Origin of the sequence: Paenibacillus sp. FA6 (assembly GCF_051550225.1) — a bacterium.
In the GTDB taxonomy this organism is placed as follows: Bacteria; Bacillota; Bacilli; order Paenibacillales; family Paenibacillaceae; genus Paenibacillus_AQ.
This window is the reverse complement of record NZ_CP188820.1, coordinates 3,690,968-3,748,638: the sequence shown is the minus strand read 5'-3', so window position 1 is coordinate 3,748,638 and position 57,671 is coordinate 3,690,968. Positions and strand designations below refer to the sequence as shown.

The 57,671-nt window shown below is 41.0% G+C and carries 49 protein-coding genes, 5 tRNA genes and 1 pseudogene (2 of these 55 running past the window's edge); 43 read left to right on the top strand and 12 right to left on the bottom strand.

Annotation, left to right across the window (positions count from 1 at the left end; all coding sequences use genetic code 11):
- The 6 genes from ACP8HI_RS17530 to ACP8HI_RS17505 all read left to right on the top strand — a co-directional run.
- On the top strand, positions 1 to 761 hold the final stretch of the coding sequence (locus tag ACP8HI_RS17530) for a response regulator transcription factor (protein ID WP_438347474.1). 802 nt of this gene lie to the left of the window's left edge; the window shows 761 of its 1,563 coding nt (coding positions 803–1,563); its start codon lies off the left edge, out of view; its stop codon occupies positions 759 to 761.
- Positions 762 to 788: 27 nt separating this feature from the next.
- Positions 789 to 2,627 carry a sensor histidine kinase gene (locus tag ACP8HI_RS17525; protein ID WP_438347473.1) on the top strand — a complete coding sequence of 613 codons (1,839 nt, stop codon included), beginning with the start codon at positions 789 to 791 and terminating at the stop codon, positions 2,625 to 2,627.
- A gap of 4 nt (positions 2,628 to 2,631) precedes the next feature.
- Positions 2,632 to 4,146, top strand: coding sequence for a response regulator (locus ACP8HI_RS17520; RefSeq protein ID WP_438347472.1), 1,515 nt, complete (start codon positions 2,632 to 2,634; stop codon positions 4,144 to 4,146).
- Between the two features lie 130 nt (positions 4,147 to 4,276).
- On the top strand, positions 4,277 to 5,983 hold the full coding sequence (locus tag ACP8HI_RS17515; RefSeq protein WP_438347471.1) for an ABC transporter substrate-binding protein: 1,707 nt from the start codon (positions 4,277 to 4,279) through the stop codon (positions 5,981 to 5,983).
- Between the two features lie 84 nt (positions 5,984 to 6,067).
- Positions 6,068 to 7,048, top strand: a complete 981-nt coding sequence (locus tag ACP8HI_RS17510; RefSeq protein WP_438347470.1) for an ABC transporter permease — start codon at positions 6,068 to 6,070, stop codon at positions 7,046 to 7,048.
- Positions 7,049 to 7,131: 83 nt separating this feature from the next.
- The gene (locus tag ACP8HI_RS17505; RefSeq protein ID WP_438351881.1) at positions 7,132 to 7,974 is read left to right on the top strand and encodes a carbohydrate ABC transporter permease; all 843 of its coding nucleotides are present in this window, start codon (positions 7,132 to 7,134) and stop codon (positions 7,972 to 7,974) included.
- 117 nt (positions 7,975 to 8,091) lie between these two features.
- On the opposite strand, the gene ACP8HI_RS17500 is transcribed toward ACP8HI_RS17505, so the two are convergent.
- Entirely contained in the window at positions 8,092 to 8,445 is a 354-nt protein-coding gene (locus ACP8HI_RS17500) for a winged helix-turn-helix transcriptional regulator (protein ID WP_438347469.1), read from the bottom strand.
- A gap of 179 nt (positions 8,446 to 8,624) precedes the next feature.
- Between ACP8HI_RS17500 and ACP8HI_RS17495 the strand changes: the two genes are divergently transcribed.
- From ACP8HI_RS17495 to ACP8HI_RS17455, 9 genes are all read left to right on the top strand, one after another.
- The gene (locus ACP8HI_RS17495) at positions 8,625 to 9,680 is read left to right on the top strand and encodes an LLM class flavin-dependent oxidoreductase (RefSeq protein ID WP_438351880.1); all 1,056 of its coding nucleotides are present in this window, start codon (positions 8,625 to 8,627) and stop codon (positions 9,678 to 9,680) included.
- An 18-nt stretch (positions 9,681 to 9,698) separates the two neighbouring features.
- Positions 9,699 to 10,265 (top strand): NADPH-dependent FMN reductase, encoded by a 567-nt coding sequence (locus tag ACP8HI_RS17490; protein WP_438347468.1) that lies wholly within the window; start codon positions 9,699 to 9,701, stop codon positions 10,263 to 10,265.
- 173 nt (positions 10,266 to 10,438) lie between these two features.
- A complete protein-coding gene (locus tag ACP8HI_RS17485) occupies positions 10,439 to 11,308 on the top strand; it encodes an NAD-dependent epimerase/dehydratase family protein (protein WP_438347467.1) in 870 nt (289 codons plus the stop codon).
- A 137-nt stretch (positions 11,309 to 11,445) separates the two neighbouring features.
- Positions 11,446 to 11,610, top strand: a complete 165-nt coding sequence (locus tag ACP8HI_RS17480; RefSeq protein WP_438347466.1) for a hypothetical protein — start codon at positions 11,446 to 11,448, stop codon at positions 11,608 to 11,610.
- 117 nt (positions 11,611 to 11,727) lie between these two features.
- A complete protein-coding gene (locus ACP8HI_RS17475) occupies positions 11,728 to 11,883 on the top strand; it encodes a hypothetical protein (protein ID WP_438347465.1) in 156 nt (51 codons plus the stop codon).
- Between the two features lie 106 nt (positions 11,884 to 11,989).
- Positions 11,990 to 12,094, top strand: a complete 105-nt coding sequence (locus ACP8HI_RS17470) for a YjcZ family sporulation protein (RefSeq protein ID WP_438347464.1) — start codon at positions 11,990 to 11,992, stop codon at positions 12,092 to 12,094.
- A 177-nt stretch (positions 12,095 to 12,271) separates the two neighbouring features.
- On the top strand, positions 12,272 to 12,829 hold the full coding sequence (locus ACP8HI_RS17465) for a GNAT family N-acetyltransferase (RefSeq protein ID WP_438347463.1): 558 nt from the start codon (positions 12,272 to 12,274) through the stop codon (positions 12,827 to 12,829).
- Between the two features lie 152 nt (positions 12,830 to 12,981).
- Positions 12,982 to 13,899: a prenyltransferase gene (locus ACP8HI_RS17460; RefSeq protein ID WP_438347462.1), complete on the top strand. Its 918-nt coding sequence runs from the start codon at positions 12,982 to 12,984 to the stop codon at positions 13,897 to 13,899.
- 44 nt (positions 13,900 to 13,943) lie between these two features.
- Positions 13,944 to 14,708: a DUF6081 family protein gene (locus ACP8HI_RS17455; protein WP_438347461.1), complete on the top strand. Its 765-nt coding sequence runs from the start codon at positions 13,944 to 13,946 to the stop codon at positions 14,706 to 14,708.
- 133 nt (positions 14,709 to 14,841) lie between these two features.
- On the opposite strand, the gene ACP8HI_RS17450 is transcribed toward ACP8HI_RS17455, so the two are convergent.
- Both ACP8HI_RS17450 and ACP8HI_RS17445 read right to left on the bottom strand, forming a co-directional pair.
- A complete protein-coding gene (locus tag ACP8HI_RS17450; RefSeq protein ID WP_438347460.1) occupies positions 14,842 to 16,266 on the bottom strand; it encodes a helix-turn-helix domain-containing protein in 1,425 nt (474 codons plus the stop codon).
- Positions 16,267 to 16,373: 107 nt separating this feature from the next.
- Entirely contained in the window at positions 16,374 to 17,711 is a 1,338-nt protein-coding gene (locus tag ACP8HI_RS17445) for a glycosyl hydrolase (RefSeq protein WP_438351879.1), read from the bottom strand.
- 381 nt (positions 17,712 to 18,092) lie between these two features.
- Here ACP8HI_RS17445 and ACP8HI_RS17440 point away from each other — a divergent pair, with 381 nt between their 5' ends.
- From ACP8HI_RS17440 to ACP8HI_RS17425, 4 genes are all read left to right on the top strand, one after another.
- Entirely contained in the window at positions 18,093 to 18,791 is a 699-nt protein-coding gene (locus ACP8HI_RS17440; RefSeq protein WP_438347459.1) for a response regulator transcription factor, read from the top strand.
- A gap of 1 nt (position 18,792) precedes the next feature.
- Positions 18,793 to 19,728, top strand: a complete 936-nt coding sequence (locus tag ACP8HI_RS17435; protein ID WP_438347458.1) for a sensor histidine kinase — start codon at positions 18,793 to 18,795, stop codon at positions 19,726 to 19,728.
- Positions 19,729 to 19,827: 99 nt separating this feature from the next.
- On the top strand, positions 19,828 to 20,751 hold the full coding sequence (locus ACP8HI_RS17430) for an ATP-binding cassette domain-containing protein (RefSeq protein WP_438347457.1): 924 nt from the start codon (positions 19,828 to 19,830) through the stop codon (positions 20,749 to 20,751).
- Positions 20,741 to 21,436, top strand: a complete 696-nt coding sequence (locus ACP8HI_RS17425) for an ABC transporter permease (protein WP_438347456.1) — start codon at positions 20,741 to 20,743, stop codon at positions 21,434 to 21,436. Before ACP8HI_RS17430 ends, ACP8HI_RS17425 begins: the two co-directional genes overlap by 11 nt.
- A gap of 72 nt (positions 21,437 to 21,508) precedes the next feature.
- Here ACP8HI_RS17425 and ACP8HI_RS17420 read toward each other — a convergent pair whose 3' ends face one another.
- Together ACP8HI_RS17420 and ACP8HI_RS17415 are read right to left on the bottom strand one after the other, a co-directional pair.
- Complete coding sequence (locus tag ACP8HI_RS17420) at positions 21,509 to 21,739, bottom strand: hypothetical protein (protein WP_438347455.1); 231 nt, start codon at positions 21,737 to 21,739, stop codon at positions 21,509 to 21,511.
- Positions 21,740 to 21,774: 35 nt separating this feature from the next.
- Complete coding sequence (locus tag ACP8HI_RS17415; protein ID WP_438347454.1) at positions 21,775 to 24,018, bottom strand: alpha/beta hydrolase family protein; 2,244 nt, start codon at positions 24,016 to 24,018, stop codon at positions 21,775 to 21,777.
- A gap of 221 nt (positions 24,019 to 24,239) precedes the next feature.
- On the opposite strand from ACP8HI_RS17415, the gene ACP8HI_RS17410 reads away from it, so the two are divergent.
- The 7 genes from ACP8HI_RS17410 to ACP8HI_RS17380 all read left to right on the top strand — a co-directional run bounded on the left by ACP8HI_RS17410 (position 24,240) and on the right by ACP8HI_RS17380 (position 38,829).
- A complete protein-coding gene (locus tag ACP8HI_RS17410; protein WP_438347453.1) occupies positions 24,240 to 30,383 on the top strand; it encodes an S-layer homology domain-containing protein in 6,144 nt (2,047 codons plus the stop codon).
- 306 nt (positions 30,384 to 30,689) lie between these two features.
- Complete coding sequence (locus ACP8HI_RS17405) at positions 30,690 to 31,781, top strand: LolA family protein (RefSeq protein WP_438347452.1); 1,092 nt, start codon at positions 30,690 to 30,692, stop codon at positions 31,779 to 31,781.
- 159 nt (positions 31,782 to 31,940) lie between these two features.
- Positions 31,941 to 33,125 (top strand): alanine racemase, encoded by a 1,185-nt coding sequence (gene alr / locus ACP8HI_RS17400; protein ID WP_438351878.1) that lies wholly within the window; start codon positions 31,941 to 31,943, stop codon positions 33,123 to 33,125.
- A gap of 226 nt (positions 33,126 to 33,351) precedes the next feature.
- On the top strand, positions 33,352 to 33,633 hold the full coding sequence (locus ACP8HI_RS17395) for a CopG family ribbon-helix-helix protein (RefSeq protein ID WP_438347451.1): 282 nt from the start codon (positions 33,352 to 33,354) through the stop codon (positions 33,631 to 33,633).
- Positions 33,634 to 33,636: 3 nt separating this feature from the next.
- Complete coding sequence (locus ACP8HI_RS17390; protein ID WP_438347450.1) at positions 33,637 to 33,987, top strand: type II toxin-antitoxin system PemK/MazF family toxin; 351 nt, start codon at positions 33,637 to 33,639, stop codon at positions 33,985 to 33,987.
- A gap of 206 nt (positions 33,988 to 34,193) precedes the next feature.
- Positions 34,194 to 36,383 (top strand): alpha-galactosidase, encoded by a 2,190-nt coding sequence (locus ACP8HI_RS17385; RefSeq protein WP_438347449.1) that lies wholly within the window; start codon positions 34,194 to 34,196, stop codon positions 36,381 to 36,383.
- Positions 36,384 to 36,657: 274 nt separating this feature from the next.
- Positions 36,658 to 38,829, top strand: a complete 2,172-nt coding sequence (locus ACP8HI_RS17380; protein WP_438351877.1) for a Tex family protein — start codon at positions 36,658 to 36,660, stop codon at positions 38,827 to 38,829.
- An 85-nt stretch (positions 38,830 to 38,914) separates the two neighbouring features.
- Here ACP8HI_RS17380 and cmpA read toward each other — a convergent pair whose 3' ends face one another.
- Positions 38,915 to 39,046: a cortex morphogenetic protein CmpA gene (gene cmpA / locus ACP8HI_RS17375; protein WP_438347448.1), complete on the bottom strand. Its 132-nt coding sequence runs from the start codon at positions 39,044 to 39,046 to the stop codon at positions 38,915 to 38,917.
- Positions 39,047 to 39,167: 121 nt separating this feature from the next.
- On the bottom strand, positions 39,168 to 39,518 hold the full coding sequence (locus tag ACP8HI_RS17370; RefSeq protein WP_438347447.1) for a hydrolase/acyltransferase: 351 nt from the start codon (positions 39,516 to 39,518) through the stop codon (positions 39,168 to 39,170).
- A gap of 203 nt (positions 39,519 to 39,721) precedes the next feature.
- On the opposite strand from ACP8HI_RS17370, the gene ACP8HI_RS17365 reads away from it, so the two are divergent.
- The 4 genes from ACP8HI_RS17365 to ACP8HI_RS17350 all read left to right on the top strand — a co-directional run bounded on the left by ACP8HI_RS17365 (position 39,722) and on the right by ACP8HI_RS17350 (position 41,127).
- Positions 39,722 to 40,192, top strand: coding sequence for a SprT family protein (locus tag ACP8HI_RS17365; RefSeq protein WP_438351876.1), 471 nt, complete (start codon positions 39,722 to 39,724; stop codon positions 40,190 to 40,192).
- Between the two features lie 50 nt (positions 40,193 to 40,242).
- Positions 40,243 to 40,318 (top strand) — tRNA-Asn (locus tag ACP8HI_RS17360).
- 9 nt (positions 40,319 to 40,327) lie between these two features.
- A tRNA-Ser gene (locus ACP8HI_RS17355) sits at positions 40,328 to 40,419 on the top strand.
- 186 nt (positions 40,420 to 40,605) lie between these two features.
- Entirely contained in the window at positions 40,606 to 41,127 is a 522-nt protein-coding gene (locus tag ACP8HI_RS17350) for a hypothetical protein (RefSeq protein WP_438347446.1), read from the top strand.
- A 159-nt stretch (positions 41,128 to 41,286) separates the two neighbouring features.
- On the opposite strand, the pseudogene ACP8HI_RS17345 reads toward ACP8HI_RS17350, so the two are convergent.
- Positions 41,287 to 41,532: pseudogene (locus ACP8HI_RS17345) on the bottom strand (transposase); the annotation flags it as partial.
- Between the two features lie 56 nt (positions 41,533 to 41,588).
- Between ACP8HI_RS17345 and ACP8HI_RS17340 the strand changes: the two are divergent.
- The 12 genes from ACP8HI_RS17340 to ACP8HI_RS17285 all read left to right on the top strand — a co-directional run bounded on the left by ACP8HI_RS17340 (position 41,589) and on the right by ACP8HI_RS17285 (position 49,594).
- Positions 41,589 to 41,774, top strand: a complete 186-nt coding sequence (locus tag ACP8HI_RS17340) for a hypothetical protein (protein ID WP_438347445.1) — start codon at positions 41,589 to 41,591, stop codon at positions 41,772 to 41,774.
- 93 nt (positions 41,775 to 41,867) lie between these two features.
- The gene (locus ACP8HI_RS17335) at positions 41,868 to 42,803 is read left to right on the top strand and encodes a sugar-binding transcriptional regulator (protein WP_438347444.1); all 936 of its coding nucleotides are present in this window, start codon (positions 41,868 to 41,870) and stop codon (positions 42,801 to 42,803) included.
- A gap of 250 nt (positions 42,804 to 43,053) precedes the next feature.
- A complete protein-coding gene (deoC, locus tag ACP8HI_RS17330) occupies positions 43,054 to 43,719 on the top strand; it encodes a deoxyribose-phosphate aldolase (RefSeq protein WP_438351875.1) in 666 nt (221 codons plus the stop codon).
- A gap of 57 nt (positions 43,720 to 43,776) precedes the next feature.
- Positions 43,777 to 44,175 carry a cytidine deaminase gene (locus ACP8HI_RS17325; RefSeq protein ID WP_438347443.1) on the top strand — a complete coding sequence of 133 codons (399 nt, stop codon included), beginning with the start codon at positions 43,777 to 43,779 and terminating at the stop codon, positions 44,173 to 44,175.
- A 92-nt stretch (positions 44,176 to 44,267) separates the two neighbouring features.
- Positions 44,268 to 45,449, top strand: coding sequence for a NupC/NupG family nucleoside CNT transporter (locus ACP8HI_RS17320; protein WP_438347442.1), 1,182 nt, complete (start codon positions 44,268 to 44,270; stop codon positions 45,447 to 45,449).
- 38 nt (positions 45,450 to 45,487) lie between these two features.
- Positions 45,488 to 46,672, top strand: a complete 1,185-nt coding sequence (deoB, locus tag ACP8HI_RS17315; protein WP_438347441.1) for a phosphopentomutase — start codon at positions 45,488 to 45,490, stop codon at positions 46,670 to 46,672.
- A 22-nt stretch (positions 46,673 to 46,694) separates the two neighbouring features.
- Positions 46,695 to 47,402, top strand: a complete 708-nt coding sequence (deoD, locus tag ACP8HI_RS17310) for a purine-nucleoside phosphorylase (protein ID WP_438347440.1) — start codon at positions 46,695 to 46,697, stop codon at positions 47,400 to 47,402.
- A 42-nt stretch (positions 47,403 to 47,444) separates the two neighbouring features.
- The gene (locus ACP8HI_RS17305) at positions 47,445 to 48,746 is read left to right on the top strand and encodes a pyrimidine-nucleoside phosphorylase (protein WP_438347439.1); all 1,302 of its coding nucleotides are present in this window, start codon (positions 47,445 to 47,447) and stop codon (positions 48,744 to 48,746) included.
- A 111-nt stretch (positions 48,747 to 48,857) separates the two neighbouring features.
- On the top strand, positions 48,858 to 49,079 hold the full coding sequence (locus tag ACP8HI_RS17300; protein ID WP_438347438.1) for an S-layer homology domain-containing protein: 222 nt from the start codon (positions 48,858 to 48,860) through the stop codon (positions 49,077 to 49,079).
- 208 nt (positions 49,080 to 49,287) lie between these two features.
- Positions 49,288 to 49,362, top strand: a tRNA-Glu gene (locus ACP8HI_RS17295).
- A 56-nt stretch (positions 49,363 to 49,418) separates the two neighbouring features.
- Positions 49,419 to 49,494 (top strand) — tRNA-Lys (locus ACP8HI_RS17290).
- Between the two features lie 18 nt (positions 49,495 to 49,512).
- Positions 49,513 to 49,594: transfer RNA gene (locus tag ACP8HI_RS17285), tRNA-Leu, on the top strand.
- Between the two features lie 693 nt (positions 49,595 to 50,287).
- Here the strand turns inward: ACP8HI_RS17285 and ACP8HI_RS17280 are convergent.
- The 4 genes from ACP8HI_RS17280 to ACP8HI_RS17265 all read right to left on the bottom strand — a co-directional run bounded on the left by ACP8HI_RS17280 (position 50,288) and on the right by ACP8HI_RS17265 (position 57,386).
- Entirely contained in the window at positions 50,288 to 54,679 is a 4,392-nt protein-coding gene (locus tag ACP8HI_RS17280; protein ID WP_438347437.1) for an S-layer homology domain-containing protein, read from the bottom strand.
- A gap of 306 nt (positions 54,680 to 54,985) precedes the next feature.
- A complete protein-coding gene (locus ACP8HI_RS17275) occupies positions 54,986 to 56,185 on the bottom strand; it encodes an MFS transporter (RefSeq protein ID WP_438347436.1) in 1,200 nt (399 codons plus the stop codon).
- A 14-nt stretch (positions 56,186 to 56,199) separates the two neighbouring features.
- Positions 56,200 to 56,655, bottom strand: a complete 456-nt coding sequence (locus tag ACP8HI_RS17270; protein ID WP_438347435.1) for a MarR family winged helix-turn-helix transcriptional regulator — start codon at positions 56,653 to 56,655, stop codon at positions 56,200 to 56,202.
- Positions 56,656 to 56,759: 104 nt separating this feature from the next.
- The gene (locus ACP8HI_RS17265; RefSeq protein ID WP_438347434.1) at positions 56,760 to 57,386 is read right to left on the bottom strand and encodes a PAS domain-containing protein; all 627 of its coding nucleotides are present in this window, start codon (positions 57,384 to 57,386) and stop codon (positions 56,760 to 56,762) included.
- Positions 57,387 to 57,557: 171 nt separating this feature from the next.
- On the opposite strand from ACP8HI_RS17265, the gene ACP8HI_RS17260 reads away from it, so the two are divergent.
- Positions 57,558 to 57,671, top strand: partial view of a helix-turn-helix domain-containing protein gene (locus ACP8HI_RS17260; RefSeq protein WP_438347433.1) — the beginning only. Its footprint extends 249 nt past the window's final position; 114 of the gene's 363 nt are visible here — the first part of the coding sequence; its start codon is at positions 57,558 to 57,560; the stop codon falls past the right edge of the window.

Below are 57,671 nucleotides of genomic sequence, written 5' to 3'. Positions count from 1 at the left end.
TAAGTGAGTTGCATGAATTATACAAACAGGCTTTACACGCTAGGGTGTTTAGAATTTCGATGAGCAAGGCAGGAGTATTCTTCTTTGTACCTCAAATCAAAAGCACGTTATTTAGCGATACACTGAATAAACATATCGAAATTCTAATTGATTTAGTGAAGCGTGGATTTATTGGCGAACTTACAGGGCAGATCAGCTTGATCTTTGTAGAGTTCAGCAAGATGAGGGTAGATTACCAGGATATTTTGAACTATATCATGATGATCAGATCGCAGTTGATTGACACGATGTTGCAATGGAATGATGGCGTGGATATTCCTGTCGGTGTGTCTTCGATTCATGTGGAAGGACCCGTTCATATTACGGAACTGAGAAGATATCTTGTGGATATGTGTATCGCAACAGTTTCTAAGCTACAGGAATTAAAGAAGGAGAAATTCGGCTCAGATCCGTTGTACGAACTCATAGAATATGTGAAGGAGAATTATAATCAGAAACTAAAGCTTCAAGACCTAGCCGATCAGTTCAACATGAATCCAGTTTACCTTGGTCAATATTTCAAGAAGAATAAGGGAATGACCTTCAATGTCTATATCCATCATTTAAGAATTGAAGAGGCGAAGAAGTTATTGCGCAGGACGGATCTGAAGATAGAATATATCGCGAAGAAAGTTGGCTACTCCGATACGGAATATTTTGTAGAAAAATTTAAAGGGCTAACGGATTGCATCCCTTCTATTTATAAGAAGAATAATTCATGAGCGCAAGTATCTCAGGGGGTAGATCGGGTGGCGAATCAGTCTATTAAGGGATTTAATAATATCATTAATGATATTCCATTGAAGTATAAATTTCTATTGATTTACTTACTATGCGTACTTATTCCGATTATAGCGATCAATCTATTCTTTAATAATCAAGTATCCCAGAATATTCGAATCCGTGAACAAGAGAACATTGCAATCTCAATGAACCGGGCAACGGTGGAAGTGACAAGGACGATCGAAGAGTTGGTCGGACTAAGTTACACGATATCTACTGATCGAGCATTGTACGAGGCGATGGATCGGACTTATGAGAGTCCCCTGGAATTTTATCAGGCTAATGACACTATCTTACGGAACAAACTGAAAGTACATCTGCCGGTCCACCCTAATCTACTGGAATTGGGCATTTATACGAATAACGATACAATTGCAAGTGGCGGAGAGTATTTCTATTTAGATAAACAGCTGAGAGAAACATCGTGGTACAAGAAGCTTCAATCCTCTACGGATCAAGTGATGGTATACGCCTATACCAATCAAGCATCACTATTCCCGAATAAACCTGCCAGACGCATTAGTATTATATATAGACTAGATTATTTCTTGGAACTTCGAACGTATGATAAATATTTAAAGATAGATCTTAGTATGGATAAAATGAACGATATCCTGAATAGTGAGCGAGATTATCTGGAGTTTCGATTGGTAGATAATAACGACCGTATCGTGATGAGCAGTCGACAAATGGATAGTACAGGCTCCCCTGAGATGCAGCCACTAATGGATGATCTAGGTGATGAGACTGTTCACTTCGAAAGAGCCTTAGGAAGTGCTAATTATATGAGAGGATGGAAATTAATAGGGATATCAAATCACAATGAAGTTTCAGATGGGGTTACACAATCACAAAGATTTACGATTGCTTTAATGATTGTTAGCACATTCATACCTACTGTATTAATCGTTATTATATTAAGATCCTATCATTACCGGATGAATAGGCTGTCTAGGCAGATGAAAAAGGTAAGAAGTGGACGATTTGATCCGCTTCTTCTAACGGAAGGAAAGGATGAGATCGGTGGATTGATCCAAAGTTATAATCTGATGACTGGCATGATCAATTCGCTTATTAATGATGTATATAAATTAGAGATTCAGAAGAAGGATTTAGAGCTTGAACGGGTTCGTGCGGAGTTGAATTTCTTACAGAGCCAGTTGAACCCACACTTTCTGTTTAATACTTTAAATGCCATGCTGGTAGTCAGTACGAAGAACGAATATACCCAGATTACGGACATTATTAAGAATCTATCTTTGATTTTACGTCGATTGTTAAGTTGGACAGATGATCTTGTAACACTGCAAGAAGAAGTGCATTTCACTGAAATGTATTTGCAAATCGAGAAGTTTCGCTTTAGGGAGCGATTCGATTACACGTTGACTATTGATGAGTCTGTATTACTCTACACAATACCTAAGATGAGCATCCAACCACTAGTAGAGAATGCATGTAAGCATGGATTTCAGGCGACTAGGGGGATTCGTAACATTCATATTACTGCTCAAGTTACGGAAGGGAAACTTGTCGTATCTGTAGGGGATAACGGAATGGGAATGGATGAGAATAGAATACAAGAGATCATTGAATCCACCCGAGCAACTGATTATTCTGGTACACATGTTGGAATCCGGAATGTGTATAAAAGGCTTGAACTGTACTACGATGGATACGTAGATTTTCGGATAGAGAGCCGGTTGGGTCGGGGTACTCAGGTGGAATTCTCCATTCCATTAAGCCATATTCAAAGAGCGGGTTCAGATATAGATAGAAATATAAACTCTTCTCAAGAGGGAAGGTGATCTCGTGTATAGAGTATTATTAGTCGATGATGAACCTCTCGGCATCGAAGCCCTGATGATCATGATCGATTGGGCTAGCTTAGGGTTTGAGATCTGCGGAGTCTGTGAGAACGGGATAGAAGCGCTGCAAGCGATCGAGGATTATGCTCCTGATATTATCGTTACGGATATTGAAATGCCTATCATGAATGGTCTCGATCTGATTGAGCAGAGCAAGCTCCAAGGTAAACAGGATATTATATTTATAGTCCTTAGCGGATATAGCCAATTCGAATATACGAGGCGGGCACTTGCATATGGTGTCCATCATTATTTGCTGAAGCCTATCATGGATACAGAAGCAACGGAGTTACTAACTGGAGTGTATGACATATTGGAACGTCGGCAGGATCAATCCGACATCGCGAAGTTCGCACAACGAACTCAGTTAGAACGAAACTTAACTGACCTTGTAAACGGTGATATTGATGAAAGGGATGATCATAAGTTTAATGAGCTTGCCCTGCTATCTGGTCATGCGAGCCGTTGGTTTTGCATTCGTTTTCTAGTTGAGGTAACTGCATGTATGGGTCTACGTGAGGCTGTGAAGCGTTGTATAGAAGGTCAGGAGCAGATCATTATGATTGATTCTGATACATACTCCTTCGGGATCATATACGGTCTTCAGGCTTCAGAAGATATTAGACAGGTGATGGATTCTCTACTTCTATCCATTCAGGAACAAACTGGAGTCAGATTCAGTATGTCTATCGGACGATTGACCGATGATTTGCGAAAGATTGGAGAATCCTATAAGGATGCCTTACAAGCATCGGCCTACCTCTTTTTCATGAAAGGACACCCTATTGTATATTATGAAGATATCATGAATCATGGCATCCGTTATGATCCTTCCATGTTAAGTAAATCGACTAGTATCCTGCATATGTTGGAGTGTGCGAATCCTACACTATTACAAAAAGAGATTGATGAAGTATTCCATGAGTTCCAATCTAATTGGACCTCGCCAGCCATAACTATTATGTTTATACATCATATTGTGTATCAGAGTTTTCTCATTTTACAGGAATTAGGGCAATCCTTCGAAGGGCATGAACAGCTATCGTTACACGATCTACTTAAGCCCACGTATTCTTTACAAGATATGAAGCATTGGCTGATGGAGTATTGTAGAGAATTTCAACAACGATTCAATGATATTCGTGATTATAAAGCAGGGGGTATTTTAGAACAGGCTAAGATATATATAACGGAGAATTACTTGGAACCTATAACGATTAAGGATCTGGCTAACCAATATTACTTGCATCCAGTCTATTTAGGCAAAGCATTTAAGGACAGGTATGGCATAGGCATTCAGGAGTACGTGAACAACTTACGGATTGATGAAGCGGTGAGAATGTTTAAGGAGACGGACCATAAGGCTAGCCAAATTTCCGAGAGAGTTGGGTACGGTAGTTATTCACAATTTCTAAAGTATTTTGAGAGAAGGATGGGACATAAGCCGGGTGATGTCTGATGTACCTATTTCTGCTTGTAAGATTTATATTTGTGGGGGGTAGACCTTTAATTTAAGAATTGTAGACGCGCAGATTTAATTTATAATAATAACTGTAAGCGTTTACAACTTATTTGAAGGGGGTTAGTTAATGGGCGTAACGAGAAAGAAATCGTTAGCGACAGTATTGACTTGTATGATGATATTCAGTGTCGTCATGATGGGCTGTAGTAACAACACGTCGAATACAGAAACGAATACAAAAAACAACACAGAGACCAATACAAAAACTCCAAGTGTGGTCACTGAAGACACTGTTAAGCAAGATCCGATTAAGATCTCTGTGTATAATGGCGCTCCTGGCCAAGTAGCAACTGGGAGTAACAAAATTTATAAGAAAATCCAAGAAGAGCTTGGTGCTACCTTTGAAATGGAATTCCTCGTCGGTGATGGGGAGCAGAAGCTTGGCGTGATGATTGCTGGGGGTGAATACCCGGATTTGATTACAGCAGATACGAAGTTAGTCGCTGCTGGTGCAGTCATTCCCTTAGAAGATTTACTTGAAGAACATGCTCCGAATTTGATGAAGCATTACGGACCTTATCTAAATAGGATGAAAGACTCTAGCGACGGGCATATTTATTGGTTGCCTAACTACGGAGTTTATACTGGAGCATTTAATGAAACGTGGTATGGTGGTCCAGCATTCTGGATTCAGAAGGCTGTTCTCAAGGAATTCGGTTATCCGAAAGTAACTACGCTGGATGAATACTTTGATCTTATTCAACAATACAAAGAAAAATACCCGCAAATTGATGGACAACCGACAATCGGATTCTCAACCCTTGCCTTTGATTGGCGTACATTTGGACTTAAGAACGCACCGCAGCATTTGGCTGGCTATCCGAATGATGGCAACGTGACGGTAGATAACAACGTAGCACAGATCTTCGCGGATAAACAAATCGCGAAAGATTATTACAAGAAGTTAAGCGATGCCAATGCACTAGGAATGATTGATAAAGAAGCGTTTGCTCAGAACTATGATCAATATCTAGCTAAACTATCAAGTGGTCGTGTGCTTGGGATGTTTGATCAGCACTGGAACTTCCAGCCTGCTGAAGACTCTCTTCTTACACAAAAGAGAGATGATCGTACTTATGTAGGTATCCCTCTTGTCTATGATGCTAATGTTACAGATTGGTACCGTGACCGTCCGCCTATTAACCTGAATAATGGTTATGGAATTAGTGTGGATGCTAAGGACCCCGTTCGCATTATCAAATTATTAGATGCATTACTGGATGAGGAATGGCAGAAGACATTGCAATGGGGTATAGAAGGTGAAGATTATCTGGTAGATGCAGAAGGTATGTACTACCGCACTCAAGAAATGCGTGATGAGCAGGTAGATCCTGCATGGAGACTTGCCAATCGTGCACAATATATATTGGAATATATGCCTAAGATCCAAGGTTCGTTCAGTGATGGAAATGCGAATGCCGCTGGTTCGCAAGTTAAGGAATTTACGGATGGCCTGAAACCGTTGGACAAAGAAGTCTTGGATGCATATGGGCATAGTATGTGGACTGAATTCTTCGCACCACCGCCAGAGAATCCTATTCATTACGCGGCATGGCAGATTGACCTTGTCGAAGGTTCAGACGCAAGCGTAGCTGATACGAAGATCAATGATATTTCATTGAAGTTCTTGCCGAAGGTTATTTTATCTAAGCCTGCTGATTTCGATAATGTCTGGAATGAGTACTTAGGCGAACTTGGCAAAGCGAATGTTAAAGCCTATGAAGATCGAGTGAACGAACAGATCAAGTGGCGTGTTGATAATTGGAGTGAGTAAGTAAGAAGTATATTGAAGAGGAAGGTATGATGCGAACTGCTTCATACCTTCCCTTTTTCAAAGGAATGGGAGGGGCGACAGATCATGTCTGAAACTGAATTGCGCGTGTCAAAACATAATAAAGTCCCCAAGAGGAGCCCTAAATTAAATCCTAAGCCAAAGGGATGGAAAGTATTTCGTGATCAGAGACAATTACTTTTCATGTCAGTTCCGGTCATGCTCTACATTATTTTGTTTTCCTACATACCCATTTGGGGCTGGTCTATGGCTTTCCAAGAATTCAAGCCAGCAAAGGCCTTTGCAGATCAGAGTTGGGTAGGTCTTAAGCATTTTCGTTTTCTATTCACAGATGAGACATTTCTTCGTGTACTTCGCAACACGTTGGCCATGAGTTCGATCAATATGATTTTAGGCTTCGTGACAGCTATCGTGTTCGCTATATTACTCAATGAGATTAGATCCAAGTACTTCAAGAAGACCGTACAGACGATTTCATACTTACCACACTTTCTTTCCTGGATTATTGTAACGGGTCTTGTTGCCAATTCATTAGCTATTGAAGATGGAATTGTGAATATCTTACTAATAAAGATTGGGTTTATTGATAATCCAATCATGTGGTTAAATGAAGGGAAGTATTTCTGGGGCATTGTGGGAGCATCTCATGTATGGAAGGAAGTCGGTTGGAACGCAATTATTTATCTGGCTGCGATTACTTCAATAAGTCCGGCACTTTATGAGGCGGCGGATATCGATGGGGCGAATCGCTATCAGAAGATGATGTATATAACGATACCGGGTATTAAATCGATTATTATCATTCTATTAATTATGAACTTGGGATGGATCTTGGAAGCTGGATTTGAGGTTCAATATTTGCTAGGTAATGGCCTTGTCGTAGATTGGTCGGAGACGATTGATATTTTCGTACTGAAATATGGGCTTCGAATAGGTAACTATTCACTTGCAACAGCTGCCGGAATATTTAAGACCATCGTCAGCATCACCCTCATCTTTGCTGCGAATACTATCGCCAAACGTCTTGGCGAAGAGAGATTGATCTGAGGAGGTCTATTACAGTGAAAAGGAAATTAACTCAGTCGGGTCATTGGGAACCGGTTGTATTTCATACTCTGAATACGATATTTATGCTTTCATTAGCGGTTATTACGCTGTATCCATTCTTAAATACACTTGCGGTATCCTTCAATTCTGGAATCGATACGGTTCGTGGTGGTATCTATTTATGGCCAAGATCTTGGACATTGCAAAATTATCGTGCGGTATTTATCACCGGAACTGTGCTGAATGCATTCTGGATTTCAGTAGCAAGGACGGTCATTGCTACGGTCCTTAGTGTTCTGCTAACGTCGATGCTCGCGTACGTACTCAGTCGGACAGACTTTTATTTCCGAAAGTCATTTACAATAATTGTTGTCATGACGATGTATTTCAATGCGGGACTGATTCCCTATTATTTCTTGATTAAAGATTTACACATGCTGAATTCCTTCTATGTATATATCATACCGGGACTTGTTAGCGGATTTAATCTCATCGTCATACGAACTTATATACGAACCCTATCAGAAAGTTTGTTTGAGTCTGCTAAAATTGATGGTGCTGGAGATTTTAGAATATTCCTGCAAATTGTTCTCCCATTGTGTAAACCAGTACTAGCTACAATTGCTCTATTTGTTGCTGTAGGTCAATGGAATTCTTGGTTTGATACGTTCTTATTTGCATCATCCAAGCAGCATTTAAGTACATTACAATATGAATTGATGAAGTTATTGTCATCAACGATGAATTCGAATAGTAATCCTGGGATGACGGCAGGGATGGATCAAGATACAGCGCGAAATATGATTACCCCAATCTCTATTCGTTCAGCGATCACGATTGTAGCTGCACTACCGATATTGGTTGTATACCCATTTATGCAGAAATACTTTGTGGCCGGCCTTCAACTAGGTGGTGTTAAGGAGTAAGATGACTTAAATATACTGTGACAATATCATCATTATTCGATACGAATGCGATTCTTAATGTTGAAGGATTTACCACTACGATGGAAAAAATGATAACGCAACAACAATCCATCTCAGTTATTGTGAGATGGATTGTTGTTGTGCTTTCTCTATTTTATGCAATGTATGCGCAGTTCCCCAATCATGCATGGCGACTAGAATGGGTTCTAAGCCCTTTCCGTATTCAGTAATTGAATACTCTACCTTTGGTGGCACTTGAGCATACACTTTCCGTGTAACAATATCCTCTTCCTCTAATTCGCGCAGCTGGTTCGTTAACATCTTCTGTGTGATTCCTGGTATTCTTCGTTTTAGTCCGCTGAATCTATGTGTGCCATCCTGCAATAGAATTAATAATATAATGGGTTTCCATTTCCCTACTAATATACCTAAAGCATCTTCTACACGGCATAATTCCGGCTGCATGTCCATCGTATTCCACTCCTCAGTATCCTTTTGTATACTATACCACTTTCGTGTACGTACTTATATTAATGTCGCTTAAGACTTATACTAATATTAAATAAAGGAATTTGATAGTTATACAAAAAAGTTACCAGTTGTATCAGCGACGTTGGTATATGCTGATATATAGAAAGGTTGATAGAGAAGTGGATAAATATCGTATTGACCAAAGTAAGGGACTAGAATTTGGGCTATATACACTTGGAGATCATATACCTGATCCGCTTACAGGAGAACGTATTTCTGCAGAGCAGCGCATACATGAAATTATTGATTTAGCTAAGCTAGCGGAGCAAGCGGGCATTGACTTTTTTAGTGTCGGTGAAAGCCATCAGGAATATTTCGCAACGCAGGCACACACGGTTGTGTTAGGAGCCATTGCTCAGGCAACAAGTACAATTAAAATCGCCAGCTCTTCTACAATTATTAGTACATCTGATCCTGTTCGCGTGTACGAGGATTTTGCAACGATTGATTTAATTTCGAGAGGGCGTACTGAGATTATTGCCGGTCGTGCTTCGAGAATAGGGCTTTTTGATTTATTAGGATATAATGTTCGTGATTACGAGGAATTGTTCGAAGAGAAGTTTGATTTATTATTGAAAATAAATGAAGAGGAAGCCGTCAATTGGAGTGGGGAATTCCGCGCCCCATTGAATAACGCCAAGGTTATTCCACGTCCGCGAAACGGCTCATTACCGATTTGGCGTGCAGTTGGGGGGCATCCTGCCAGTGCGATTAAGGCAGGTTATGCGGGAGTTCCAATGTTTCTAGCTACCCTAGGTGGACCGGCTACAAGTTTCAAAACATCTATTGATGCTTATCGTGGAGCTGCCGAGCAGGGCGGTTTTGATTCCAAGTCACTACCAATAGCAACTGCAGGATTCTTCTATGCTGCAGAGACGACACAACAGGCACAAAGCGAGACATATCCCTATATTAATCAAGGAATGCAGCTAATTAACGGACGTGGTTATCCGAAACAGCATTTTGCACAAGGTGCGGATCCGCGCGACGTCATGAATATTGGTAGCCCACAGCAAATTATTGAGAAGATACTCTATCAGTATGAACTATTTGGTCATCAGCGCTATATTGCACAGATGGATTTTGGTGGCGTATCATTTGATAAATTGATAAGAAATATTGAGTTGATCGGAACAGAAATTTTACCGGCGATAAAAAAATATACAGCAAAATAAACGTAGGAGCCATCTAATATGAAAATAGTAGGGTTATCAGGTTCAATTGTTGGTTCAAAGACACGCACCGCTATGAACTATACTTTAGCATCAATCACTGAGAAATATCCTAATGCAAAGGTTACATTAATAGACTTAGCTGACTATGATGTTCAATTTAGTGACGGTCGTAGTTACTTGGAATATGAAGGCGATACAGGATTTGTTACACAAGCGATCATGGAAGCAGATGCTATTATCATTGGAACTCCTATTTTTCAGGCATCTATTCCTGCGACGTTAAAGAACATCTTTGATTTACTACCAGTTAATGCTTTTCGCGATAAAATCGTGAGTATGCTTGTAACAGCAGGATCGCCGAAGCATTACTTAATTGTAGAGCAACACTTAAAACCTATTTTAGCTTATATGAAAGCACAGATTGTTCAAACATATGTATTTATTGAAGAGAAGAACTTCCTTCGCAAAGAAATTGTAAATGATGATGTGTTGTTCCGGATTGAGCGTCTAGTTGAGGATACGGTTGTGTTAACAGAAACGTATAAGAAAATTCGCGAATCCAAAGAAGCAGAATACAACTTTTAAGAATAATGATGATTTGCGTAAATGGAAAACCCAATGCCATGTAGGTGTTGGGTTAAATATGATTCTGATACGCTTATGTTGTTTACAGATTGTTAAACAGTAGGTAGAATGAATGCATGTAAGCGCTACATTATATAAAGTAGCTATGATCTACAAATCTAAGGAGGCTCTTCATGAGTAAACAACGGGTAATCGTCACCGGAGGTAGCGGGTTGGCAGGGAAATGGATATTGAAACATTTTGTAGAACATAATTATGAAGTTATCAATCTAGATATAAAAGCACCTGATGAACAAATATGCCGGACGATCATTACGGATCTAACGGATTTGGGACAAGTTCATAACGCTCTTTCTCAGTATGCCGGTGGACATCGGCAAGAGGTAGCAGGAATCGTACATTTTGCTGCAATTCCACAAGCCTATACGCACACTAATGAAGTGTGTTATCGGAATAATGTGATGAGTGCATACAACATTATGGAAGCGGCGGCTAATTATAATATAGGTAAAGTAGTGGTTGCATCAAGTGAATCTTCCTATGGAATTTGTTTTGCTAGTGAGTTCTTTGAACCGAAGTATTTGCCGATGGATGAAGAGCATCCCCAATTACCGGAAGATAGTTATGGGTTATCCAAAATTGTGAATGAGGTGACGGCAGAGGCGTTCAATCGTCGTACCGGAATGCAGGTGGTTAGCTTCCGTCTGGGTAATATCCTAGTACCTGAACGGTATGCAGATGTGAAGGCACGTTTTGATCAACCTGAGGACAGACTGCGTATTCTATGGAGTTACATCGATGCGAGGGACGTAGCTTCTGCTTGCCGTCTAGCCATTGAGACAGATGGACTCGGAGCGGTTGCCTTGAATCTCGCTGCCGATGATATATCTTCTGATCAACCTACACAGCAGTTAGTTAATCGTTACTTGCCAGGAGTGACTGATATACGTGCGCCACTTGAGGGTAGAGTGACGTTACTATCTAGTGAGAAGGCGAAACAACTATTAGGTTGGCAAGCGAAATATAATATTATGGAACAATAATTAAGGTAAGGACGTATGTTCCCCACCTGGCAAAGGTAGATCATCATTCCAACATACATTTCTTTACCTATTAGCCCTCTCCATAATGAACATCGAACATAAGATAGGGTGTACTCACAAAAAGGGAGGAATTACTCATGGGTGAAGTTGTTGGTGGATATGGTTGCGGTGGTCCTGTTGGTCCGATTGGTCCTGTTGGAAATGTCGCTGGATGTGGGATCGGTGGATTAGGTGGATCGACAGGTGCAATTCTAGTATTGTTTATACTATTGGTCATTATCTCTAAAGCCCTATGGATATAAGGTAAGTAAATAATTTATGAAGGCTCTGCAACAATTGCGGAGCCTTTTTCTGTCTTTTGTGACGAAATCACTTGGGATACGTATAAACCTCTATAACTGACGAAGGGGTGATTTGCGTTGGATAACGGATATTTTGTCGGGTGGGGGACGCTTGCACTAATTAACGCAGGAATTGCACAAGGTAAAAATAGGTCTGGACTCAACTGGTTCTTGCTCTCTTTAGTATGTGGTCCACTCGCAACATTCTTTCTTGTGATTTCGGATAAAAGATAAGAATAAGCGACAAGAGACAAGCGCTTTTTTAATGCCAGATAACCCGCTCCATTACTCGTAAGAAACATAAACTAGATTGTACCTTAAAATTGAGGAGGAATGACTTATGAGTGGAGCTTTTGGTGGTTTCGGGGGCATTGGAACATCAACGAGTGCAATTCTTGTCTTATTTATTTTATTGGTAATTATATCGAAATCGTTCCTCCTATAATCTAGCGCTATGATATGAATAAACTGTAAGAGTAGGATTCGAACAGTCACCTTCCTGAATCATGTTCTCATGATTCAAGGGGGTGATTTTTCATGTTTATCTAGACAGCAACCAGTGGGTTTATGGTATATTAAATTTAAGAAGTTGTCCTAATCTAGTGAATATGGAGGAACATAAATGGAAACTCCCCTAATGAATGAATATGTAAATGAGCGAGTACGAGCATATCAAGCGAATGTAGATGATGAACAGGATATCATGGATATACTCTTGAACATAGCACGATGGTTGCATAGCAAAGGATCTACTCAATGGGCTGGCCTATTGGAAGGGGAAGATAGCCATGATATGATCGGCTCCATTTCACGTGGAGAAGTGTTTATTTTTAAAGAGAATGGTTTATGTGTAGGTACCGTAATTCTAAAGAAGCGGGCTAGCCAATGGGATGAAGAGTTGTGGGGTGAGAATGACGAGCAACTTGATTCGGCTGTATATTTACATAGACTCGCTGTTAACCGTGGTTATGCTGGCAAGGGTCTGGGGGAAGAAATCCTCCGTTGGGTGGAAAGCGACATTCATTTCAAAGGCAAGGATCGAATTCGACTGGACTGTATAGCCAATAATGACATATTGAACAGCTATTATCCCCGGTATGGATATAGCTTTATGGGTGAAGTGAAAGGCTTTAGTAAATACGAGAAATTACTCCCAATGGTTCAGAACCCCTATTCATGACAATAACCGGCGAAATGTGATATTCTTAAAATGAAGAGCTTGAACAACCGTCTGCAATCTCATTTGCAGGCTTTATTTAAATATAAGGGAGTACAAGTTTCAGTTGATACTCTATTCCTTATATTTCGGCAGAGAAGGAGGGGACATAAGGATTGGACAAATTTAGACAGTTTCTGAAGGCATCGCGAGCTTCGATCATTATGGTTATGCTTATTCCTGTTGCGTTAGGTGCATTAGCAGCATTGGTATGGGATGGTGTATTTCATGTTGGACTATTTGTGTTAACACTTATAGGTGCAGCGCTTGCGCATCTATTCTCCAATATGATCAATGATTTATGGGATTATAAGAATGGGGCCGATTCCGTTAACGAAGAAGAGGTCGATGCTATAACTAGCCACTCTGGATATTTGACGAAGGGCATATGGAGTGTGCGGACGTATACGATCGTGACATGGATGTTATTCGGTGTCGCTATTTCTTGTGGAATAATATTAAGTTTCTTTAGTGGTTGGTGGGCATTTGTCCTCGGCCTGCTGGGTGGGGCAATCGCATTTTTCTATGTAGCACCACCTCTGAAGCTTGGATATCGTGGAAAAGGATTGGGCGAAGTTGCTATCCTACTTTCGTTCGGTGTGTTGCCTGTGATGGGTGCTTATTATGTGCAAACAGCCCATATGGATGTTCGCGCGCTTCTATTATCGTTGCCAATCGGACTTCTTACGACGCTTATTCTGTTCAACCATCATTTCTTACATTGGAAATTAGACCTTCAAGCAGGCAAGAAAACGCTAATTGTCGTATGGGGCGAAGCACGAGCGCTCCGATTCTCGAAAGTGCTACTGTATCTTGCGGCGATATCACTCTTCATATGTACGATTGTAGGGATATTACCTTACTATGGACTGATCGCATGTTTAGCATTAATTCCATTATACCGTGTATATGGAAGATTGAAGGAGCACAATAGTTCTCAAGCTTATTTACCTCTAATGGGAGGGTCTTTACAAGCTACTATGCGTTTTGGAGCGGTACTCATCGTGATCATGATTATTGAAGGGTTAATTTAGAGTAGATAGAAATACTTATATATAGAAGGAAAGAGGGATTTGAGATGGAACAACAACGAGTGATTGGTGACTTTCATACTATCTTAGCAGAAGGTGAAGTGTGGAAAATAGGTGGATTCCCACTTCCTGATGGAACGTACTGGGAGTATCGTGAGCCAGATGCGGTTGTGATCGTGCGCAATGGGATTCTTTATGCACGTGCTACGTTAAGTCGGAAGAATGATCATATTCAGATACTGGATAATGCGAAGCATATGTATTATTCTGTAGAACCGGTGGAAGTACCTGAAGCGGGGGAAGTGAGTTTTGAACTACAGATCCGTGCACGCACACAGAATACAGCTCCTGGGGACTTGTATGATGGGTATGTGTCTTTGAATTTGCTAGACTTCACAACGGGTGCAGCGCTTGATTTCTTTGCTGGAAATGATAAGTATGCAAGCGTCTATGGAATTCTTCCTTTTCCAGGCGTTCAGGTACCTCAATCTGATAAGACACGGTACTTCTGCATATTTAAAGAAGATACGAACTTCAAACCAAGAGAATTTAACACCTATAAAATAACGTATAACCGTGCTCAAGATGAAGCAGTCTTCTATGTAAATGGTGTTGAGATCAGACGTGAAAAGAATATTCCAATCAAGTTAAATCAGTTCACGATTGCGCTTGGGATGATGACAGAGAAGGATTTATCGCCTGAAGGCAGTGTATCTGTACATGGACAGACCGTTATTGCTGAATGGTCGCCGATTACGGTTACGACAACAGAAGGGCAGAAGGATTCGAAGAAAGTGGATTTGGGTGAATAAATAAACAATCTATTTGGTGAATAAAAGAGAGCTGCCTGGGAGAAGTCTTTAAAGACTTCTCCCAGGCAGCTCTTGTTTTGTTTATACTCCCATACCGTGAGAGAATAATGATATTACACCAGCGCTTAGAAGACTAACCATCATAAATTGCGTCGCCATACGGACGAAGATTTTCTTCATGTTCCCACACCTCCTTACATATTCCAGAATAAACAAATTGTTGCTCTTGAGTTGCGTGCTGACGGTACACTTCAAATAATGTCATAGAGCTAACCATACCATCTTTACTATTTATAGTGAATGAAAGTCTAAAGCTCTGTAAGACATTTTCTAGACCTTCTCGATGAAGCCCTTTTCTAAAACAGTATAAAGCATATGTTTGGAAAAACACGTGATAACGATAAGTGTAAAAAGGTTCCTTATAGTAATATGAAGTGGATTCATAACTCCAACCCTCTTTGTGATCAATTCGATATTGTGCAATTTGATCTGTAAATATATCGAGATATTCGTCAACTAAAAAGTTAACTCGATTGGCGGATTCAAGTAAAGTAGTCAAACCATATACAATTTCATTAGGCTGTTGTTTGAGGAAATTCACGTATTCTACAACCCTTGTTAGATTTCCTTGTTTAATTTCGATGGATAATAAGTTAGCTTTAGCAAACATATTAAATTGTTCTATTTCCATGGTTCCTGACTCATCTAACCCTTGAAGCCAGTTTATATCAGCATATTTTGGAATCCATTTCTTCGATTCTTCGAACATCCCACGATGCTCATAAGAACCCGCTTTAAACAAATGGCCTTGTCCATAGTAATATACTAGAGGACGAGCAGGATTGAATTCAGGATCTTTCCACTGCTGATGCTTTAGGTAGATTTCTTCAGCTAATTGACTCAGTTCTTTAGCATAATTCTCGACATCATCCCACTTTTGTTTAACTGCAAACAGTTGAGTTAACATCAATAGCCCATCAAGCGCATAGTCATCTGGCAATCGGTGCCGATACGGGATGAATTGCATCGCAATCATGAAGCTCTTATGTCCATCTTGTCTATAGATCTGAAAGAGTCTATAGTAACTAATCGCTAAGCGTTCTGAATGATTTAATTCCTCAGTTTCTATAACTCTTTCATACATGATTGCAGCAGCATCCTGCGAGCCTTGTTCTAATAGGAATTCGGCTGTATCAAATATTTCGGTTGTCTGATCTGAATCTTCAACAAGAGAAGTTAGGACTTTGCGAATACAATCATGACGCTTTAGTTCTGCGCTGCGAATTAGAAAGGGGCGTAGAAGATCCCAATTCGCAGCAGTAGTTCCGAAGCACTCATCTATATATAATTCGTATAAGTGTCCTTCTGAGAGTCCCATACCAGTAGTAATAAGATCTAGCTGTTCTAAGGATATAGGCTTAGGAGAGTTCCTATTTAATATAGCACTTAATATACGTTGATTCATGCCGGCAGCTTCGGAGAACGATTGTCGGTTCATTCCTGATTGTCTTATGTATTCTTCTATTTCTGAACGGATCGTAGTGTTATGTGGCTTCAACTCAAGACCCCCATGATTACTATATTAAGTATATATGAATTATATAGACTTAATATATACTGGTCAATAAGATATATCCGATCAATAGGTAAATATAGTATAATCTGCTATTTAATCCCGTATGTGTGTAGATCGGGTAGCTCGTCAAGTGTGATTACATATGGATGATCATATACCTGCTGGATATGTTCTTTACTGTTCTGCATACCGTCTTTAATGAATTCCCCATTCCACGTACAGAACCAGCTCCAATTCGTCTGATATTCTTGTAGAAGATCAGGATCTGGTATCGGTCCGTTTTCGGTTAAAGCGACTAGCTTACGGTCTTGCACAAGTTCCACAAGATGATCGTAACGATGGTTCATCGGACTATAATCTCCTGCCGATGGGTAAGAATCAACACAGATAATATCGACTACATTATCTCCAGGATACCATTCAGGGGATTCGGAATTCCAAATCCAGATTAGGTTATTGATGTGATGAACGTTGGTTAGTCGGTCATAAAGAAGGCGATATAGCTTCTTTGCAGGTTCGGGACCTTTGGCACCCCACCAGAACCATCCTCCCTCAGCTTCATGTAAGGGTCTCCAAAGGATAGGGATATTGGCATCTTGAAGACGCTTCAACTGTATTGCAATAGCATCGATGTCGCTTAGAATGAGCTTGTATTCCTCAGACTCTGGATTAGCCAATGCTTGTTCAATATCAAATGTCGTACCTTCGGTATAGAAACCCTTATACCAAGGTAGTTCATCTGTATTGATCAGATCCTTAGGTGCATTCCAATGCCATGCGAGTGTCGATATTCCTCCGAGATCATCCCATTGTAGGATGTTCTCAATTTCTTTCGACTTAGACCCATGAGCTACTCGAGTAGGAGAGTATTCGATAAGATCGAATCCGACCACAGCAGGCAGTTTACCATATTCAGCTTTGAGTTCTAGAGCATCTATAAGGTTCTGCTGCCCGGATAATATATTCTTGCCATAGTTATCTAGTAAAAATTGATGTAATGTAAGGGCTTCTACAGAAGCGTTGGGATTAACAAGCGTATTCTTGACTTGGTGCTCTGGTTTAGAAGGAGCCTTTTGGATTTTGACGTAATCAATATCATACCATCCCCAGCCAGTCGATAATGTGAATACATTATCTCCTTCCTCTAATTTAACTCTGCCATACTTCATTTCCGTAAATCCCGTCGTGGGTGCAAATGTTACATCACCAAAAGGTTGGTCGTTTAGTGAAACCGTACTTTGCTTGTCCCCATTGGGCCCGTTATAGCCGATCCACAACTGATACATTCCCTCTACAGGAGCATGAATCTTCATGGATAATGCATCCTCAGGTTGATCGAAGCCAGTGACATATCCGTTGCCAGAGAATGGAGCTGTCTGTTGACTCTTTTCTACCCCATTGAGAATACCATCTTCAGCTTCATAAATATTCCCCCATCATAAGTGTACATGGGTCTAATTATAAGCTTCCAAATGTAACCAGTAAATGGAGAAATCATTCTTTTAGATGGCATAATACTTGGGTAGTGAATTTTAAAGTTATTAATTTCCATAAAATATAATATGATGCTAATATTGCGAAATAAGGAGAGTGGTGGTTTGGAATTTGGGTTCATATATACAGTGACAGTTTTAGTCCCGGTTGGTTTATTAGTAGGACAATATGAAGGACTTGGAATAAGTATGATAGGGATTTATTTTTTTGTTACTTCTTTTTGTGCATTACTCCATTCCCATTTATTATATGATAATGTGTTGGAAGTAAGATACAATCATGAATATAACTCGTGATAGATAGGTGGAGATGAGATGTCAGGAACAATATTACTCGTAGAAGACGAGCCTTCAATAGCTGAAATGGTAGTAAGTTACTTAGAAAAGGAGGGATTCTCCGTTGTCCATGCGAAAGACGGTGAAGAGGCGGTTCGGAGATTCACCCAAGAATCATTTGATTTGATTCTTCTAGATCTGATGCTTCCGAAGCTCAGTGGTATGGATTTCTTAAGAATCATTAGAGAGAAGAGTCTGATCCCGATTCTGATTGTATCTGCTAAAGATGGTGAAGTGGACAAAGCATTAGGGCTTGGTTTCGGGGCGGATGACTATATTGCTAAGCCGTTCTCTATGATAGAACTTTCTGCTAGAGTGAAGGCGGCCCTTCGAAGAGCAAGTTATCACGTGAATGTCCAGGTTGATGATAGAGCCAGCATCGTCGAGATTCATGAGTTAACGATGGATATGGACAACCTAACCATTAGTAAGAATGGGAAAGAAGTAAAGTTAACTTCTAAGGAGCTACAAATACTTAAGCTGTTAATGACTCATCCCAAAAAGGTATTCACCAAAGAACATATCTACCAGTCGGTGTGGGATGAACCCTATTATGGAGATGAGAACATCATTAATGTACATATGAGAAGATTGAGAGAAAAGATTGAGGACAACCCTTCAGAACCTCAGTATATTAAGACCCTGTGGGGAATCGGTTATAGACTAGGGGAGTTTTAGTGTGACGATTCTATGGGTTAGTATCATTCTTGTATTGAGTATAGTCGTGATGGTTCAGTATATATCTGCACAGAGAAGAACAGAAGATCTGAAATATTGCTATAACAAATTAATGTCTATTGTGGAGAATAAGTCTTCAGAGAAGCTCATGAGAGTAACGGATGACGTAAGCATTCAATCCCTATTGACAGCGATGAATTTGTTACTAGATGCTAATCAAGAGTTAACAGCGCATTTTACACGAACTGAAATGGTAATGAGACGGATGCTTGCCAATGTGTCCCACGATCTAAAGACCCCATTAACCGTCGTTCTCGGAACGATCGAGATGATCCTACATGACCCTAACTTAGATAAAGAAGAACAAGAACGGCTATTAAAGATGCTCCATCAAAAGACGCTAGAGATCGTCAAGTTGATTCATGCTTTTTTTGATTTGGCTAAGCTAGAGTCGGACGATCAGGAAATTGTTGTAACGCGTGTGAACATGAATGGGGTGTGTAAGAATAGCATCCTTTCATTCTATGATGTGATCCAATCGAACCATCTTCAGCCCACGATTGAAATACCAGAAGCTCCGATATATGCCTATGCCAATGAAGAAGCCTTGGAACGCATACTGAATAACTTAATGGATAACGCGATCCGATACGGAGCCGATGGTAAGGTCATTGGTATTACGTTAAGAAGTGACGAATCCTATGTATATATGGATGTGTGGGATCAAGGGAAAGGCATTAACGAGCAACATCATGATCTTGTTTTTGAAAGAATGTACACGCTCGAAGACTCAAGGAATAAATCCTTTCAGGGAAGTGGATTGGGTCTCACCATAACGAAAAGATTGGTTGAACAATTAGGTGGAGAGATCCATCTTCACAGTAGACCTTTTAAAAAGACGGTCTTCACCGTACAACTTCCACGAGCTACATATTAGCGTGATGTGTATTCGTAAGAATTTCGTAAGAATTAAGAAAGGGAAAAGAAAAGGTTATGCTCTAATCTATAGATAAGAACATTTGAAGGAGCTAAATAAATGAGTGTTATCGTGAGCACGAGCCATTTAACCAAAGCATTTCAAGGGAATGAAGTCGTATCTGATGTAAGTATGAGCGTTAGTCAAGGACAGATTTATGGATTCCTCGGTCCTAACGGGTCAGGGAAGACGACAGTGATGAAGATGTTACTTAATCTGGTCAAGCCGACGTGGGGTGAGATTGAAATGTTCGGAGAACCCCTAACGCAATCGTCTATCGAGTACCTTAAGCGGATAGGTAGCATTATTGAGTATCCTATCTTTTATGACAAACTGACGGCACTTGAGAATCTGGAGCTACACTGTGCGTATATGGGTTTCTATAATAAGAAGGCGATTAAAGAAGCACTGGAATTAGTCCATTTAACTAACGTGAATCATAAATCTGTCCGAGATTTCTCTCTAGGTATGAAGCAACGGCTTGGTATTGCTAGAGCGATTATTACGAAACCGGAACTATTGATTCTTGACGAACCCATCAATGGCCTGGATCCCAGTGGAATGAAAGATATGAGGAATATATTCAGTATGCTGAGTAAAGAGTATGGCATGACGTTGTTAATCTCAAGTCATTTGCTGGGAGAAGTTGAGATGATAGCAGATACGATCGGCATTATTAAGAATGGAAGGCTGATTAAAGAGATACCGATGGACACGATCAAAGGGCAGAATACCGACTATGTCGAGCTTAAGACCCCTGATTATAAGAAGGCAGCTTTCATTCTGGAGAGTAAGCTTCAACTTAGGAATTTCAAGGTGATGGATAACTCGATTATTCGTATCTACGAGAATGGCATAGCACAATCAGATATATCTAAGACATTAATCCTTAATGATGTTGCTATCGATTCCATCAACAAAAAGACGGCCACGTTAGAGGAATACTTCTTAACTCAAATCGAGGGGGGCGAGAATGTTGGTTAACTTGATGAAGCTTGAGATGAAGAAGAATAAAATGGGATGGTACTTTAAAGGGGTTGTCATTGCGAATCTATTGATGGTTCTGTTCATGTGGCTTATCACATATCTAGAAGAGCTTGATGGGGCTACCGCCTTTATTAACTTGTCAGAAGCGCTATTAGTCATAGGAACATTAGTACGAGTAACATTTGTTGTTTTCTCATCTGTACTTTTTGCAAAATTAATAATAGATGAATATAAGAACAAAACCATATCATTTCTATTTACCTATCCGATCTCACGTAAGAAACTAATTTTATCTAAGATTCTGCTCATTACTGGTTTGACGTTTATCGTCATCTTGATTTCAAATGTGTTCGTAGCGGGTAGTTTTATCACCATGAATCATTACTTTCATTTCGTGGAAGGTAGATTTACTGCGGATATGGTATCTTCTGAGATGATAAATATAGTCGTTCAGGGGCTAGCGGCAACGGGGATGAGCTTAATCTGCTTATATTTTGGAATGAGGAAGAAGTCAGTTCCTGCAACGATTGTATCTTCAACGTTGATTATTGGAATCATTAATTCGAGCACGAATGGATTCTCTGTTAGCTCGATTATCGCGGTTCCATTTATGTTAGCTCTGATCGGTGTAATGATAGCTTATTTCACTTTTAGAAACATTGATAGAGTAGATATTGTATAAGTAGAAAAGAAAGAGGATACCGCGATGGTATCCTCTTGTTTCAAAATATAAGAAAGTATAAGTTTCACTTTGTTATGATGCGCAACCGGCACATTCAACGTAATTATCACCAACCGCTTTAGAGATGCTTAGGAGCTCTCCCATTTCAATGTCTTCTTTAGAAGTAAACTCATAATCATAAGCCGTTTCTAGGGCAAGCTCGGAAGCCTTCTCTTTACTATCGGCAAATACGCTAATTTGTTCTTCATTTCCTGTAGAGATCACCTTATAAGCAAAAGTATAACGCAGTATTTCGTTGTCCACTTAGTTCACCTCCTAATGTAATATCCCCTTGTTATTCAATTCTGATATAGCCCCAAATCACCCAATAATGCTTGACCAGGACCTTCACTAAATTTCAGTGTGATTTTATTTATATTTTCAGGTACGAAGCTAGAGTTGATCTTCTCTACTACCTCAAAGGGTAGTTCAACCGTTTGATATATCCCATTAGATGGAGTGTCGTATTTACCCTTATCGAAATGTTTCTCAAGCCACATACTTTTCGTGAATTGGGGAACGATCATAGGCTGAATAGTCATGAATTCTGATAACGGAAGGGTGACAGATATACCATCACTCGTTTCCAACGCTATTTCGATTTCGGCAATAGGTAGCGTATCGGTCTGAATATCGAGTTCATCGACAGTTTGGTCGGCTATGGAGAAAGAAAGTCCATCTGCTTCTGTGAAATAATCTGTTACGCCATCCTCCTCATCATCCCAACTAAGTGAGAAGGTAGATTCTTGCGAGTCATCATTATTCCAATTCAATAGGATGCCTGTATTCTCCGGTGTTAGAGACTCTTCAGTCCAGTTTAGTCCACCGCTTACTTCCGTTTTTAATTCATCTACAATGGTCGAGCTATTCTTATTCTCATCAAATGCAGCAAGCTCGATAAACTTGCCATCCTCAAATCTATTGAAATAGATGGAGTCTGGCAGCCATTGTAGCCCTGTTCTGTAATCACGAAATAAACTTGTATATTCCTCTCGATCATGCAAAATGGTTTCCAAAAAAGCAGATACATACACTTTAGCAACTTGTCTTTGATCGGAACCTTTCATCAAGTCATTTCTGTTTAGGAATAACCCCTTTGGCAAGCTCGTATCAAGTCCCCCCCATGATGTATTGAACTGGGAGTGATTGGCATTAGGGATATGGAGATAGGTTTTAAATCCTACATCATTCGTTGCGAAGCTAACACGACCATATTGACGTTCGCCGAAATAATCATTCAGATCTCCATCGCGTGCCCCTTGGAGCACCATATAGCTTACATTTCGTAGCTTTGCTTGCATTCCATCGACCTTTGCATCGGTTGGAGCGAGAGCGATCACAGCTTTGATGGAGAAGTTCTTAAGATCCTTGTTGAGATCAGAGTCCGAAAGGAACCAACGGTCCGCATCTGCCGCCATAGCGGCTGCTTGACCTCCTCGAGAGTGGCCGATGAGAGCGATGTTATCGAAGTCGACTTGCTCATAAAAGGGTGATTCAGGCTGTTCCGAGAATGATTGAATCTCCTGGAGATGCTTGAGAAGTAACCAAGTACGTACTTTAATATCATTGTCTGGTATCTTCGACCACACTGAATAGTTTAGAAAATTCTCATCTACAGATATAGCTATGAATCCCCTACTAGCAAGTAACTCTCCAAGATAACCATACCCATCATCAGAGTGATCCTCCATTAAATGATTGCCATGGACCATCAGTACGAGTGGAAAAGGACCCTTGCCAGTCGGCATCCACACTCTTCCGTTTAAAGGAAGTGACTTTTGGTCGAAACCCCAAGATAAGGTGCGTAGCCAAGGCCATTTATCAATATATGAGGAGGCATCTACAGATGATGATTTAAGGTCAGCCAAAGCGCCGTACTCTTCACGGTGTATGTCAGTTCCACTACCATAAGTGAAATGTTGGGTATCAAAGTTACCTAACTCAGCTGGACTGGTAAGTGGAATTGTGGAAATAGCTGTATACGGTATAGGCGATACTCCGACGATATCTGACTTCTCTACAAAGTAGGAACCTATGATGATGAATGGAACAATAGATAGTAGAAAAGTCATGACCCATTTGGTTTGAGTTCTTATATGTTGGCTTGTCACTAGTGCTGTCCAGCATCCTAGAAGAATTCCTAGTAAAGTGATGATAACCGACATCACAATAGATACGATGATGCCACTACCTGGAATCCAAAACATGAAATAAAAAGTGATTAAATTAAATAAGACCCCACCAGTGAATAGACATGGAATACGAAGCCCAATCAACGCAAGAAGAAGTGCGATCAGATTCGCTGAACATACGAGCCCTAGCGTTCCTACTGTAATCATCATAAATATATCGAGCATAGTACCCAATCCAGTGGGCATGCTCAGCGCTGTTAGAGCAAACATATAACAACCTGACGCCCAAACACCACTTTGAGATATCCTCCAAAAGGGTGTATCCAAGGCGTATGTCGCCTTGATTCTTGTTGTCATACGTGAGCGAAATGAAGGTTTCAACGGTATAAATAAACTTGTTTCGAGTTCCATGAGCTCTCCCCATAAGATTCAAATAGAATATTGCATACATATCATTGTAACATGCTCGTATACGATCGGGGTTGTTATTTATGAAAGAAACCTGCCATCGGATAGAACTTAACAATGTTAACTATCCATTTACACTGTCATAATACTTACCGAACATAACTCCCCTACAATATGAAGTAAGTATAATATAAACACATATTTAGAGGGAGATGTTAGTTACATTGAACAGAAGAAGTAAGGTAAGACGTAGTGTATCCATTCTCATGTTAAGTAGCATGATGTTAAGTGCTTGGACACCTGCTGGTTTTGCCGCAGGAACAGACGGAATGAAGCCCATCATGGTGCCTGCTCCAACAAGCTTCGAAATAAAGAATGAAGCATTTACCCCAGCACAAAAGACGCAAGAGGTTGGCCTTCAACAGCTTCAAATCCAGCATTCCCCGGCTAATATCATACCGGAACATCAGGATTTAACGGTTACAGCCGTTATTTATGGCGATATACAGCCGTGGATTGGTCATATACAGTATTCTATTGACGGTAAATTTGAAACTTCAATTCCATTAACGCAGCAAGGAACGCAGGCAGATACCTACACGGCTACAATCCCGGGTGCAGTGATATCTGGTAATGAATTGAAATATACGATCACAGCGCGTGATGAACAATCTAAGCTTATTCAATCTACTACATATTCGATAGTTATTCGGTCTAATCAAGCAAAAGCGACTGTATCGTCGGTTCCATCGCTATTGATAACTGAGATGGTTCCAGATACAAACAATATTTCAGGAGCGGATGCTTACGAGTTCGTTGAAGTCTATAACAATACAGATCAAGATGTGGATTTTAAAGATTATTCCTTTTTCTATAACGGTAAGGATACATGGACGCCTGTAGATAATAAGGATATGATCATTCCAGCTCATAGCCCAGTTGTATTCTGGATCATGAACGGGAGCAACAATCAGCTATTATCAGATGGTTTTAATCAGAACTATGTTGGTTCTGCACTTGTTGAAGGTAAGGATTTGTTCCGCATCAATGGTGGAGCAGGTATGGCGAACGGTAGCCCTAGAAGTTTGGTGATAAAAGACAGTAGCGGGAATACGGTTGTTACTGCAGCGTATGAGGCAGCGCATGTCAAAGTAAATCAAGGGATTTTCTTTAAACATCCAGCCGCTGGAAGTACGAACATGGTAGTCATGAGTCATTCAGGTCAGCAACCGGCAACACCTGGATTGACGGACCCTGAGCAATTGAAGCCAGTTATTATTGATCAAGGCAATACAATAGAGATTACACATACACCAGCTGCATCTGTGGATGTGAATGACCTTGAGGTCGCAGCCCATGTGGTGAATCCCGTTGTGAATCCGGATGGGTCGAAGCCTCCTGTTCTCTTATTATATAAAACTCCAACACAAACGAAATATACATCTGCAACGATGGTAGATCCGAAAGGAACAGGAGACTATACAGCGACGATTCCAGCATCTGTCTTTACAGAAGCTAGTCTTGATTATAGAATCCAAGTTCAGACTACGGAAAAAGCATATTCTACTCAAGTAAACATGCCACCATTCGACTCGACCAGAGCACCAGCGTTGTTAATTACGGAACTTGTACCTAATACGACAAACGTTCCTACGACTTCGTCAGACGCGTTTGAGTTTGTTGAGGTGTACAACAATACCGATCAAACGCTTAATTTCAAGAATTACAAGCTTTATTATCGCTATCCAGACAAAGGTGTAGCCAGCGATGTTGTATGGCCAACCACGAAGGAGAGCTTTGAGATTCCGTCCAAACAATCCGTTGTATTATGGATTAAGAACAGTGTTAACACATCATATACGACAAATGATTTCAACACATTCCATAATACAAATCTAATTGAAGATCAAACGTTATTCGCAGTACCGAGTGATGGAATGGCGAACTCCGGCAGACGTGCGATCGTCATCAAAACGAATACCGGTAAAGAAATATCAGCTGCGTATTATGATGCAGATACCTCATATGAAGGAGGTACGAAAGACGATACGAAGGAAGATAAATCTCTCGTATACGCTTATCCAGTCAATGGAAGCACGGTCATGATCAAGATGAACTCCGGAGTGCAGGCTCCTACACCAGGTTCAGTTACAAACGCCCAAGTCCCGGTTGTACCTGTTCATGTAGAAAAGGACGATGTGCCTCCAACCATTCAGGATCTTACAGGTGTGCAAGAGATTGACCAAGCAAATAGTCTGGAGTTAAAGGCGGATGCTAAAGATAACCGTGCAGTTACGTCTGTAGAAGTCTACGTACGTTCTGACAAACAGGCCAGCTTTGTTAGTTATAACCTGTCAGAGGATTTCAATGATACGATGTATCACTTTAAAGTCTCTTCTGCTGATCTAATCGGAAGATCATACATTGAATATTACTTCGTTGTTTCCGATGGGATGAATGAGACGAAGTCGAACGTTATGAAGGTAAATATTACAGGTGGACCAGACCAGTCACCGCTTCGTCTGAATGTAAAAGACAATGATATGATCAAAGGTATCCATACGATTAAAGGGACAGCACAGGTACCTGGCGCGAATGCACTAAGCCTGAGCATTGATGGTCAGTTTCTTCCAGAGACGGATTTGTACTCTGAACTTGAGAACGATGCTTATTTTGTTTTCGATGCGACCAATGTTGATTATTACTTCAAAAATGCTGTAACGATGGGACCATCTGACCAGGAAGATAAGACCATTCTATATACATTTATGGATCCGATCACTTCCTACACGACACTCTCTTTCCCGATCAGTGCCGATCGTCTTAAGGTTGGTAATGATAATGTGATTTATGTTCGGGCAGGATCCAAGACATCACCATTCGATAATCGTCCAGAAGAGAATAAGGATGATTTCGAGATTAAAAATGTAAGATTACTGCTTGCGGATGGTACTGAAATTTGGGATGTTGCCTATGCTGAGCGGGACAAGCAGATCAAAATGGGAGATTCGGTGGGCAAGTCTGAATCTATCGGTTTCCAATTCGACTTAAAGGCGGATCAGCTTAATGCCAAAGCCTATTCATGGAATACAACGACGGTTGAAGATGGTCCACATCAGATAACGGTGGCGAGTGGAACGAACGAGATCATATCCAATGTCATCGTGGATAATACCGCACCGACGATTAAGCCATCTGTTGAAGAAGGGAAAGAATATCGAGGTGTCATAACACTGGATGCAATCATTCATGATAATTATGCAGGTGTAGACACGTCTGAAGTCAGACTTGACGATCAGATCATCGAACTGCCATTCACCACTTCATCCGGTAAGTTGGCGGGCGGAGCACATAAATTATATATCGAAGCAACGGACAAAGTTGGGAACGTCGCGGAAGTAAACGTGAATTTTACTGTGCCAGATGAGAATCCACTTGAACCTCAGCTAATCAGTCCAACTCATGGACAAAACGATGTTGGTAGTAGCGCTAATCTAACCGTGAAGGTTCAGGATCCGACCAACGATTTATTGGATGTTTTGTTCTACAAAGGATTTAAATATGACGGCAACCGCGCAGAAGGATTTACGGGTTACACCAATGCATCTGTGACTGAACCACCGAAGGAAATGATTCCAGCTGGAGAACAGGCATTTAGCCCAGATGATTACAAGAAGATTAGTGCAGTTGATGGGGAATATCTGGTAAATGACTCTGTGGACAAATTTCCATACCAGCGCTTTGAAGTGAAGTTAGACCCATCCGTGAAAGGAACGGACCGGATAGAAGTCAACTGGAGAGGGAAATCCCTAGAAGGTCGCAAAGTCAGTCTGTATGCATGGAGCCCATCAATGCTCAAATGGATACAGCTTGATCACGTCATTGCGGGTACAGAAGATTTTGAATTACAAGCCGTTGTGAAGGCAGGAGAATATGCAAGCGGACAGATCATTGAAGTGATGGTTCAGGATGAGATTGCCATACAAGCTGCTACCACAGCAACTACGAATAAACCAACACCAGAAACGCAGGATGAGTATGATTTCTCTTTCGTATGGATGTCGGATACGCAATACTACTCTCAGAGCTATCCAAAGATTTATCAGAATATCGTGAGTTGGATTGCTGACCAGAAAGAAAAGATGAATATCAAATATGTCATTCACACAGGTGACGTCGTAGATAAGTCTTATCAGGAGTATCAATGGATAGAAGCTGATAAGAATATGAAGGTCCTTGAGGATGCTCAAATTCCTTACGGCGTTCTAGCAGGTAATCATGATGTGGGTCATCAGGATAATGACTATACGAAGTTTCAGGAGTATTTTGGTGAAGAACGTTTTAAGAACAATTCAACTTTCGCAGGTTCCTACGAGAATAACCGCGGACATTATGATCTAGTGTCCTCCAACGGAAATGATTTCATTATCGTCTATATGGGTTGGGGACTTGGAGACAAAGAAATCGATTGGATGAATGAGATTGTTGCTAAATATCCAGAGCGTAAAGCAATTCTCAGTCTGCATGAATATATGCTCGTATCCAATAATCGGGCACCCATTGCTGATAAAATTTTTGAAAAAGTAGTTAAACCGAATAAGAATGTGTTTGCTACATTGTCAGGACATTATCACGATGCTCAATTAAAAGTGGACGAGCTAGATGATAACGGTGATGGCGTAGCTGATCGTAAAGTATTCCAGATGCTTGCCGATTATCAAGGAGCAGCGGAAGGTGGACTCGGATATATCCGTCTGATGCAGTTCGATATGAAGAACAATAAGCTTCATATGAAGACATACTCGCCGCATTTGGACGACTATAACTTCTATGATCCACTTACCAATCCGAACAAAGACGAGTTTTCGCTAGATCTAGATCTGCAACCGAAGACGAAACGCGTTGCGACTGATTATATTAGTGTGAAGGTCTATACCGATGAATTAATCGGTTCGAATTCGAATGTACAAAGTGGCTCACAGACTACTGTAAACTGGGTGAACCTAAGTGCTAACAGCTACCAGCAGTGGTACACAAAGGTTGAAGATCAGAACAGTGGTAGTACGCTGTCGGATATCTGGGGTTTCTATACCGGGGCTACTAGCGATGAAGAGCATCCGGAAATTCCTGAAGGCGGAGGTAATTCGGGCGGAGAGAACGATTCGTCTGATCTGGGAGCAGGGGTATCACCTATACCCGTGCCGCCAACGATAGGAACTGCTCAATCTGATATCATGCTTACAGTATCTGCAGATGGAACTTATAAAGCAGATCAGGCTGTATTAGATAAAGCTATTACAAGTGCAGTGAATGGTAGAATTGTCATTACGCTGAATAACAAGACCGCTCAAACTATAGCACCAGCAGTCTATCTACCCGCAGCAAGCGTGCAAAAGGCGAAGGATAATAATTTGTCCATCATTATTGTTGCACCTGAATGGACTGTAACGCTGTCTGCGGCTTCATTACCGGGACACTTGAACGACGCTGATCTTCTTGTACTACGGATCGATACGTCCATGAATACCTCTATACAGAGTGCCATTAGCCAGTCTATTGGCAGCAGCAAAGAATATACGTTGTCGGATTTGGTGTACACACTCAGTATGGTTAAGCTCAAAGGACAAACGGAGACAGAAATACATGAATTAACAGGTCCAGTTACGGTTGAAAGAACATGGACTTTAGAACAAAAGAATACGATAGATACCGATTACGCAGGTGTGTATTACTTAAATGGTTTGAAACCCGAATATATGGGTGGCATTTTTAATAGCAATACGGTAACTTTTACGACGAATCATTTCTCGTCATTTGCTGTATTGGAGTACCACAAGCAGTTTGCTGATGTGAATGGAAGCTGGGCGGACGAGTATATCGGTAAGCTCACGGCGAAGCACATCATCAACGGTATAGACGAGAATCACTACGGTCCGAAACTAGATTTGATGAGAGCCGATTTTGTTACTCTGGTCGTACGTGCGCTGGAACTAGATAAGAAGGCGACAGAAGGTTCGTTCTCCGATGTGCCTGCTAATGCTTATTATGCAGACTCCGTAGCACAAGCGGCTAATCTGGGGCTGATCCAAGGGAATGGCGGGAAGTTCCGTCCGAAAGATACAATCAGTCGTGAGGAAGCCGCAATGATACTGATGAAAATGTCAGATTACATGAAATTATCAAGCGGAGGATCTTCTTTCCCAGCATTTGCTGATATGAGGCTTGTGTCTGGTTGGGCTAAAGAGGCTGTATCGCAAGTAAATGAACTCGGACTGATGAATGGAAAAGGAAATCATGAATTTGATCCACAAGGTAGCGTAACCCGCGCAGAAATTGCGAAAATACTCTACGTACTATTGAACAAATAAATGTAATGAATATAGGATCTATATTTCTGCAGAGACGGGTACCTCAAAGTGATACGAAGTATCGCCAGCATCGAAAGCATAAACTTTTTGAAAAGGACGGCGAAGCCGTTTCTACTTGAAATATAAGAAAGTATAAGTTTCAATTGATACTCTATTTCTTATATTTCCGCTGAAACGGGTGCTGTCCTTAAAAAGGATGGCGAAGCCGTTTCTACTTGCTTGTCATGCTAGTCTGCATAATGTGACCAAGTCCCTCATAAACATGTACTAATCAATTCAATACATGTGGATAAAGGGGATGAAGTCATGCGCCGTATATCGTGGGTACTCGCCATGGTGTTATGTATTAGCGTTGTGTTGGCAGGGTGCGGTGGAAAGAAAGATGCCGCGGCTGTAGTCAAAGGTTTGAACAACGTGGTAGATAAGTTGCAAAGTAAGGATGGCTCTTATCAAGGTTCAGGTACGATGACGTTGTACACTGGTGAGAAGCCTCAGCAGTATGAAGTGGAAGTATGGTACCAGAATCCTTCGTATTACCGGATTAGCTTGAAGAATGCTCAGAAGGATATTACGCAAATCGTTCTACGTAATGATGATGGAGTATTCGTACTTACGCCAAGCTTGAACAAAAGTTTCAGGTTCCAAAGTGATTGGCCGGAAAATCAAGGACAGGTATATTTATATCAGACGCTGGTCCGAGGTATTCTCAGTGATAACACGCGACAATTCATAGATGATAAAGACAGTTATGTCTTTGATGTTGAAGCGAATTATCATAGTAAATCCTTAGTGCGGCAAAAGATCTGGTTGAACAAGGATAATTATGCACCGAAGCAAGTACAAGTATCAGATTCCGAAGCCAATGTTGTTGTGGAAGTGAAGTTTAATACATTTGCTTTCAATACGAAGTTTGAGAAAGATTCATTCGATATGAAACGAAATATGACGACGATGGGTGAGTCCTCAGTCCAGACGGTTGCTCAAGTAGATGAGTTTGGTAATGAAATTGTTACAGAATTATCAGATGATACACAGCTTGAGCCTGCAATGAAGGAATTAGGCAGTTTTGGTATCATTGATCCAGACTATGTACCAGAGGGTGTCACGCTTAAAGATACGAATGAGATAGCAGACAGTAAAGACCATGCAGTCTTGTTACGTTATGAGGGTGTGTATCAATTCACATTGATGGAAGCACGTCCGCTTGATCGTGCTGTGTCGCTCACGCCAGGTTCTGTCGTTGATTTAGGATTTACTGTGGGACTGCTGACTGGAGATGAGCAGCAGACATTAACTTGGATGGATAATGGCATTGAGTTCAGAATTACGAGTGCAAATCTTCCAGTTACTGAAATGATGAAAGTTGCAGCGTCTTTAGCTGAAAAAACGGGTAAATAAGTTTTGTAGACGGATTTTCGTTATTGTTGGGGAACTCTCCCTCTACAATGAAGGGAATTCGTCTTTTCTTCTTCAATTGACAGGGACCTTTCTGAACATTACCATTAGATCATACGAACATGAATAATGATTGCTCAAACTTCAGAGAAGGTGACAGTTTTGCAAGTGAACTATCGTGCAACAACAGCGGAAATTAATTTGGATAATCTACGTACAAATTATGAAGCTTTCCGCTCGGTATTACCAGAAGAAATGATGATCTTAGCCTGTGTAAAGGCCAATGCTTATGGACATGGTGCGGTGGGAGTGGCTAAGGAGTTGGAGAAGGTGGGTGTAGATTACCTAAGTGTTGCATTCCTTGATGAAGCTTTAGAGCTTCGCAGAGCGGGTATTACTCTTCCCATTCTGATTCTTGGGTATATCGCTCCGGAAGCTATTCGTGTAGCATGGGAGAATGATATTACGGTAACGCTCTTCTCTCAAGTTGCCCTGGATGCTATCAGTCAATTACCTGAGCTAAGTGTTGCTAAGCCTTTGAGAGTACACATTAAGATCGACACCGGAATGGGTCGACTTGGACTACTTCCGGGGGAAGAAGCCATTGCTTTCATAGAACAGGCTTTCTCAATCCAAGGAATTCAAGTTGAAGGGTTATTTACCCATTACGCGAAGGCAGATGAAGAAGATAAGAGTTATACACTGGAGCAGTACCGACGGTTTCAATCTGTTGCTGACGAGCTAGGGGAAAGGGGCTATGAAATCCCCATTATACATACAGGAAATAGTGCGACTGCGATCGATATGCCACAACTATCTTATAATATGGTGCGTATAGGCATCAGCCTGTATGGACTCTATCCATCAGATGAAGTGAATGATCAGAAGATTGCATTAACCCCAGTACTGACGCTAAAGACGCAAATAGTACATGTTAAGAAGCTCCCTCCTCATTGGGGAATTAGCTATGGCACTAAATACGTGACGGAAGATGATGAAGTCATTGCTACACTTCCGATCGGTTATGCTGATGGATATTCCCGAATGCTGAGTGGCAAGGCAGAAGTACTGATACGCGGACGCCGGATTCCTATCGTCGGAACAATCTGCATGGACCAGTGTATGGTATCGTTACAAACTTTTGCTGAAGAAGCAGAAGAAATCCAAGTGGGCGAAGAGGTTGTGCTCATCGGCCAACAATCTGGCGAATGTATTACAGCAGATGAGTTGGCTTCCAAGATAGGTACCATCCATTATGAAGTGATCTGTATGCTAGCAGCTAGAGTTCCTCGCCATTATGTTCTAGGTGGAGTCCTTCAACACGTAGTCAATCCCTTATTGCGATAGGGAAATTTGCCACCAGTTGTTGTTTATAGGGGTGAAGGAATCTAGGATATCGTCTCACATATAAATTTAGATTGAGAGATGATCTTATATAAATGCGGATTGTAGTTTATAATGGAATGTAGCATACATGATATACGATACGCATATATATTCTTTTGTATAAATTCCCTTGAATAAAGCTATACTGGTGCACAAGTGATGAAGTGTCGTGGGGGTGGAAGAGAAGGTGGCTAATTTGCAGAACACGAAGAGGATCATGATCAGTTTACCAGATCATCTCTTGAAAGAAGTGGATGGAATCGTCGCATTGGAGAATTCCAATCGTAGTGAACTCATTAGGCAGGCCATGAAACTGTATTTGATGGAACGGAAGAAGAGATACATCCGTGAGTCTATGCAACGTGGTTACATGGAAATGGCCAAGATTAACTTGACTATGGCTTGTGAGGCTTTCCACGCAGAGGAAGATGCAGACAGCACTCTGGGTCGCGCAGTAAGCGGGGTGTAAACATTGATTGTAAAACGCGGTGATGTGTTTTTCGCGGACCTTTCACCTGTTGTTGGTTCTGAACAGGGAGGGGTGAGGCCTGTTTTGATCATTCAGAATGATATCGGTAACCGGTTCAGTCCTACGGTCATCGTAGCAGCGATTACCGCGCAGATTCAAAAGGCGAAGCTCCCTACTCATGTGGAGATTGATGCGCTCTCCCATGGATTTGATCGGGATTCCGTCATTCTGCTAGAACAAGTCCGAACGATTGACAAGCAAAGATTAACGGATAAGATTACTCATCTTGATGAGGAAACGATGAAAAAGGTAGACGAAGCTTTGCTCATCAGTTTGAGTCTAATCGATTTTTGAACGTTGATTGTTGAATATACGAACAGCAAACAAGGCGTAGCTCAGGCACGCCTTGTTTGTTGTTGCGAGAATGGCATTTCTATACTACAGTATTATTGACAGTGATAGAATGTTGAGCTAAGTGTTACAGATATATACAATCTGTTAGGTGTAACTATTTTGACCATACTAGCAGCTATTCACATATGAGGAGGATACAAGATACAATGGGCGTATTTATTGATCAAGATAAGCAAATATTTCATCTGCAAACGGTGAGTACAAGTTATGTGTTCCAAGTATTAACTTCGGGACATTTGGCGCATCTTTATTATGGGAAGAAACTACGTACAGGAGATTTAAGCTGGTTACTCGTTAGGAAGGAACGTGCGTCATTTAGTCCGAACCCCGTTCCGGAGGACCGCACGATTTCTTTCGATACACTCCCTCAAGAGTTTCCTGTGTATGGAAGTAGCGACTTCCGGCACCCATTATTACAATGCCGTCTTAGCAATGGTTCAACGGTAACTGAATTTAGATATCGGACACATCGTGTTGAGCAAGGGAAGCCCGGTCTAACTGGACTACCAGCTACATACGTTGAAGAAGAGCATGAAGCACAGACATTAATCGTTGAACTTGAAGATAAGACTTCAGGTCTTCTTATTGAACTACAGTATACAGCATTTGAACAATATGATGTCATTACTCGCTCTATGGTTATTGTGAATGAGAGTAAGGAATCTGTGGAATTGCTACGTGCGCTTAGTGCCAGTGTAGATTTTCCTCATGCAGACTATGAATGGCTACAATTATCGGGTGCGTGGAGTAGAGAAAGGGATATTGTACGCCGTCCATTGGCTAGTGGTATGCAAAGTGTGGAAAGTCGGAGGGGATCTAGTAGTCATCAGCAGAACCCATTTGCAGCGTTATTATCGCCAGGTAGTGATGAAGATCAGGGCGAAGTATTCGGTTTCAGTCTCGTTTATAGTGGTAGTTTTGTTGCACAGGCTGAAGTGGATCAATTTCGGACGACACGTTTTTCAATAGGGATTAATCCTTTTGAGTTTGGTTGGACATTAGAATCGGGACAATCTTTTCAGACACCTGAAGTCGTTATGGTATATTCTGCTGAAGGGCTAGGTGGAATGTCACGTAAGTACCATAACTTGTATCGGGAGCGGCTTGCTCGTGGTAAGTATCGTGATGCAGAGCGACCTATACTTGTGAATAATTGGGAAGCAACTTACTTTCAGTTTAATGCCGATAAAATTGAGGATATCGCCAAGGCAGGTCAGGATCTAGGAATCGAATTATTCGTGCTCGATGATGGTTGGTTCGGTCACCGGGATAGCGATAACTCATCGCTTGGAGATTGGGTTGTAGACAAGAATAAGCTTCCAAATGGTCTTGAAGATTTAGTAAGTAGAGTAACCAACCAAGGAATGCGTTTTGGACTCTGGTTCGAGCCAGAGATGGTATCTCCTGATAGCGATTTATATCGTAATCATCCGGATTGGTGCCTGCATGTACCGGATCGTCGTCGTACAGAAGCAAGACAGCAGCTTGTACTCGACTTCTCACGTCAAGATGTTCAAGATGAAATGGTACAAATGATAAGTAAAATTCTCGAGAGTGCTCCAATAACTTACGTGAAGTGGGACATGAATCGTAATATGACAGAGATAGGATCTGCGTTGTTACCTCCGGAAAGACAGCAGGAGACGGCTCACCGTTATATGCTGGGCTTATATGATGTAATGGAACGTATCACTTCATCTTTTCCAGACATCTTGTTTGAGAGCTGCTCAGGAGGCGGAGGTCGATTCGATCCAGGAATGCTGTATTATATGCCGCAAACGTGGACAAGCGATAATACGGATGCCGTAGCTCGTCTAAGAATCCAATACGGAACAAGTCTTGTATATCCTATCAGTTCCATGGGATCCCATATTTCGGATGTCCCTAACCATCAGGTTGGTCGTATGACACCACTAGAGATGCGTGGTCATGTAGCCATGTCTGGTAATTTCGGTTATGAACTGGATCTAACGAAGTTTACTGATGAAGAGAAAGAAGTCGTCAAGCAACAGATATCACTGTATAAAGAAATTCGTGGATTGGTCCAATTCGGTAACTTCCACCGCTTACTTAGCCCGTTCGAGGGAAATGAGACAGCGTGGATGTTCGTATCGCCAGATGGAAGTGAAGCGGCTATATTCTACTTCCGAGTCTTATCAGAAGCGAACGCGCCTCTGAATCGATTGAAATTGAAGGGCTTGGATCTTGATGCTGATTATCGACTGCACGGAGGAGATGAGATCTTTGGCGGTGATGCGCTCATGTATGCAGGTATTCCTGTAGGAGCACAGCCAGGAGATTATCATAGTGAGTTTTTCCGTTTTGAAAGAATCTAATATTATATATATGTAGCGGATGGCAAGCCAAGTGAGACAGGGCTAAACAATCGCTTATGTGAAAGGATATGTTCAGTTTATAACTGCTGAATATGTCCTTTTTTTTAAAAATATAAGAAAGTATAAACTCCCTTCCGATCCACCATTATTGTGTTTAGGATCGGTTAACTGGAAATATGAGCGAAAGTTTGTGATAATATGATACATACCGTATTTGGAAAGAGGGATACCATTGTCAGAGCATGAGGTTGTTATAGAGACAAATGAAGTAGCGATGAAAGTGGAAGAACAAGAACGTATTGTGAAACAAACCGCTAAAGAACTAGGAATCTTATTGAAGCAAGTTCGTACAACCGTAGGATTACTTGATGAAGGGAATACCATCCCGTTCATTGCGCGTTACCGTAAAGAGATGACGGGTGAACTAGATGAGACTCAACTACGAGATATTGAAGAACGTGTGGGTTACTTGCGGAACTTAGAAGAGCGTAAGCGAGAAGTCATACGAATTATACATGAGCAAGATAAACTAACCGTTGAATTAAAGGCAGCTATTGTACAAGCTAGTAAGCTGCAGGAAGTGGAAGATCTGTATCGTCCATATCGGCAAAAGCGCAAAACTCGGGCTAGTATGGCAAAGGAAAAAGGTTTGGAGCCTTTGGCGATATGGATATGGGATCAGCCCAAGCAAGGGGATCTAGATAAGGAAGCAACGAAATATGTAGATGTAGACAAGGGTGTAGATACGCCTGAGAATGCGATCCAAGGTGCTATGGATATTCTAGCTGAGAATATGGCAGATGAAGCCGTTATCCGTGCGTGGGTACGTCGATATAGTATGGACCATGGATTGTTGGTTTCAGAAGCCAAGGATTCGGAGCAAGAGTCGGTATATGAGAACTATTACAGTTATAAAGAGCTTGCTAAGAAAATGCCTCCACACCGTATACTGGCTATCAATCGTGGTGAAAAAGAGAATGTGCTTAAAGTGGGCCTTGATGTGCCAGCTGAATCCATTCACACATTTATGGGGTCCCAAGTCATTAAAGGTGATTCTTGCGTTAAGAAGATACTGGAATCCGTTATTGAAGATTCGTATAAGCGCCTAATTTCACCTTCTATTGAGCGGGAGATTCGTGCTGAATTGACGGAGAAGGGTGAGAATCAAGCGATATCTATCTTCTCTGGTAACTTACGTAGCTTGCTGTTACAAGCGCCAGTGAAGGGCCGCTGTGTATTGGGCGTAGATCCAGCCTTCCGGACAGGATGTAAGTTGGCAGTGGTAGATGATACTGGCAAGCTACTTGAAGTGGCTGTTACCTACCCAACCCCTCCGCATAATAAGGTGAGGGAAGCGGCAGAGAAATTCCGCGAGTTGATCACGAAGTATAAGATTCAATTGATTGTTGTTGGGAACGGAACTGCTTCTAGAGAGACAGAACAGTTCGTTGCTGAAGTCATTAGTGATCTGAAAGATCAGGAGCTGGCATATCTTATTGTCAATGAAGCGGGTGCTAGTGTGTACTCTGCATCGAAGCTGGCACAAGAAGAATTCCCGGATTTGGATGTTTCTGAACGCAGCGCCGTATCCATTGCTCGCCGTATTCAGGATCCTTTAGCAGAGCTAGTTAAGATTGACCCCAAGGCTATTGGTGTGGGTCAGTACCAACATGATGTTAGTCCGAAACACTTGGAAGAGAGTCTTAAGGCAGTTGTGGAGTCAGCAGTTAACCACGTGGGAGTAGATGTAAACACGGCTTCGCCATCGCTCCTGTCCTACGTAGCTGGCGTAAATGCTACCACGGCTAAGAATATCGTGAAGTATCGAGAAGAGAACGGGAAATTCATTACGCGCAAGCAGTTGCAAAAAGTCCCACGTCTAGGTGCAAAGACATATGAGCAATGTATAGGGTTTATGAGAATTTCAGAAGGGGAGCATATTCTTGATCGTACCCCCATCCATCCAGAATCCTATCCAGTCGTAGATAAATTGTTCGGTGAATTAAATGTGGGATTAGAGAAGCTTGGAAGCCAAGAACTCAGCCAACTATTGGAACAGCAGGATGTTGTGAGCTTAGCGACCAACCTTAATGTTGGTGTACCTACGTTGCGTGACATTATAGAAAGCTTACAACGACCAGGGCGCGATCCTCGTGAGGAGCTTCCCCTTCCTATTTTCCGTACAGATGTATTGAAGATGGAAGACTTAACACCAGGGATGGAGATGCAGGGGACAGTACGTAATGTGATCGACTTCGGAGCTTTTGTGGATATCGGAATTAAGAATGATGGATTAGTACACATCTCACAGCTAAGTAATGGATATGTTAAACATCCTATGGATGTTGTCTCTGTTGGTGATAATGTGACGGTATGGGTACTGAATATAGATGAGAAAAAGGGTCGCGTCGGACTTACGATGAAGAACCCACATAAGGATCAATAATTCGATCTTAGTATATTATAGCCCCAAGCTTCGTTATCCCTTAGGGGTGACGAGGATTGGGGCTACAATGATGATCTAATGAAACTTATGAAGATGTATTACTTTTGTTACCTGGAGAGTTACGGTAGAAAAACCAGCAATCATTGAGTAGTTTTATCTGACGTCGGTCTCTTTTGTTGAAAGCACGCATTAATTGATTGCACAGCCACTGCGGCAAGGGTATCTCCTCCTCGTGCATTCCATATGTATCGTTAGCATATGGAGGAGCAGCCCAGAGTGTGCAGGTCTCATTTAAAAGAGGAAATTCAAAAAGTCATCTTTTGAACTCGCATTTAAGATTACTCCATCTCTTCTTCGTACCATTGTTCTAGTTGCGCTTGAAGAGCACGGATTTCCGTAAGCAGTGAAATGAGAGGATAACTCTTCTCATCAATGCTGGCAAAGGATGTCTCCAATTCGTTGATGTAGTCCAACCCACCTTGAATCTTATATTGTTCTTGCAAAAGATCAAGAGCGTCGCATTCAGCTACAGCTAACGGTAATGTAGGAACATTTGCAGCAGTCAGTTTGGCGATCTCTTTATTAAGACGCAGATTAAGTGCGCTTAGTTGATAAGCATAATCTGTAGGCATTTCCACGAACTGAAGTTCATGTTGTAGTTGTAAAATGACGTATCTCATCTTTGCCATAGTGTGTAGGAATCCCCCTTGATATCTTTATGTAATGGATGAACAAAAGCTGTGATATGACTTTGTTTATTCAATCAGTATACTTGACAGTGTAGCCTATGGTGAAGTTAAAATTCAAGTAGCATGTAGCATCTCTTGATAAGGTGATGGGAACATGCCTAGCATATTTAGGAAGGAATCGTTGGAGAACTATGACAGAAATGATGACCAATGAGGAATTACAGGTATGGGTGGAGGACATCTCAAACCGTTGTTTCGGAATGCCATTCTTACATCAAGCGATGTTCAATGGGCGATTAACGACTACGGGAGGACGATATTTCCTCAAGGGACATAACATAGAGATTAATCCCCATCAACTCGATAACTATGGAAATGAAGAGGTGGAAAGAATCATCAAGCATGAATTATGCCACTATCATCTCCATCTGAGAGGAAGAGGATACCGACATCGTGATCCGGAGTTTAAACAATTGTTACAGCAAGTTGGGGGGAGTAGATTCTGTCAGGCACTTCCTGGAACAAAAGCTAGAAAGACTCTACCGTATCGATATAAGTTGACATGTAGTCAATGTGAAATGGAATATCTCCGTAAGCGAAAGGTGGACCCCAAGCGTTACCGATGTGGGAAATGTAGAGGTGATCTGCGCTTATCTTTGGTGATCTCACCTTGACTGAAGTCATTCAGAATGATATATTAAGTATTGTAATTCTAATTTGTTGTTCCCTGATAGCTCAGTTGGTAGAGCACTCGACTGTTAATCGAGTTGTCACAGGTTCGAGTCCTGTTCGGGGAGCCATTATTTTGTGGAGAGATACCCAAGTGGCTATAAGGGGACCCTCTGCTAAGGGGTTAGACTGCGTAAGCGGTGCGTGGGTTCGAATCCCACTCTCTCCGCCATATTTTTAGCCGATCATATATGAATTGACAAGGGGACCTATCTGGGTTCCCTTTTTTGTTATACTGGAAAGCTTCATCTATCATCTTATGGAAGGAAGATTAAGCGAATTCGCTCTTCCAGCTGTATAAGATTGATAAACGAATGCGTAGATTAGTAGTTAGGTGAAATATCCGAAAGGATGAAAAATGAAAGAAACAATAATTTACTTAGGTACTTGTGTATTAGTACTACTTATTGTGGTATCAATTGTCTATTACAATAATCTTTCTCCTTCAATTAGTTCAAATGATATTCAAATAGAAGGCAAAATTACTCCATACGATGAGAACAGATTTCTTGTAGAACTTGATATAGTGAGACTGAAAGATGAACTAGCTGATCATTACATATATCCAATCGTTGATGGTTCAGGGAATATTAGTTTTATAGAAGATGAAGGATACTATACACCAGGAGCTATAGGCGATTGGTGGGAGTCATATGAAATGTTACACGAAAGTATAACAGAACATTTAGATTTTGATGCGGATATAGTGGGTTTTTCGATTCCTACTCCAAAAGGAGAATATAAGACTAAATTCACAATATATAAAACGGATGTTTTTCGAGATATAAAAGCTTTAGATGTGTACTATGTACATGTTGAGAGAAGATTTGGAAAGGATTTAAACTGGATTATGAAGGTAACAATACAAGTGAATTTGTAAGTCAATTCAGTGAGGTCGGATACTCCATCTTCTAATATGGGACAATATATGAGACTTCATTTTCAAACAGCTGAGGTCAGCTCGTTCATTCACGGATGAAAACATATCTTCCCCCTCCCCAGATTAGGCATCGTAGAAAAAGTATGCTATTGATCGCGTTTACCCATCGCCCGGAGTCAACGTCAATATCTGACACCAAGTTCCTCCACAGGAGGGACAAAGCGAAATATCCGCACCAGTTAATTTGAAAATAAGTTCCTTCGCCGTCAACTTTACTTTGGGTTTAATCGGTGTACGAATCATACGTAAACATTTCAGCAGTTTGGTTTTCCGGTTGGCGTTGCTGAGAAAGCCATAATACCTAATTTTCTGAAACCCAGAAGGTAGCACATGCATCATGAATCTTATGAGAATTCAAAAGGAAAACAGAATTGAAGGTATCTCAATGAAATTTGCGGGACATGAATATTCATGCTTCGGGCCATTCGTCTCTTAATCAGACCGATGTAGGTGAAAATGTTCGGGGGAAGTATCACAGCCAAGGAAGCCTATTCCGATGGACATACCCGCACAACCTAACTGCATCGCGGCTAGACCTATTGGTCCTTAAGATGGTGGGGGGCGTGAAAGACCCAGTTATTAAATAGAAGGTTTAAATGAAATATTAGATATTGCGTAGGGATATATGTATAATAAAAGGTTACATAGTGGGATAAATAAAATAAGTGAGTTGAGTAATAATGGATAGTGAGAAACAACGTTTGAGTATTGAAGCGGCAAGGCTTTATTATCAATCTGATTATAGTCAGCAACAGATTGCTACCGTATTGGGTTTATCTCGACCTACGGTTTCTAGATTATTACAGCATGCGAAGGATCAAGGATATGTGAGAATTGATATTATTGATCCCCGTGAAGACTTGAATATTTTAGCCAGCGAGCTAAAGAAACAATACCAATTAGATACGGTTCAGTTATGTTATTCACCACTCAATGATTATGAAGAAATTAAAAAACATATCAGTAAAAAAGCGGCTGAATTTATTCACGAAATCGTGCAGGATGGCGATATTATTGGTGTGACTTGGGGCACCACCATGCATGCGGTAGCTCTTCATTTGCAATCTAAAACACTAAGAGGCGTGGAAGTGGTCCAATTAAAGGGTGGCGTAAGCCATTCCCAAGTGAATACGTATGCTGCTGAAATCGTGAACTTATTTGCAGATGCATTTCAGACCATTGCGCGTTACTTACCATTACCAGTTATTTTCGATAGTGTCGAGGTGAAAAAAATGGTAGAGGAAGATCGCCATATTGGGCGTATCATTGAATTAGGTAAACAAGCGAATATCGCTGCTTTTACGGTTGGAACTGTACAAGAAGATGCGCTTCTCTTCAGACTTGGTTATTTTAATAAAGAAGAGCAGGAATTGCTTCGGCATACGGGCGCTGGGGATATATGTTCTCGGTTCTTCGATGTGGAAGGAAAAATATGTAGTGAAGTAATCAATAACCGTACGGTAGGAATTGATCTATCCGAATTGAGAAAAAAGGAAAAGTCTATTCTTATTGCGGGAGGGCAGCGTAAAATTGAAGCTATTCAAGCTGCGCTTGCAGGTAAGTACGCGAATATATTAATTACTGATCAATTTACTGCACAAGCTTTGTTAAGATAAAACAGAGCAATGATCTGATTAAGATTAGGTGAGAAAGAGTCTTTAATGCCAATTTCATATTGGCTTTGAAGACTTTTTTTTATATTTTGAGTAAGTTTCGGGTAAGGTATAATATGAGCCATTTTCTGAAGAATAAAGATCGAAAACACACATGAACATAATTTCTTACTTGTGTTTACATTTGTTCACGCACGTGTTATTGTAAACATGTAATTAAGGAATCGTATAAGAGAAGGGTGATGTTGAAATGATTAACTTAGCTAGAATGATCGATCATACGCTTTTACGTGCAGACGCAACTAAAAATGAGATTACAAAATTAACAGAAGAAGCGAAAAAATATGAATTTGCATCCGTATGTGTGAACCCAACATGGGTATCTTACGCGGCTGAACAGTTGGCTAATACCCAAGTGAAGGTGTGTACGGTAATCGGATTTCCGCTTGGGGCAAGCACTAGTGCTACCAAAGCTTTTGAAGCAAAAAATGCCATTGAGAATGGTGCGACAGAGGTTGATATGGTCATTAACATAGGCGCTTTGAAAGACGGCGATCATGATTATGTTGAACAAGATATAAAAGCAGTTGTTGATGCAGCAGCTGGGAAGGCACTTGTAAAAGTAATTATTGAAGCTTGTATCTTAACAGATGAAGAAAAGAAAGTTGCTTGTCAACTATCGGTCAAAGCGGGTACTGACTTTGTTAAAACATCAACAGGATTCTCTACTGGAGGAGCAACTGCGGAAGATGTAGCCCTTATGCGTCAAACCGTTGGTGAAAATATCGGAGTTAAAGCTTCCGGAGCCATTCGCAGTCTCGAAGATATGGAAAAAATGATAGCGGCAGGTGCAACTAGAATCGGTGCTAGTTCAGGCGTGAAAATAATGGAAGGTGAGCAATCAACCTCGTCGTACTAATTATTCTTTTAATTCAGTGTTACCCCATTATGGGGTAACCACAAAGGGGAAATGACTATGAAAGATCAGTTGATTAAAGAAGCCATAGAAGCGCGTAAGCATGCTCATATCCCTTATTCCCATTTTGCAGTTGGAGCTGCTTTATTGACGGGTAACAAGCGGATTTATACAGGATGTAATATTGAGAATGCTTCTTTTGGGTTAACTAATTGCGCAGAACGAACAGCTATTTTTAAAGCAGTCTCAGAAGGAGAACATATTATCGAAGCCATTGCTGTGGTAGCGGATACGGAAGGCCCTGTTTCACCTTGTGGTGCCTGTCGTCAAGTATTAGCAGAATTTTGTGATGACAATACAAAGATATATCTAACCAATCTCCATGGAAACACAGAGGAATGGACTATGGCTCAACTTTTACCAGGAGCTTTTCGGTCTACTGATTTAAATAATAAATAAATAGGTATAAACTTTAAAAATTTGAATGAGATGTAAGCGTTTCATGTCGGCTCGATGAATCAGAAATTAATTGACTACTAGGAGCAGCAACGATGAAATATTTAATTATGATATTGGGCATATTAATTGTTTTTGGACTCACTTACCTCGTGAGCAACGATAAAAGGAAAATTCGTTATCGACCGTTGATCGTCATGGTTATTTTACAGGTCATTTTGGCCGCTGTGTTATTAAATACAGTTGTTGGATCTGTCGTTATTAAAGGGATTTCAGGCGTATTCGAGAAATTAATGGAGTACGCTGCAGAAGGAGTTAACTTTGTATTCGGTGGAATTCTCAACGAAGGACAATTCACATTCTTTTTAGCGGTGTTATTGCCGATTGTATTTATCTCAGCGCTTATTGGGATCTTGCAGTATTTCAAAATTTTACCCTTTGTTATTAAATACATTGGTCTTGTTCTTAGCAAGGTGAATGGAATGGGGAAATTGGAGTCGTACAATGCGGTTGCATCTGCTGTTCTTGGACAATCTGAAGTGTTTATATCTGTTAAAAAACAAATCAATTTGTTACCGAAACACCGGCTCTATACATTATGTGCATCCGCTATGTCTACTGTATCCATGTCCATTGTTGGATCATATATGCAGGTTCTAGAACCTAGATATGTAGTAACGGCACTTGTTCTTAACTTGTTTGGTGGGTTTATAATTACTTCTATTCTAAACCCTTATATCGTCGAGAAAGAGGAGGATATACTGCAAGTACAGGAAGAAGAGAAACAATCATTTTTCGAGATGCTTGGTGAATACATCATGGACGGCTTCAAAGTTGCCATTGTGGTGGCAGCGATGTTGATTGGTTTCGTGGCTATCATCGCAATGATTAATGGGCTATTTAGTGGTATATTCGGAGTGTCATTTCAACAGTTACTCGGTTACGTCTTTGCGCCCTTCGCTTTTATTATGGGTGTTCCATGGAAAGAAGCAGTTGATGCTGGAAGCATTATGGCGACTAAAATGGTATCCAATGAGTTCGTTGCCATGCTTGAGCTTGGTAAGTACTCCGATCTATCCTCACGAACAGTTGGGATTATATCTGTGTTCCTTGTCTCGTTTGCGAATTTCTCGTCCATCGGTATTATCTCTGGTGCAGTAAAAGGTCTGAGTGAGAAACAAGGGAATGTTGTGGCTCGTTTTGGTCTGAAATTACTGTACGGTGCAACCTTAGTTAGTGTCCTTTCTGCAACCGTGGCCGGAATATTTATTAAATAGGATGAAAGTAACTTTACGAAAGGAAGGAATCAATTCATATGACACCATTTAAACGGATTCACCTGCTTGTTATGGACTCGGTAGGGATTGGAGAAGCACCAGACGCTGCTCAATTCGGTGATTTTGATGTTGATACTTTTGGACATATTGCCCGCGAATGTGGAGGGCTGGATATGCCCAATATGGCTAAACTCGGTCTATCTAATATTAAGGAAATTGAAGGCATACCTAAGGCCGATCAACCACTTGCTTATTATACGAAGATGCAGGAGGCGTCCAGCGGCAAAGATACAATGACTGGACACTGGGAAATGATGGGCTTATATATTGGTACTCCTTTTCGCGTGTTCGAGAATGGTTTCCCAGATGAATTAATTACTCGGATTGAAGAGAAAACGGGCCGTAAAGTTATTGGAAACAAGCCAGCCAGCGGAACAGAGATTATTGAAGAACTTGGAGAAGAGCATGTCAAGACAGGTGCTTTAATTGTCTATACTTCTGCTGATTCGGTGTTGCAAATCGCGGCCCATGAAGACGTCGTACCCTTAAAGGAATTATATGAGATTTGTGAATTCTGCCGAGAAATTACATTAGAAGATCCGTATATGCTGGGTAGAATCATTGCGAGGCCCTTTATTGGTGAAGTGGGCGAGTTCAAGCGCACTTCCAACCGTCATGACTATGCGTTGAAACCTTTTAGTCCCACAGTCATGAATTCATTAAAAGATGCAGGTCTTGATGTCATTGCGCTAGGGAAAATTTCAGATATTTTTGACGGCGAAGGGGTGACTCAAACCGTACGTACGGTTTCAAATTCAGATGGCATGGATAAATTTATTGCGACTTTAGATGAATCGTTTCATGGGCTCAGCTTCATAAATTTAGTAGATTTTGATGCGTTATTTGGACATCGCCGGGATCCTAAAGGCTATGGGCAAGCATTAGAAGATTATGATACTCGCTTACCGGAAGTATTCGACAAGATGACAGAGAATGACCTGCTGATTATCACAGCTGATCATGGTAATGATCCAACCTATCGAGGAACGGACCATACTCGTGAATATGTTCCGCTATTGATCTATTCTCCACGATTTACACAAGGCGGTCAGGCACTACCTATATGCAAAACATTTGCGGATATTGGTGCAACTATTGCTGAGAACTTTGAAGTTAACATGCCAGAGTATGGTACGAGCTTTTTATCCGATTTGAAGTCATGAAGTAGAAGGGAGACATACACGAATGAGTACACATATTGGAGCCAAACAAGATGAAATTGCAGAAACAGTACTATTACCAGGAGATCCTCTACGGGCCAAGTATATTGCAGAGACGTACTTGGAAGATGTCATTTGTTACAATCAGGTTCGAGGTATGCTGGGGTATACTGGTACTTATCAAGGTCAGCGAATATCCGTGCAGGGATCAGGGATGGGGATTCCTTCGATCAGTATATACGTCAACGAATTAATTCAAGAATATGGTGTAAAGAACTTGGTTCGCGTGGGTACATGTGGCGCCATGCAGGAGAGTGTTCACGTTCGTGAAGTCATATTAGCGCAAGCTTCATGTACAGATTCCAGCATGAATCACCATACTTTTGGCGGATATGACTTTTCGCCGATTGCGAGCTTTGCACTTTTAAAGGCGGCGTATGAACATGGTTTAGCCAAAGGCTTAAAGATGCATGTAGGTAACATCTTCAGCTCAGATATCTTTTATCGTGATGACAAAACGTTTACTCAAAAACTAATGGATCACGGAATCTTGGCCGTGGAAATGGAAACTACCGCTTTATACACACTTGCTGCGAAGTATGGTGTTAATGCCCTAACCATTTTAACCGTGAGTGACCACTTATTGACTGGGGAAGAGACAACAGCAGAAGAGCGACAAAGTACTTTCAATGACATGATGGAAGTAGCTCTTGATACGGTTATTTCTCTGTAATTAGAATCTATAATAAATAGCGAAAAGTGAGGAGCATATATAATGAGAATGGTTGATCTTATTGCAAAAAAACGTGATGGAAAAGAACTAACGACGGAAGAAATTAATTTCATTATTGAGGGCTATACGAAAGATGAGATTCCAGATTACCAAGTTAGTGCCTTGGCGATGGCTATCTTTTTCCAAGATATGACGGCGCGGGAACGGGCTGATTTGACGATGGCCATGGTGAATTCTGGGGATACAATTGATTTGTCAGCCATTGAAGGAGTAAAGGTTGATAAGCATTCTACAGGCGGGGTAGGCGATACGACTACACTAGTGCTGGCGCCTCTTGTTGCAGCACTGGATATCCCTGTTGCGAAGATGTCAGGTCGTGGATTAGGTCATACTGGGGGCACGATCGATAAATTGGAGGCCATTGAAGGATTCCATGTAGAAATTAGTAATAAAGAATTCGTGAATTTGGTCAACAAGGATAAAATTGCGGTCATCGGCCAATCAGGCAATCTTACCCCTGCGGATAAAAAGTTATATGCACTACGTGACGTAACCGCGACGGTCGATTCAATAGCCCTTATCGCCAGCTCTATTATGAGCAAGAAAATTGCCGCTGGATCTGATGCAATTGTACTCGATGTGAAGACAGGGGCAGGCGCATTTATGAAGAGCGTAGATGATGCCAAGGAACTAGCACATGCCATGGTAAGTATTGGGAACAATGTAGGTCGTAAAACCATGGCAGTCATATCTGATATGAGCCAACCGCTTGGTTTCGCTATTGGTAACGCACTCGAAGTGAAAGAAGCCATTGATACGTTACAAGGAAATGGACCTAAAGACTTGGAAGAACTTTGCCTTGCACTGGGTCGCCAAATGGTGTTCTTAGCGAATAAAGCAAGCTCGCTTGAAGAAGCCGAAGAAATGCTAAGAGAAGTTATTAGAAACGGTAAGGCTTTGAATAAATTCAAAGATTTCATCGCAAACCAAGGCGGCGATTCTTCGGTGGTGGATCATCCAGAGAAATTACCACAAGCGAAATATCTAATCGAAGTGCCTGCTAAAGAAAAAGGCGTTGTAGCTGAAATTGTAGCTGATGAGATTGGTACTGCTGCTATGTTGTTAGGTGCTGGTCGGGCGACGAAAGATTCTGTCATTGATTTAGCTGTTGGACTTATGTTGAACAAAAAAATTGGTGATTCTGTAAAAGTGGGAGAGTCATTGGTAACCATACATGCTAACCGTGAAGATGTGGACGACGTTATGGCAAAAATTTATGAGAATATTCGAATTGGCGATCATGCCGAACCACCTGTACTTATCTATGATATCGTGACGGAATAACATAGGAACGAAAGTTAGATCTTGTATAATATAAAGCACGAACTTTTAAGACCAAGTGGATAGACTCCCACTTGGTCCTTTTCAAGTTATTTTCTTTGAGGAAGTCTTATAATGATGTTGCTCCAGAGACTTGGTATCATGAATGTTAAACAATCTGAACGTAAGATGGAAGATGTCTTTAAAGATGCAAACCTGATGAGCAAGATGTTCGTCTCAGATATTGAAACTATGTTTAATGCTAACATCATGGACGGAATAGGAAACGGTAAGTTTGATCCTCAAGGTGTGGTGACACGAGCACAGGCATCAAGTGTAATGATAAAAATGTTATAAGTTTCAAACTTCATTGACTAATCACCGAAATAGTACAGAACTTACAACAGGCACCTACTCTCTCTAGTCGGGAGAACGGGCGCCTGTTCTTTCTTTTAGAATCGTAAAAGATGTCTGACAGTATTGAATAGCGTTGAGAAAAAAAGCTTGTCATGTGATTATAATTTTGTTATAATCATTTTTGTTGTCACAAGAAGTGATGCATTATGGCCCGTTGGTCAAGTGGTTAAGACACCTCCCTTTCACGGAGGTAACAGGGGTTCGAGTCCCCTACGGGTCACCATTTATATTAATGAATTTAGTTTTCATGTATGGCACACAGCATTGTGTAGTCACCGAGAGCCATTAGCTCAGTTGGTAGAGCACCTGACTTTTAATCAGGGTGTCGAAGGTTCGAATCCTTCATGGCTCACCATTTTCACTTTTATTATTTGCGGTCGTGGTGGAACGGCAGACACGCTACCTTGAGGTGGTAGTGCCCATTGGGTGTGAGGGTTCAAATCCCTCCGACCGCATTATGATTAGGTTTTTTACGGATTTGACAAGGTGAATTAGTTAGTGTGCATATCTGCATACGATTCTGATTCAGTAGACTACTAACTTTTCAGGACACTAAATTCTGAAAAAGGGAGTGGTTTTTTTGATTTATAAGAATTTATATGTTTTGTTAGAATAGAGATATGAACTCGAACATCTTAAAACAAAACTTATTTGATAAACATCAGCATTGGGATACGTTTGTAGAAAAATATAAAGAGCATATTCGGTCGCTTCGATAATTTGAAGGCTTCTGTAGACAAAGCCAAGGCTAAGGAATATATCGAAAAACTAAAAAAACGAAAAATTATACCATTTAAGATGAACATAAGAGTATACAATTTACTTCAGGAGTTCATTCTTATTAGTTCATTAAGGGCATGTGTCTCAGTTTAGTGTTGCCAATCCAACCATGTTAAGATAATAGTAAGATATTATGTTGTACATCTACAATTGAGAGGGGTATGCACCATGGATTCGGTATTGTTTATTGCTGGTTGGGCTATTGTTGGAATTTGTATTGGAGGAATAATTGTAGTTTTCAAATCTAGAAATAAGAAGTAAGAGGACGATAAATATGAATGAACTGGATCATGACTATAGTCATTGCAATAGTAATAGCAAGCAAAAAGCACCGAGATTCTCGGTGCTTTTTGTATACTTGAAAAATGTTAGGATTGGCGATCTGTATGCAATAGCCAGCGATATAAAATCGCAGATAACTCAGCTCTAGTCATCCATTCCTGTGGAGCAACTTGTCCATTGCTACGACCATGAATGATTCCAGATGAGATTGCTGCTCCAACATCTGCTTGTGCCCAAGAAGAAATTTGACTGGCATCCTCGAAGGAGGTCAGGGCAGAAAGTGCAGCATCTTCTTTAACACGGATACCTGTCAATTTGGCGATACGATTAAGAACGATAATGGCTTGCTCACGAGTGACTAAGCTGTCTCCTTGGAAGCTACCATCAGGATAACCTTGTAATAAGTCAAATGTGATCGCTGCCTCCAGCTCATTAGCATACCAGGCTTCTGGACTGACATCCTTAAATCGGTTTGTGTAGCTGATTTCGCCTAATCCTAAAGCTCTCGCTGTCAGAGCAGCAAGCTGTGCTCTCGTAATAGATTGATTTGGCTGAAAGCTTCCATTCGTAAATCCATCGACTACACGGCGGTTTGCGAGCTCTTGAATTTGTTTCTCTGCCCAATGACCTTGAATGTCTTTAAAGCTCTTCGAGTATTGAATCATTGTGAAGCTGCCATTGCTAATGAGACTTAGCTCAGCAAAGTTTTGGCCATTCTCCGTGATGAACTTGGTCGGAATATGGACAATTCCTTTCTCATCCAGACGAACAGCGGTTGTTAGATCTGTCTGATCAATAGGGAAACGAAGCTGTGCAAAGCGATTAAAGCGGTCAACAGCTGCTGATTTCTTTCCTGCTTGGACTTCCAGCTTGAGCTTAATGAGCTTTCCATTGCTGACTACCCCTGCTGGCAGCGAGCCGGATTGAATGCTTTGTTCATCAACCTGCAGATGCAATACGACAGAATATTTCGTATCTTCCGAGAGCTCCAACTGCTGCTTGATTTGATCTGTAATGACATTCTCGACAGGGAAGCGATATTCAATCCCCTGATGCTCCAGCTGTACAAAGCCTTGAGGAATAAATAGCTCTGTCCAAGCTTTTTGTGAGATCTCCAGCTTAATGTTTTTTTCTTCTCTGGAGGATATAATCTTCCATTCTCCATTAAGATTAGTAGCATTGACGCCATCGCCATTGATCCAAATATCAACTGTAGTCGTTGGACTAATGCTAGTTGTTGGACTAATGCTAGTTGTTGGAGCATGACTAGGGGGTGGAGCAGGACTAGTTGTTGGCGGAGTGACAACAACTCGTGCGGCTTCCCTTGTTACAAGCACAGTAGAATCGTGAGTACCCTCAGCGTCTGTAAAGCGAGATGCTATCGTATTCAGCCCAACTTGTAGTGGAATATCTGTTCCCCAGGCATATGGAGAACCTTCGACCCATAGCTCTGCCGAGGTAATACCTTTTGTTTGATCATAAGTAGCCTTCGTTACGGATACTTCATAGGGAATGGTTGCTGAATAAACAGCAGCGGTTACCGTAGGTGAAAAGTTAACGTTAGCCAGTTGTAACGAATACTCAAATTTTTCTGTTGTGAACGAAACCTGCTGGCTGTATCGGGTCTGAGTGCCATCTGTAGCAAAAGCTCTAGCATAGTATACAGTATCCGGCTGTAGTCCATTAATCGTATCGTTCATTACTGCTTGATAAGGGGCAGTAATAACAAGCATCTCATCCTCTACAGTTGGATTCGGGGAGGTGCTAACAGCAACGCCAACCTTCTTGAAAAAATTGAGCTTTAAAGTGTCTAGTGTCACTTGTGCAGGTGCTGCGGCATAGGTTGTACTACTGATTGCTAGATCAACTACCCAATTCTTAAAGGCAAGTTGTTGAGTAGCCGACATTGCAATTTCTGCTGTTGCTGTATTCACCGCCAGCACCTTCCAGTAGTAAGGTATACCCGGTATCAACGGTGAGGCACTCAGATTGTGGCTGGTCTCACCCGTCACATCCAGCTGTTGATAGGTGATAAAGTTAGGATCAGTAGAAAGTAGCAAATACTGTTTGTCAAAGTTGGCAGAGTCATTGGAATTTGTCCACTCGAAAATGACTTCATCCTCATTTGCTTCGTAGAGCACTTTATCTACTGTAGAGCTCAGTACAGGAGCTATAAGTGTATTTCCCGTTTTCAATAAGATAGGAATATACGATCTGCCGCGGAGCGAAGATTTAAATGAATCATTCATAAGATGTATGCTTGTTGCTGCACCTGACGGGAATGAACGGGTGCCATCATTACCATCTTGACTATAAGTATATATTTCCATGTAAGGGGTTGGCTGATGAGCTTCAGCCTGCACGACAATTTCCCCAGTTTCCTCAAAAAAGATAAGCTGCATTGTTCCTTTATTCCATGAATGTTCGATATTTGAAAACTGGATAACAGCCATTCTTTTGCCAACTTCACTGCCGATTACGGCATGATGAATGGCATCAGGCTCACCGTACACAAGCATTCCAGTCTCAGGATGACCCGTGAAAAATATTTTTTTATGGGGGTATAAGTCTGTGATTTGAATTTCATTTAACTTTGTTCCGTTAAAGGGAAAGTTAATTTCTAAGTCTAATATCGTACCCGTGACAGGCGTAGCAAAAGACTGCTGGGTTTCAGTGACCGTTGTAAATGAAGCCTCATGGTTCGAATCCGGTGTAGTCATCTGCACGAGAACAGGAATCATTTTATATATGTTAGAAGAAGGGTCATAAACCTTTTTGGGAATGAGATAGGTATCCTCTGAGTAATAGCTCCAGAAATCAGAATAATACCTATTTGGGTCTTGATAAACTGCCCCATAATTCGGTTCAACGATGGATAACATTCCCCAATCCTCATAGATTAGAAAACCTGAGCTATCCATAACACCTGAGTTATAGTCAAGCGGGTATGTTGTATCTACGTAATGATGCGTAGTAGGATTCAGCCTATACATATTTTGGCTATCTATTTCAGTAAAAGTAATCTGTTCTCCATCGCCATGCATATTCAGGCCAAATCCGCCTACCGGATAAGTATACTCTATTACCAACTCTTTGTTTGCGGCATTCCACGAATATTGTTCTAGTTTGTTCTCATAAAGGGCCATAAGCTGCCCGTTTGGCGTCCATAGGATTTCATTTGGATTGATCAAGACCGTCTTTAGAAGAGAGAAATCATCAGCAGATATAATGTCCATATTAGGTTCGCTCTCATTCTCATCAAAGGTGGTAAAAAAGTACCCTTCGTGATAAGCCACACTACTTACTTCTTTCAAAAAAGTTTTGCTTCGTATATAAATGCCTTGTTCGTCGAATTCATCAAGCATACGGGTACTTCGATCAACAACAAAAAAGTGGCCATTATCCGGATTTGCAATCATTTGAACATCTTCATCTTGATAAGCTTCTCCTCGATAACGGTTTAAAAGGTTCGCATAGGTGTAGGTTCGTTCAGTATGGTTATAGGTATAGAGGGTTATGTCCTTTCTTAAGCCTACGATCAAATCTCCATTATTCGTAAATTCGATAGAGGCTGAGTCAAGTGAATTACCATCTTCCAGCTTAATCTTGTCGTTTTCATTGAGAAAAAGGTAGTTATCCCCGTCAACTTTTCCCCTAAATGCACTAAATTGACCATTTTCAGAGGCAGCAGGATTGGAATTTCTGTTATTTGTATCAAGCGGAGTGCAAGTCGTCAGATCTGGCTCATTGCAAACATAAGCATCATCGTTCGAAGCTCCTCCCATGACAAGATATTTGCCATCTCCTGTAGATACGATGCTAGAAATTTTCTCATTCAATAACGTATTAACGGTTGTAACTGGAGAAGGGGCGGCTGTTGTGTTCAAGATAGAGTATTGCTGCCCTGCCCGCGTGGAAATATAGATGATGCCGTCCTTACCCTTTTGCATCCACGAAGGTCCGGTCGTAAATACATGCAGATTATCCTCGACAACTTTATTTGTAGATACGTCGAGCTTAATCATCGGATAACCTGCATTCTTAGCTTTCAACACAATATATAGATATCGATTTTGACCTTCTTTGGAAAAAGCCATCTTAACTGGCTCAATAGTAGGTGCTACCCCGCTTGTATTCCAGCTGGCTCCTGTCAATTGAGCGGCTAACTGATCACGAGTGATTAAGCGACCTAGAAAATTTCCATCTGTTGTAAAATGGAAAATATCTCTTTCATTGACGTAGACTTCATTAGCGATTACATACAGATTGTTAGTATCATCTGCTTCAATCATATTAATGTTTTCGATAGACCCATTATCCGGAAAAGTGAACGCATTTGGTGCTAATGAAAAGGGGGCTTCCTTAATGCCGTATGCATCAGTGGGTGTAGCCGCAGCTGCTTTTGGTTGAATAGGCAATCCGGCCAATAAAGAAGTAAGTAAGGTGAATACAACAAAAAAATTAATAACTCTTTTCATAATCTGCCTCCTTGAATGTGAAGCACCGTGAAATGACAAACATTCGACATGAAGTTTGCCTTTTCGCGTTACTTTGATTCGAAGTGTAACATAGAGCAATGAAAGAATTATGAAAGAAATACAAACAGGCTGCTCAAGTGTTCTGATCGAATCTTGAGCAGCTTTTTAATGTGCATGTCGCAATATTATAGTCGCACTGGCATATGAGCGCATTATGATTAGGTTTTTTACGGATTGTTAAAACCACTCTCTATCAGAATGTTAAGTTCTGAATAGGGAGTGGTTTTTTGATACCTGATTCTTTTCTCATTGACGTGATTGTACCAAATGAGAATCACGCTTGAACCCCTTCACCATATAGACGGCATAGAGCACAATGAATAACACAAGGAATATAGATGAATACCGGTACATGACAGCATAACTTGAGTGGGAAGCAATTTGTCCTAGAGATAGTGCTCCGATTGCTACCCCAAGATCAAGCGAGTTGAAATACATACTATTGGCCATTCCTTGCTGCTGTGGTGTGACCGATTGAATCATCCATGTCTGGATTGTAGGCTGTGCTGTACCGAAACCAACGCCATAGAATAAGGCTGCCACTGCAAGAGAAATGGTAGAAGTTGAATAAGAAAGTAGGATGAGCCCGGTCATTAGAAACAGGGCTGCTGGAATGAGCAGTACAATATGACCTTTGCGGTCATAGAGTTTACCTGATATCGGACGGACGATAATAACCGAAATAACATTAAATAAGAAGAATAATGATGCATTTGCGAGATGAACCTCTTTGCCAAATAAAATCAAAAAGCTCAATAAACCGCCATAGGTGATGGACATGAGCATGTTAAGTATACTTGGAAGTATTAGTTTTTTATTGAAACCTGTTTTTTGAGGTGCCGCTGAGAGTTCCTTAGGAGGTATAACAGGAGGCTGAACCTTTTTAGTGATGGGATAGATCAATGGGAAAATCAATAGGCTTGTTGCCAAGGTAGCGTACACTAACGTAGTGAACCCACTTTGTCCTAATAAGGTACTTCCGATTACTGGACCTAGAGATAGCGCAACACTAGTGGATAACCCGAAATAACCCAAACCTTCTCCTAATCGTCTGTTTGGAATGACACCGGAGGCCATCGTCGGCAACGTCGTACTTCCCATTCCGAAGCCGATTCCAAATAGAATACGCATAAGTAGTAGCATCGCTACCGTTCCACTCCATAAATATCCGAAAGTAGCAAGTGTAATGAGAATAAGTCCTGTGAAAAGGATAGTGTTTCTTTTACCTTTCTCTAGTGCCTTGGCGGAGAATAGACGTGAAGCGATGGCGGATAGAGCAAAGAGAGTCGTGAACAGACTAACGGTTAGATCACTCGCATGGAAATGATCTTTAACATAAGCAGGCAGTGGTGATATGATCATCTGTAAATTTAGAAATAATAATAAGTTACATACAGTAAGCATCACGAATTCTCTTGTCCAGAGTTTATCTCGGTTGATTTCCATTCTTTTAAAGACTCCTATTCTTGTTGTGTTTTATCGATATTATGTTGGATTTGTTGCATGATTTGTTGTAGAGATTGTAGCTGCTCATCTGTGATCCCAGATACCAACTTGTCATTCAGCCCTAACTCCAGAGGAAGTGTATCTAAGATGAGTGTCTTAGCTGAATCAGTTGCGCAGATCAAAAAGGCCCTGCGATCGGTCGGGTTCATTTGTCTTGTTATTAGCTTCTTCTTATCTAGAACATCTAAGATACGCGTCACTGTGGGCTGATCTTTATCCGTACGGAGTGCAATTTCTTTCTGGTTAATTCCTTCCTCATGGCATACTTGATATAGGACGGCCCACTGTTCAGGGGTGATGTCATAGGGTCTGAGTCTATTAGCAAATAAGGTGCTGATCTTACGAAAAATATGTGCGTATTTGAATCCGATGGACTGTTCGGGGGAAGGAAATCTAAACAGAGTAAACACATCCTTTTTATAGTTGTTATAACAACTATATTCCTGACAACTATTATTGTCAATGAGGCTAGGAAATGAAAAGGATAACATCATGTTCACTTAGGCATGGTGCGTTATGATTCGGGTGGGCGATCTAATACGGAAGAGTATTTAGGGTATAGACGACGAATACAATCTGGACATATATCATGGGTGAATTCTGCGTAAGTATGCTTCTCTAAGAAACATTCAATATCATTCCATAAATCATCATCCTTGATTCGTTTACAGACAGCACAGATGGGGATGAGACCACGTAGCGTGCGGATCTGTGAAAGAGCTTCATGGAAATCAAGTTCCATTTGTTTTCTTGGGGTAATATTACTGACGGATATAACAGCACCCTTAATAAAATTCGTTTCATCCTTAAAAAGTGGATAAGCCACTAACGTGAGCCATTCGGTTGTATGGTTCAAGATCATGCTAAAGTCATAAGTCAGTGAATGCTTGTGGCCGTTGAGAATACACTGAAATGAATTCATGATCGTGCTGTCATGTTCTTGTGTACGCGAAAGAGTATCGCAGATTTGAAAAAAATTAACACCAAGCCATTGGAAGTGTGAGGGGATATTATGGTAAGCTGACAATTGCTCCCAAGCTTTATTTATAGCGATGATATATCCTGCCGAATCGATGGCTATGACGCTTATCTGTAATGAATGAATAACTTCGTTATGGAGTGTTGCTATATCATTAGGCATAACTATCCTCTCCCCTGTAACTTAAATGGTTCATGTCTAAATAGTTGGGAATTTTGTGATATAATTCAAAAAGAATATAATAATTATTATATGCGTGATTACGTCATTTATCAATATAAAATACTGATATGCGTCATTTTATTTTTAACAACGTTGGAAGGCGGTCATAAGATGCAGACTATTTACGAACGTATTGAATTTCTTATTAAGAATAAGAAAATGACAAAGAAGTTATTTTGCGAAGAACTAGGAATTAGTACTGGGAATCTAGGTGATTGGAAGAGA

Bases quoted from the DNA above. Each gene is read 5' to 3' on its own strand.
- ACP8HI_RS17515 (WP_438347471.1), top strand. From the start codon at position 4,277: ATGGGCGTAACGAGAAAGAAATCGTTAGCGACAGTATTGACTTGTATG.
- ACP8HI_RS17510 (WP_438347470.1), top strand. From the start codon at position 6,068: ATGTCTGAAACTGAATTGCGCGTGTCAAAACATAATAAAGTCCCCAAG.
- ACP8HI_RS17505 (WP_438351881.1), top strand. From the start codon at position 7,132: ATGCTTTCATTAGCGGTTATTACGCTGTATCCATTCTTAAATACACTT.
- ACP8HI_RS17500 (WP_438347469.1), bottom strand. From the start codon at position 8,445: ATGGACATGCAGCCGGAATTATGCCGTGTAGAAGATGCTTTAGGTATA.
- ACP8HI_RS17490 (WP_438347468.1), top strand. From the start codon at position 9,699: ATGAAAATAGTAGGGTTATCAGGTTCAATTGTTGGTTCAAAGACACGC.
- ACP8HI_RS17485 (WP_438347467.1), top strand. From the start codon at position 10,439: ATGAGTAAACAACGGGTAATCGTCACCGGAGGTAGCGGGTTGGCAGGG.
- ACP8HI_RS17480 (WP_438347466.1), top strand. From the start codon at position 11,446: ATGGGTGAAGTTGTTGGTGGATATGGTTGCGGTGGTCCTGTTGGTCCG.
- ACP8HI_RS17470 (WP_438347464.1), top strand. From the start codon at position 11,990: ATGAGTGGAGCTTTTGGTGGTTTCGGGGGCATTGGAACATCAACGAGT.
- ACP8HI_RS17465 (WP_438347463.1), top strand. From the start codon at position 12,272: ATGGAAACTCCCCTAATGAATGAATATGTAAATGAGCGAGTACGAGCA.
- ACP8HI_RS17455 (WP_438347461.1), top strand. From the start codon at position 13,944: ATGGAACAACAACGAGTGATTGGTGACTTTCATACTATCTTAGCAGAA.
- ACP8HI_RS17440 (WP_438347459.1), top strand. From the start codon at position 18,093: ATGTCAGGAACAATATTACTCGTAGAAGACGAGCCTTCAATAGCTGAA.
- ACP8HI_RS17430 (WP_438347457.1), top strand. From the start codon at position 19,828: ATGAGTGTTATCGTGAGCACGAGCCATTTAACCAAAGCATTTCAAGGG.
- ACP8HI_RS17425 (WP_438347456.1), top strand. From the start codon at position 20,741: ATGTTGGTTAACTTGATGAAGCTTGAGATGAAGAAGAATAAAATGGGA.
- ACP8HI_RS17415 (WP_438347454.1), bottom strand. From the start codon at position 24,018: ATGGAACTCGAAACAAGTTTATTTATACCGTTGAAACCTTCATTTCGC.
- ACP8HI_RS17405 (WP_438347452.1), top strand. From the start codon at position 30,690: ATGCGCCGTATATCGTGGGTACTCGCCATGGTGTTATGTATTAGCGTT.
- ACP8HI_RS17385 (WP_438347449.1), top strand. From the start codon at position 34,194: ATGGGCGTATTTATTGATCAAGATAAGCAAATATTTCATCTGCAAACG.
- ACP8HI_RS17380 (WP_438351877.1), top strand. From the start codon at position 36,658: ATGAAAGTGGAAGAACAAGAACGTATTGTGAAACAAACCGCTAAAGAA.
- ACP8HI_RS17370 (WP_438347447.1), bottom strand. From the start codon at position 39,518: ATGGCAAAGATGAGATACGTCATTTTACAACTACAACATGAACTTCAG.
- ACP8HI_RS17365 (WP_438351876.1), top strand. From the start codon at position 39,722: ATGACCAATGAGGAATTACAGGTATGGGTGGAGGACATCTCAAACCGT.
- ACP8HI_RS17350 (WP_438347446.1), top strand. From the start codon at position 40,606: ATGAAAGAAACAATAATTTACTTAGGTACTTGTGTATTAGTACTACTT.
- ACP8HI_RS17340 (WP_438347445.1), top strand. From the start codon at position 41,589: ATGAATATTCATGCTTCGGGCCATTCGTCTCTTAATCAGACCGATGTA.
- ACP8HI_RS17335 (WP_438347444.1), top strand. From the start codon at position 41,868: ATGGATAGTGAGAAACAACGTTTGAGTATTGAAGCGGCAAGGCTTTAT.
- ACP8HI_RS17325 (WP_438347443.1), top strand. From the start codon at position 43,777: ATGAAAGATCAGTTGATTAAAGAAGCCATAGAAGCGCGTAAGCATGCT.
- ACP8HI_RS17320 (WP_438347442.1), top strand. From the start codon at position 44,268: ATGAAATATTTAATTATGATATTGGGCATATTAATTGTTTTTGGACTC.
- deoB (WP_438347441.1), top strand. From the start codon at position 45,488: ATGACACCATTTAAACGGATTCACCTGCTTGTTATGGACTCGGTAGGG.
- deoD (WP_438347440.1), top strand. From the start codon at position 46,695: ATGAGTACACATATTGGAGCCAAACAAGATGAAATTGCAGAAACAGTA.
- ACP8HI_RS17305 (WP_438347439.1), top strand. From the start codon at position 47,445: ATGAGAATGGTTGATCTTATTGCAAAAAAACGTGATGGAAAAGAACTA.
- ACP8HI_RS17300 (WP_438347438.1), top strand. From the start codon at position 48,858: ATGATGTTGCTCCAGAGACTTGGTATCATGAATGTTAAACAATCTGAA.
- ACP8HI_RS17280 (WP_438347437.1), bottom strand. From the start codon at position 54,679: ATGAAAAGAGTTATTAATTTTTTTGTTGTATTCACCTTACTTACTTCT.
- ACP8HI_RS17275 (WP_438347436.1), bottom strand. From the start codon at position 56,185: ATGGAAATCAACCGAGATAAACTCTGGACAAGAGAATTCGTGATGCTT.
- ACP8HI_RS17265 (WP_438347434.1), bottom strand. From the start codon at position 57,386: ATGCCTAATGATATAGCAACACTCCATAACGAAGTTATTCATTCATTA.